Annotated in this window: 53 protein-coding genes (2 of these 53 running past the window's edge); 18 read left to right on the forward strand and 35 right to left on the reverse strand. The window is 50.0% G+C overall.

The features are described 5' to 3' along the window. Both NDA01_RS06115 and NDA01_RS06120 read right to left on the reverse strand, forming a co-directional pair. Window positions 1-1364, reverse strand: partial view of a hybrid sensor histidine kinase/response regulator gene (locus NDA01_RS06115; protein ID WP_348227234.1) — the 5' portion only. Its footprint begins 187 nt before the window's first position; 1364 of the gene's 1551 nt are visible here — the first part of the coding sequence; its start codon is at window positions 1362-1364; the stop codon falls past the left edge of the window. A gap of 15 nt (window positions 1365-1379) precedes the next feature. Further along, on the reverse strand, window positions 1380-3323 hold the full coding sequence (locus NDA01_RS06120; RefSeq protein WP_348227235.1) for a sensor histidine kinase: 1944 nt from the start codon (window positions 3321-3323) through the stop codon (window positions 1380-1382). A 449-nt stretch (window positions 3324-3772) separates the two neighbouring features. Between NDA01_RS06120 and NDA01_RS06125 the strand changes: the two genes are divergently transcribed. Further along, on the forward strand, window positions 3773-4585 hold the full coding sequence (locus NDA01_RS06125) for a 16S rRNA (uracil(1498)-N(3))-methyltransferase (RefSeq protein WP_348227236.1): 813 nt from the start codon (window positions 3773-3775) through the stop codon (window positions 4583-4585). A 13-nt stretch (window positions 4586-4598) separates the two neighbouring features. Beyond that, window positions 4599-5678 (forward strand): tetratricopeptide repeat protein, encoded by a 1080-nt coding sequence (locus NDA01_RS06130; RefSeq protein ID WP_348227237.1) that lies wholly within the window; start codon window positions 4599-4601, stop codon window positions 5676-5678. Between the two features lie 51 nt (window positions 5679-5729). On the opposite strand, the gene NDA01_RS06135 is transcribed toward NDA01_RS06130, so the two are convergent. Next, entirely contained in the window at window positions 5730-6218 is a 489-nt protein-coding gene (locus NDA01_RS06135) for a hypothetical protein (RefSeq protein WP_348227238.1), read from the reverse strand. A gap of 384 nt (window positions 6219-6602) precedes the next feature. Between NDA01_RS06135 and NDA01_RS06140 the strand changes: the two genes are divergently transcribed. Continuing rightward, on the forward strand, window positions 6603-7271 hold the full coding sequence (locus tag NDA01_RS06140; RefSeq protein ID WP_348227239.1) for an esterase/lipase family protein: 669 nt from the start codon (window positions 6603-6605) through the stop codon (window positions 7269-7271). Here NDA01_RS06140 and NDA01_RS06145 read toward each other — a convergent pair. Beyond that, on the reverse strand, window positions 7204-7632 hold the full coding sequence (locus NDA01_RS06145; protein ID WP_348227240.1) for a VOC family protein: 429 nt from the start codon (window positions 7630-7632) through the stop codon (window positions 7204-7206). The genes NDA01_RS06140 and NDA01_RS06145 overlap by 68 nt on opposite strands. Window positions 7633-7965: 333 nt before the next feature. Between NDA01_RS06145 and NDA01_RS06150 the strand changes: the two genes are divergently transcribed. Continuing rightward, the gene (locus NDA01_RS06150) at window positions 7966-9033 is read left to right on the forward strand and encodes an alpha/beta fold hydrolase (protein WP_348227241.1); all 1068 of its coding nucleotides are present in this window, start codon (window positions 7966-7968) and stop codon (window positions 9031-9033) included. A 91-nt stretch (window positions 9034-9124) separates the two neighbouring features. Here NDA01_RS06150 and msrB read toward each other — a convergent pair whose 3' ends face one another. Next, window positions 9125-9541, reverse strand: a complete 417-nt coding sequence (gene msrB, locus NDA01_RS06155) for a peptide-methionine (R)-S-oxide reductase MsrB (protein ID WP_370527421.1) — start codon at window positions 9539-9541, stop codon at window positions 9125-9127. Window positions 9542-9849: 308 nt separating this feature from the next. Between msrB and NDA01_RS06160 the strand changes: the two genes are divergently transcribed. From NDA01_RS06160 to NDA01_RS06170, 3 genes are all read left to right on the forward strand, one after another. After that, on the forward strand, window positions 9850-11067 hold the full coding sequence (locus NDA01_RS06160; protein ID WP_348227242.1) for an ABC transporter permease: 1218 nt from the start codon (window positions 9850-9852) through the stop codon (window positions 11065-11067). Between the two features lie 100 nt (window positions 11068-11167). Beyond that, window positions 11168-11887, forward strand: a complete 720-nt coding sequence (locus NDA01_RS06165; protein WP_348227243.1) for an ABC transporter ATP-binding protein — start codon at window positions 11168-11170, stop codon at window positions 11885-11887. Window positions 11888-12044: 157 nt separating this feature from the next. Continuing rightward, window positions 12045-12263, forward strand: coding sequence for a hypothetical protein (locus NDA01_RS06170; protein ID WP_190431143.1), 219 nt, complete (start codon window positions 12045-12047; stop codon window positions 12261-12263). 76 nt (window positions 12264-12339) lie between these two features. Here NDA01_RS06170 and ilvC read toward each other — a convergent pair whose 3' ends face one another. Together ilvC and NDA01_RS06180 are read right to left on the reverse strand one after the other, a co-directional pair. Then, window positions 12340-13335: a ketol-acid reductoisomerase gene (gene ilvC / locus NDA01_RS06175; protein ID WP_190431142.1), complete on the reverse strand. Its 996-nt coding sequence runs from the start codon at window positions 13333-13335 to the stop codon at window positions 12340-12342. 170 nt (window positions 13336-13505) lie between these two features. Further along, on the reverse strand, window positions 13506-13943 hold the full coding sequence (locus tag NDA01_RS06180) for a peptidoglycan-binding domain-containing protein (protein ID WP_190431140.1): 438 nt from the start codon (window positions 13941-13943) through the stop codon (window positions 13506-13508). 29 nt (window positions 13944-13972) lie between these two features. Between NDA01_RS06180 and NDA01_RS06185 the strand changes: the two genes are divergently transcribed. Next, window positions 13973-14107 (forward strand): hypothetical protein, encoded by a 135-nt coding sequence (locus NDA01_RS06185; protein ID WP_348227244.1) that lies wholly within the window; start codon window positions 13973-13975, stop codon window positions 14105-14107. 163 nt (window positions 14108-14270) lie between these two features. Further along, window positions 14271-14639: a hypothetical protein gene (locus NDA01_RS06190; protein WP_348227245.1), complete on the forward strand. Its 369-nt coding sequence runs from the start codon at window positions 14271-14273 to the stop codon at window positions 14637-14639. Window positions 14640-14751: 112 nt separating this feature from the next. Here the strand turns inward: NDA01_RS06190 and NDA01_RS06195 are convergent, their stop codons facing one another. The 3 genes from NDA01_RS06195 to NDA01_RS06205 all read right to left on the reverse strand — a co-directional run bounded on the left by NDA01_RS06195 (window position 14752) and on the right by NDA01_RS06205 (window position 20005). Then, on the reverse strand, window positions 14752-15201 hold the full coding sequence (locus NDA01_RS06195) for a DoxX family protein (protein WP_190556577.1): 450 nt from the start codon (window positions 15199-15201) through the stop codon (window positions 14752-14754). Window positions 15202-15272: 71 nt separating this feature from the next. Beyond that, window positions 15273-18581 carry an efflux RND transporter permease subunit gene (locus tag NDA01_RS06200; RefSeq protein ID WP_348227246.1) on the reverse strand — a complete coding sequence of 1103 codons (3309 nt, stop codon included), beginning with the start codon at window positions 18579-18581 and terminating at the stop codon, window positions 15273-15275. Beyond that, window positions 18581-20005 (reverse strand): efflux RND transporter periplasmic adaptor subunit, encoded by a 1425-nt coding sequence (locus NDA01_RS06205; protein ID WP_348227247.1) that lies wholly within the window; start codon window positions 20003-20005, stop codon window positions 18581-18583. The genes NDA01_RS06200 and NDA01_RS06205 overlap by 1 nt, the downstream gene beginning before the upstream one ends. Window positions 20006-20118: 113 nt before the next feature. On the opposite strand from NDA01_RS06205, the gene NDA01_RS06210 reads away from it, so the two are divergent. Both NDA01_RS06210 and NDA01_RS06215 read left to right on the forward strand, forming a co-directional pair. Continuing rightward, window positions 20119-20700, forward strand: a complete 582-nt coding sequence (locus NDA01_RS06210; RefSeq protein WP_348227248.1) for a PadR family transcriptional regulator — start codon at window positions 20119-20121, stop codon at window positions 20698-20700. A 174-nt stretch (window positions 20701-20874) separates the two neighbouring features. Continuing rightward, window positions 20875-21276 (forward strand): hypothetical protein, encoded by a 402-nt coding sequence (locus NDA01_RS06215; protein WP_348227249.1) that lies wholly within the window; start codon window positions 20875-20877, stop codon window positions 21274-21276. Here NDA01_RS06215 and NDA01_RS06220 read toward each other — a convergent pair. The 7 genes from NDA01_RS06220 to NDA01_RS06250 all read right to left on the reverse strand — a co-directional run bounded on the left by NDA01_RS06220 (window position 21273) and on the right by NDA01_RS06250 (window position 31932). Further along, the gene (locus NDA01_RS06220) at window positions 21273-24842 is read right to left on the reverse strand and encodes a CHASE domain-containing protein (protein ID WP_348227250.1); all 3570 of its coding nucleotides are present in this window, start codon (window positions 24840-24842) and stop codon (window positions 21273-21275) included. The genes NDA01_RS06215 and NDA01_RS06220 overlap by 4 nt on opposite strands. A 12-nt stretch (window positions 24843-24854) precedes the next feature. Continuing rightward, on the reverse strand, window positions 24855-26282 hold the full coding sequence (locus NDA01_RS06225; protein WP_348227251.1) for an amidase: 1428 nt from the start codon (window positions 26280-26282) through the stop codon (window positions 24855-24857). A gap of 26 nt (window positions 26283-26308) precedes the next feature. Then, window positions 26309-27289: a lysophospholipid acyltransferase family protein gene (locus NDA01_RS06230; RefSeq protein WP_348227252.1), complete on the reverse strand. Its 981-nt coding sequence runs from the start codon at window positions 27287-27289 to the stop codon at window positions 26309-26311. Between the two features lie 118 nt (window positions 27290-27407). Further along, on the reverse strand, window positions 27408-27968 hold the full coding sequence (locus tag NDA01_RS06235) for a sugar O-acetyltransferase (RefSeq protein WP_348227253.1): 561 nt from the start codon (window positions 27966-27968) through the stop codon (window positions 27408-27410). Between the two features lie 377 nt (window positions 27969-28345). Beyond that, complete coding sequence (locus tag NDA01_RS06240; protein ID WP_348227254.1) at window positions 28346-29857, reverse strand: DASH family cryptochrome; 1512 nt, start codon at window positions 29855-29857, stop codon at window positions 28346-28348. 232 nt (window positions 29858-30089) lie between these two features. After that, window positions 30090-31484, reverse strand: a complete 1395-nt coding sequence (gene asnS / locus NDA01_RS06245; protein ID WP_431193329.1) for an asparagine--tRNA ligase — start codon at window positions 31482-31484, stop codon at window positions 30090-30092. A gap of 22 nt (window positions 31485-31506) precedes the next feature. Further along, entirely contained in the window at window positions 31507-31932 is a 426-nt protein-coding gene (locus NDA01_RS06250; RefSeq protein WP_348227255.1) for a sll0565 family protein, read from the reverse strand. A 61-nt stretch (window positions 31933-31993) separates the two neighbouring features. Here NDA01_RS06250 and NDA01_RS06255 point away from each other — a divergent pair, with 61 nt between their 5' ends. Then, a complete protein-coding gene (locus NDA01_RS06255) occupies window positions 31994-32338 on the forward strand; it encodes a DUF6439 family protein (protein WP_190550981.1) in 345 nt (114 codons plus the stop codon). Window positions 32339-32383: 45 nt separating this feature from the next. Here the strand turns inward: NDA01_RS06255 and NDA01_RS06260 are convergent, their stop codons facing one another. The 13 genes from NDA01_RS06260 to NDA01_RS06320 form a co-directional block, all read right to left on the reverse strand. Beyond that, window positions 32384-32656: a hypothetical protein gene (locus NDA01_RS06260; protein WP_190550979.1), complete on the reverse strand. Its 273-nt coding sequence runs from the start codon at window positions 32654-32656 to the stop codon at window positions 32384-32386. Window positions 32657-32817: 161 nt separating this feature from the next. After that, window positions 32818-33267, reverse strand: a complete 450-nt coding sequence (locus NDA01_RS06265; protein ID WP_190431125.1) for an ATP-binding protein — start codon at window positions 33265-33267, stop codon at window positions 32818-32820. Window positions 33268-33653: 386 nt separating this feature from the next. Beyond that, entirely contained in the window at window positions 33654-34910 is a 1257-nt protein-coding gene (locus tag NDA01_RS06270) for a glycosyltransferase (protein WP_348227256.1), read from the reverse strand. A 127-nt stretch (window positions 34911-35037) separates the two neighbouring features. Beyond that, the gene (locus NDA01_RS06275) at window positions 35038-35721 is read right to left on the reverse strand and encodes a PEP-CTERM sorting domain-containing protein (protein WP_190431123.1); all 684 of its coding nucleotides are present in this window, start codon (window positions 35719-35721) and stop codon (window positions 35038-35040) included. Window positions 35722-36461: 740 nt separating this feature from the next. Beyond that, on the reverse strand, window positions 36462-37127 hold the full coding sequence (gene nblB, locus NDA01_RS06280) for a phycobilisome degradation protein NblB (protein ID WP_190551040.1): 666 nt from the start codon (window positions 37125-37127) through the stop codon (window positions 36462-36464). Between the two features lie 84 nt (window positions 37128-37211). Beyond that, window positions 37212-37676 carry a CBS domain-containing protein gene (locus NDA01_RS06285; RefSeq protein ID WP_190550974.1) on the reverse strand — a complete coding sequence of 155 codons (465 nt, stop codon included), beginning with the start codon at window positions 37674-37676 and terminating at the stop codon, window positions 37212-37214. 216 nt (window positions 37677-37892) lie between these two features. Next, window positions 37893-39413, reverse strand: a complete 1521-nt coding sequence (locus NDA01_RS06290) for an S-layer homology domain-containing protein (RefSeq protein ID WP_348227257.1) — start codon at window positions 39411-39413, stop codon at window positions 37893-37895. A gap of 66 nt (window positions 39414-39479) precedes the next feature. Further along, a complete protein-coding gene (locus tag NDA01_RS06295; RefSeq protein WP_348227258.1) occupies window positions 39480-40949 on the reverse strand; it encodes a hypothetical protein in 1470 nt (489 codons plus the stop codon). Window positions 40950-41288: 339 nt separating this feature from the next. After that, complete coding sequence (locus tag NDA01_RS06300; RefSeq protein WP_348227259.1) at window positions 41289-41486, reverse strand: hypothetical protein; 198 nt, start codon at window positions 41484-41486, stop codon at window positions 41289-41291. 182 nt (window positions 41487-41668) lie between these two features. Continuing rightward, window positions 41669-42856 carry an 8-amino-7-oxononanoate synthase gene (bioF, locus tag NDA01_RS06305; protein WP_348227260.1) on the reverse strand — a complete coding sequence of 396 codons (1188 nt, stop codon included), beginning with the start codon at window positions 42854-42856 and terminating at the stop codon, window positions 41669-41671. Between the two features lie 22 nt (window positions 42857-42878). Beyond that, a complete protein-coding gene (locus NDA01_RS06310) occupies window positions 42879-43328 on the reverse strand; it encodes a hypothetical protein (protein ID WP_348227261.1) in 450 nt (149 codons plus the stop codon). A 126-nt stretch (window positions 43329-43454) separates the two neighbouring features. Further along, window positions 43455-43823: a DUF1823 family protein gene (locus tag NDA01_RS06315; RefSeq protein WP_348227262.1), complete on the reverse strand. Its 369-nt coding sequence runs from the start codon at window positions 43821-43823 to the stop codon at window positions 43455-43457. A gap of 251 nt (window positions 43824-44074) precedes the next feature. Further along, on the reverse strand, window positions 44075-44563 hold the full coding sequence (locus NDA01_RS06320) for an orange carotenoid protein N-terminal domain-containing protein (RefSeq protein WP_348227263.1): 489 nt from the start codon (window positions 44561-44563) through the stop codon (window positions 44075-44077). Window positions 44564-44783: 220 nt separating this feature from the next. Between NDA01_RS06320 and NDA01_RS06325 the strand changes: the two genes are divergently transcribed. Then, on the forward strand, window positions 44784-45068 hold the full coding sequence (locus NDA01_RS06325; RefSeq protein WP_348227264.1) for an acylphosphatase: 285 nt from the start codon (window positions 44784-44786) through the stop codon (window positions 45066-45068). Between the two features lie 12 nt (window positions 45069-45080). On the opposite strand, the gene ggt is transcribed toward NDA01_RS06325, so the two are convergent. Beyond that, window positions 45081-46631, reverse strand: a complete 1551-nt coding sequence (ggt, locus tag NDA01_RS06330) for a gamma-glutamyltransferase (protein WP_348227265.1) — start codon at window positions 46629-46631, stop codon at window positions 45081-45083. 3 nt (window positions 46632-46634) lie between these two features. Beyond that, window positions 46635-47876, reverse strand: a complete 1242-nt coding sequence (locus NDA01_RS06335) for a TetR family transcriptional regulator (RefSeq protein WP_348227266.1) — start codon at window positions 47874-47876, stop codon at window positions 46635-46637. A gap of 196 nt (window positions 47877-48072) precedes the next feature. Between NDA01_RS06335 and NDA01_RS06340 the strand changes: the two genes are divergently transcribed. Together NDA01_RS06340 and NDA01_RS06345 are read left to right on the forward strand one after the other, a co-directional pair. Further along, window positions 48073-48927 carry an acyl-CoA desaturase gene (locus tag NDA01_RS06340; RefSeq protein WP_190556621.1) on the forward strand — a complete coding sequence of 285 codons (855 nt, stop codon included), beginning with the start codon at window positions 48073-48075 and terminating at the stop codon, window positions 48925-48927. 125 nt (window positions 48928-49052) lie between these two features. Further along, window positions 49053-49679: an HNH endonuclease gene (locus NDA01_RS06345; protein WP_348227267.1), complete on the forward strand. Its 627-nt coding sequence runs from the start codon at window positions 49053-49055 to the stop codon at window positions 49677-49679. A gap of 57 nt (window positions 49680-49736) precedes the next feature. Here the strand turns inward: NDA01_RS06345 and NDA01_RS06350 are convergent, their stop codons facing one another. The 3 genes from NDA01_RS06350 to NDA01_RS06360 all read right to left on the reverse strand — a co-directional run bounded on the left by NDA01_RS06350 (window position 49737) and on the right by NDA01_RS06360 (window position 53044). After that, window positions 49737-50597: a restriction endonuclease gene (locus tag NDA01_RS06350; RefSeq protein ID WP_348227268.1), complete on the reverse strand. Its 861-nt coding sequence runs from the start codon at window positions 50595-50597 to the stop codon at window positions 49737-49739. A gap of 115 nt (window positions 50598-50712) precedes the next feature. Next, a complete protein-coding gene (locus tag NDA01_RS06355) occupies window positions 50713-51879 on the reverse strand; it encodes a pyridoxal phosphate-dependent aminotransferase (RefSeq protein ID WP_348227269.1) in 1167 nt (388 codons plus the stop codon). Window positions 51880-51961: 82 nt separating this feature from the next. Then, on the reverse strand, window positions 51962-53044 hold the full coding sequence (locus tag NDA01_RS06360; RefSeq protein ID WP_190550946.1) for a class I fructose-bisphosphate aldolase: 1083 nt from the start codon (window positions 53042-53044) through the stop codon (window positions 51962-51964). 319 nt (window positions 53045-53363) lie between these two features. Between NDA01_RS06360 and NDA01_RS06365 the strand changes: the two genes are divergently transcribed. The 3 genes from NDA01_RS06365 to NDA01_RS06375 form a co-directional block, all read left to right on the forward strand. Then, the gene (locus NDA01_RS06365; RefSeq protein ID WP_348227270.1) at window positions 53364-55586 is read left to right on the forward strand and encodes a phosphoketolase family protein; all 2223 of its coding nucleotides are present in this window, start codon (window positions 53364-53366) and stop codon (window positions 55584-55586) included. A 75-nt stretch (window positions 55587-55661) separates the two neighbouring features. Continuing rightward, window positions 55662-56309 carry a hypothetical protein gene (locus NDA01_RS06370; protein ID WP_348227271.1) on the forward strand — a complete coding sequence of 216 codons (648 nt, stop codon included), beginning with the start codon at window positions 55662-55664 and terminating at the stop codon, window positions 56307-56309. 2 nt (window positions 56310-56311) lie between these two features. Further along, on the forward strand, window positions 56312-57430 hold the 5' portion of the coding sequence (locus tag NDA01_RS06375; RefSeq protein WP_348227272.1) for a four-carbon acid sugar kinase family protein. 207 nt of this gene lie beyond the right edge of the window; only the first 1119 of its 1326 coding nucleotides appear in the window; its start codon is at window positions 56312-56314; its stop codon lies off the right edge, out of view.

The raw sequence follows: 57430 nt of genomic DNA on the forward strand, positions 1-57430 counted from the left end.
AAAATTCGCAGGAGTTCTGTTGGGGGAATTTCGGCTTGATTTTGAATAATTAGGCAAGTGAGAGGAACTGACTCAAAAGGTGGTGAAGTACTAGTCACCTGCTCTGCCTTCAGGATAATTTGGCCACCCGCCGGGGTGTACTTGCAAGCATTATTCAATAATTCGACTAACATGCGTTCTAAGCTGGCGCGATCGGTAATTAAGGGCGGAAAGTTTTCTGGCAGGTCAATCTTGATTACCTGTTGATGTTCTTGCAGGCGGGAACGGAAAGGCTCAATTAAGCTAGAGAACCAATCCTGTAAATTGATCGCCTCTACTAGAAACGTGGGATAAGATGCTGCTTCCAAACGCTGTAAATCCAGTAGGTCGTTGATTAGGTCAATTTCACGAGCACATTCTGCTTTTAAGATTTCCAAATACCGCTGTTGGCGTTCAGCGTTGGTAGCGATCGTCAACATTTGCAGCGCCATTTTCATATTTGACATCGGTGTCCGTAGCTCATGGGACACCGTGCTCAAAAAGTCATCTTTGAGTTGATTCAGTTTTTGTAATTCTGCTACGAGCCGAGCTTGTTCAGCCTGCTGGCGGATTGCTGCCTTGGCTTTGAGTTGCTCTGTGCGATCGCGGAACACTAAAACAGCGCCCATTACTAAGTGTTGGTCGTTCTGTAGTGGCGTAATACTGTACTCAATGGGAATTTGGCCGTCACTGCATCTGAGGCTGGTTTCTACCGCAGTTTTCATGCCCACGCTGGCGTCAAAGAAGCTGCTGCTGGGCTGCTGGAGGATGCTCTGTGTGGCTTCATCCTCGGTTTGGAAAACAGCGATCGCGGGCTTCCCAAGAGCTTGGGCTTGCTGCCAGCCAGTCAAACTTTCAGCCACGGGGTTCATGAACGTAATCAACCCTGTCGTGTCAATCGTAATCACAGCATCAGCGATGCTTCTCAAAACAGTTGACAGCCACTGCTCTCGCTCTTGCAACTGCCTCTCTAACCGATGCCTAGCTAAAGTAATTTCGATCGTTGTATTTAGTTCTCGTTCTTTAAAGGGTTTCAATATGTAGCCGTACGGCTGAGTTTGTTTAGCACGAGCTAAGGTGTCGTCATCAGCGTAGGCCGTCAAGTAAATAATTGGTAGTTGAAAGCGGTGGTGAATTTGTCTAGCTGCTTCGATTCCATCGATCGCACCTTTGAGGCGAATATCCATTAAGACCAAATCCAAGTGACTCTCAGACGCTCTCAAAATAGCTTCTTCACCAGAGGCAGCAACCACAGGCACTGCATAGCCAAATTTCTTCAATCTGTTTTGCAGATCTTTGGCGACAATGCTTTCATCCTCAACCACCATTATGTTTATAGTTGTCATTTTCCTAGGTGAGTTTTAGTTAGAAAACACAATCTCAAATTTGACGCCATTACTCTGATTAATTTCAATAACCCCCTCAAGCTGCTGAGTTAGTGCGTTCACTAACTGCAAACCTAAAGAATCGGTGTTTTGATAATCTAAATCTCTTGGAAGACCAACTCCAGTGTCACTGACCACAAGCATCAGGTGATGAGCATCCCTAAGGCCAAAAGAAATACAAACTTCTCCAGTGTGCCCCTTGGGAAATGCGTGCTTGAGTGCATTTAATACCAATTCGTTAATAATTAGGCCGCAGGGGATCGCAGTATCCAGACCCAACCAAATTTCATCTATATTAATTTTTAAGGCGATCGCCTCAGAATTAATTTCATAGGTGTAAAACAAATTAGTCACAAGATCATAAATATACTCAGAAGCATTAATTCGAGCCATATCTTTTGACTGATATAACTTCTCGTGAATTAGTGCCATTGACTCAATTCGATTTTGGCTTTCCCTAAAAATAGCCAGCGCCGCACTATCGTTTAGATACTGAGCTTGCAAATTCAACAAACTGGAAATAATTTGCAAGTTATTTTTAACCCGATGATGAATTTCCTTCAGTAAAACTTCTTTTTCTCGGAGCGACGTTCTCATATCTTCTTCGATTTGCTTACGATTAGTAATATCAAAACGAATCGAAAGATACTGAAACGGCTGACTCTGTTCATTAAGGAAAGGCACGATGGTCGTATCAACCCAGTAGTAACTACCATCCTTAGCACGGTTCTTAATTTCCCCTTTCCAAACTTTGCCCTTGGAGATCGTGGCCCAAAAGTTTTGAAAGAAACCTAAGTCATGATAACTAGAGTTAATCAGGCGATGGTTTTTCCCAATCAGTTCCTCTCTGCTGTATTGGGATAGTTCACAGAACGTGTCATTAACATAATTAATCGTACCTTTTTGGTCAGTGGCAGCCACGATCGCTGCTTGGTCTAAAGCAAACTTAATATCTGATAATTCTTTCAAAGACTTTTGTAGTTTTGCCTCAGCCTGCCGCCGCTCAGAAATATCTTCAATCACAGAAATGAAATATTTGGGCTGAGTCGCTTCCCGCATCAGTGAAACAGTTAAATTAACCCAATTTGTAGAGCCATTTTTGCAGATGTACCGCTTCTCCATCGAGAAAGTCGAAATTGTCCCAGCTAAAATTTGGTGAACATGTCCCAAATCGGCGGCTAAGTCATCAGGGTGAGTAATGTCTTGAAAGGTTAGATTGAGTAGCTCTGAGCGGCTATAACCAACAATGTCACAGAGCTTTTGATTAACCCGCAACCATTGCCCATCCAAACCAACATGGCCGATCCCGACCGCAGCTTGTTCAAAAGTTGCCCGAAACCGTTGCTCACTCTCTCTCAGCGTGGCTTCCATGTGTTGCCGCTCAGCAATTTCTAACCTCAGTTCCTTGTTGACCTGAGCGAGCGCTGCAGTGCGTTCTGTCACCCGAATCTCTAGTTGGCTATGAGCGGCTTGGAGTGCTAATTCCGCTTGTTGACGTTCTAGAATCTGTTTCTCTAATTCCCGATTAGTTTTTTCTAACTGGGCAGAACTCGGTAAAGCTAGGAGTTTTGGCATTAGTGGGCCTAGTTCCAGAGCGGTGAAGAGAGACACTATGGCGGTGAAAGCCTTGATTGTGCCAGACACCCAATAAATTGGATGCCAGAGGGTCCAAACCTCTAAGATATGGGTGGTTCCACAAGCAATAATGAAAGCGCCAAAGAGCAGAAAAATCCACGGAAAAGGAATGTCGCGGCGCTTGTGGATAAAGTAAAGCAAGAAAACAGGAATTGAGTAATAAGCTAGGGCGATCGCTAAATCTGAGACCACATGCAGCCAAACTAAGTGAGGTTGCCATAGATAGCAATGCCCATGTGGAATAAATTGATCCGAAGATAAAAAATTACTAAAAAATTCCCACATAAAATCTATTATTTTATTTTCATGAGTTCAGCTTTTGAATCATCAGTTGGTTTGCTTCATGATAGGCATTACCAGGATTGACTTTATCTAAAAGCAAAGAGATCTTTAGTAGTTTTCCTGAACCAAGAAATCTAAATTATAAAGTTTGAATTCTAGGGATTAGAGAGAGGTTGTTCTATCTCAAACTTTGTTCTATCAACCGCCCCAGTACAGCCGTAATCGTACGGAAGTCATTGAGTAATCAACCACTTCATTCTTTTTTATGTCTTGGATTCACTTCCCTGCTCTGGCAAAAAGCTTATGTAGATTCACGCGAATGTAAAGTGGGCTTAAGCACTGGTCAGAACCTACCTCAGTTCCAGAAACCTTTTGAACCTTAAAATAGGCCGAAAAATAGATAAATCAGAACACTAAGTGGCAGGATAGAAAAGTTGGCTTAGGAGTATCGCTTGGCTGAGTTGCAACGATTGGCGATCGCGCCCACTCAACTGCATCAAGAACAAATTTGCTTAACCGCAGAGCAACAACATTACTTGAGTCGAGTCTTGCGGCTCCGCTCTGGCGATCGCTTTATTGCCATGAACGGACAAGGTCAGTGGTGGCTAGCAGAGCTATTGGCGAGCCCAGATCAATCACTAGAAGCACAGATTATTCAAACTTTGACGGTTGATACTGAGTTGCCTATTGCAATCACGCTAGTTGTGGCTTTACCGAAAGGCAGTGGATTTGATGAGGTGGTACGACAAGCTACCGAACTAGGCACTAGCTGCATCGCGCCTGTAATTAGCGATCGCACCTTGCTGCACCCTAGCCCCCAAAAACTAGAACGCTGGCGGCGCATTGCTCAAGAAGCAGCGGAGCAGTCTGAGCGACAAGTGGTGCCTACAATTCTGGAACCCGTCCCACTACTGCCCCAACTTCAGCAATTGCTAGCGGCAACTCCGGGCACACCTAAGGTTGTTGGCTACTTCTGCGTCACTCGCTACGATGCCCCTCATTTATTGCACTGCTTACAGAGAGATTTAGGGTTTGGAAATCAGCAAGCGTCGCTGTCTGCGCTATCCTCAATGGTAATTGTGACTGGGCCAGAGGGCGGCTGGACAGAGGCGGAAGTTGAGCAAGCGATCGCGCTAGGATATCAACCTGTGTCTTTGGGACAGCGCATTCTCAAAGCTGTCACCGCTCCCTTAGTAGCCCTCTCTCTAGTCGCTGCAGTGGCTGAGGCCACTCCGAGTCCCATCTCCACCACATTGCCAGGGTGAGCTGAAGAAATATATGACTGAGCTGGAACAAGTAGCGGCTGCCTTTGACAGCAAGGACTATCGCACTGCCGCCCAATTGCTGAAAACCTTGCTACAGCGCATGCCAGAAAATCCTTGGGTGCAGTTGTATCTAGGGCGCATGCATGAAGTATCGGGGAAGCTAGAAGCGGCTGAGACAGTTTATCGGCAGCTCCTCCGCAACTCACTGCATCCCAAAGTGGCGACGCAAGCTCGGCAAGGGATACAACGAGTGGAAGCGATTGTAAAAGCGCAACGACAACAAGCGATCGCTGAAGCAACGGCTGACCCTGCCAACACAGAACTCGGATTTTTGATGCTGGCCCCAGTGACGGGGGAAGCCAGAAACGTCGCCGCCCAGAATTTCGCTCGCATCATGAAGCTGGATGCCTATACCGCCCGGATGCAACTACCCAGTCGCAGTTGGCAACTGTACCGCACTGGGCCAGTTGGGGAATTGCAGGTCTATGGCCAGGAGCTACGTAACGCTCAGATTCCTGTGTATTGGGCGGGTTTAGCTGAAATTGAAAAGTTGCGCGTCTTTCGCGTCCTACATTTTCAATCAGTTGCTCCCCAAATTACTGTTGTTTGCCACAACGAATTTGATCAAGTCGGGTCATTAACCTTTGAGTGGTCAGAGGTGACGCGGCGGGTTGAAGGACTCCTGCCTATTTTTGGCGATGTGATTGATCAAGGAGCTTGGGGCAAGCTGCAATGGAAAGAACAGACCCAAGACTACGCGCATGTTTGGGACTTGCATATTCCGGGCCGCCAGTCCATCCTACGATTCTGCGACAGTAACTATCTGTTTCAAGAAGATGCTGCGATCGCGGATCAGGTAACGCCCCAAACCACCACTCGAATCAACTGGAACCACCTGATCGCGTTTCTGAATCAAAAATTGCCCAATTTAGAAACTTGGTCAGACTTCACAGGCTTTGCTGAAACCACCGCAGACCATATTCCCCCCTTAAGCCGCATCAAACCGCAAATTGACATAGAAAGAAAAGCAGAGACCCATTGGGACCCTGCCTTTCAGCTTTATAGCGCTCTGGTATTTTTGCAGTCAAGTTGAAAAAGACTTAAAAGAGGCAAGTTAGGAGAGGAGAGCCTCAAAACCTAGCAACTAGGTAGGAACTTTAACTTGGCGAGCCATATCCAAGAAGGAACTCATGTTAGGGCCAGGACGACGGCGATCGCCAAAGCTAGAAAATGCGATCGCAGGTTCAGACGACTTTTGTCCGTTCTGGTTGTTCGCAGCGGCAGGAGCGGGCTGAGCAGGAGCGGGTGGCATTGCTTCAGTTTTCGCAGCCTCAGCCTTGGCAGCCTTTCTGGCTTCAGCCTTCCCAGGTTGAGCAGCGGGCTCTGGCGCTTTGGGAGCTTCGACCTTGGTAGCTTCAACCTTAGCAGGTTGGGTTTTCACGGGTTCAGCTTTCGCAGCTTCAATCTTGGCAGGTTGCCCATTCGCTGAGGAGTCATCAAATTCCATGAAATAGCCTGACTTCCGCTTAGGCTGCGGCACAGCACTGGGCGCATCTGCGGATGACTTCTTGTTAAAGAAGCTAGTTACAAAGGCCAAAATTCCATTAATTAGTTTCTTAATAAAACCGAACATGATACCCGCTCCTACCGTTGGTCCTGATGAGTTAAATGAAAACCCGAAAGATTGAAGCTAGCTGAGACTTAGAGCTGCTTAATCTGATTGATTTAATTATGAAAATTATGAAATTTTCTGACTCAAAAGCACAAGATTACTCAACATTAATTTACAAAAGTTTATTGACAGCATAAGGAGTACAAATACTTATCTCCCAAGAGCTAGATTAAGCCAAACTGCTTTTCAGACTTTTAGGTTGCTGCTCAGAATCAACTATTTGCCCTTGGCTTTTACCCTTAGCTTTTGTCTTTAGCCAGTCCGTTAGCTGTCCTAAACCAAGCTCAAAATTGCGATCGCTACTGTCTAAGCTAGAAGTGTAAGCAGAACACATTAAGGAGTTGCATGGGTTTTCGCCATCCAGTGTTGCTAATTCACGGCATTAACGACACCGAAGCTGTTTTTCACTCCATGTCTCGTCACTTAACTCGCTTAGGTTACTCAGTCCACAGTCTTAGCTTAACGCCTAACAACGGTCATTTAGGCTTGGAACATCTAGCAACTCAAGTTTCTAATTATGTAGCTAGAACCTTTGCACCAGAGCAACACTTTGACTTAGTTGGCTTCAGTATGGGTGGCATCGTTAGCCGTTATTACGTGCAGCGCTTAGGTGGCATCGCTCAAGTCAAGCGCTTCGTCACCATTGCTTCACCCCATCAAGGTACGTGGCTCGCCTATGGCTCTGAGCGACCTGGTTGTGTCCAAATGCGGCCTGGAAGTGCTTTTTTACAAGACTTGAATCAAGATGCTGAGATCTTGAAACAGCTCCATTTCACCTCCATTTGGACCCCTCTAGACTTGATGATTGTGCCTGCCAATAGTTCGCTGATGCCTGTGGGTCAAAGTGTGCCAGTTTGGGTGCCGAGCCATGCTTGGATGGTGTCCCATCCCCAGAGTTTGCAGGCAGTTGCTTCCTGTCTCCAAACGCCACTCCAGGGTTCTGGCTCTAGCGATCGCCCACCTGAGCAAAGTCGCGATCGCCAAAAATTGCCGCGGGATGGCAGTAGAACTTAAACTCCAACAGATTGTGAAAGGGATCTTCGAGAAAGAAGGTACGGTGCTCTAAAGGTAAACCTGTGAAGCGGCGTTTTGGTTCTTGATAAAAGCGCAATTGGCGTTGTTGCGATCGCTCTAGCAGTTCTTCCCAATCGGATTCTGAGGTAAACACCAGCCCAAAATGCCTGGGATAAATGCCCCGTTGCGGCATGAGTGGTTCTGAAGTCGTGTGAGCTACCAGTTGATGCCCGTAAAGGTTAAGGATCACAGAGGTAGCATTTTCGCGCCCTACCGTACATCCCAATCCTTCCGTATAAAAGGCTTTGGTTTGAGCAATATCAGTTACTGGAAAAGCCAAGTGAAACAAGACAGTATTCATAAACTCTAATTTCAGCAAACTACCCTTCTTAAAGATAGTTTGCGATCTAGATATCCTTTAGAATTTAGAGTTTGAATCAGGCCTGGAATGGTGCCAGAAAATATTAATTCGTCAAGTGAGACACAAAAGAATTAATTAGGAATACATATTCAAACCACTGCTTCAGATACTACATCAAACTCTACAGAAGTATTAAGAACTGCGTGCAATCTCTCCCAGGCCACCCTAGATTATGGTCTGATTTTTTACAGGTAGTCTGCTCAATTCTGCTTAACTTAACCACATGATTGCAGACAGTACCGCCGCTAAAAAACAGTCGCTTAAAGTTGGCCTATGACTAGAATTTACTTTGCTACTAACCGCCGTCCTAATCGAGCCGTAGACCCTGATGACTTTGGTAGTAACTTTAGCGACGATGGTTTAGCAAATTTACGCTTTGGTCGGGCCGAGGTGTCAGGCAGCAACTTTGATCAAATTCAGATTCGAGTCGCTTCTGAGGACTTATTGGCAGACCCACCTGTGTTGGGTAGCCAAGCCATCTTTGAGCAGGTGCGTCAACAGATGGCTCAGACAGGTGAAGATACCATTATCTTTATTCATGGCTTCAATACTTCCTTTCGCGGAGCTTTAAGTCAGGCAGCTCGGCTACACCAAGTTTTGACAGCTAACGACCCCATTGAGCCGACACGTCCCTTGCGGCTGAATATGTGTGTCTTTTCCTGGCCGTCGGATGGTTCTTTACTGTTGACCAATCCGCGATCGCGCGATGCTGTCGCCTACAAAAACGATCGCCTGGATGCTGCGGCCTCTGGGGTCGCCTTTGCGCGCGCCTTCTTAAAAATGGCTGATTTTATTAATGATATTAATCAGAACTCTCAGCCCCGCTGCAACCAACGATTGCACCTGATCGCTCATAGCATGGGGGCTTATGTGTTACGAGCTGCCTTGCAAGAAGTCAAAAAGCAAGTCGTTCAGTTACCTAGAATCTTTGATCAAGTGTTGCTGACGGCAGCCGATGAAGATGATGATGCTTTTGATTTCGATTACAAGCTATTTTCCTTGCCTCGCATTACTCGTCGCACTAGCGTCTACTTCAACCGCAACGACTTAGCTTTGTGGGCTAGCGACACCTTAAAAGGGAACTCTCCCCGCTTGGGCAGCGATGGCCCTATGCAACCACAACAACTGCCTCGCAACGTCTACCCAATCGACTGCACCGATATCATCTCCCGCATTACCGATCCCACCGAGCATGGCTATTTTACGACTGTGCCGCGAGTCGTGACTGACATGCGACAGGTGATTCGTAATCAAATCCCAGATGAAATCCGGGGGCGACGCTATATCCCTGAAACCAATCGCTATCGGTTGCTCATGGGACTCGACCCCCAAAATCGCTAAGACCAACCTCCCCCAATCCACTCTCCCAAGCCAAAAAGAATTATAAATCTGTCTCCCCTTCCCTAGTAGGGAAGGGGCTGAGGGTTAGGTCTCAAGTTGCCTGACTAGGAAGAAATTTCAGGGAAACTCCATTCATGCAGTAGCGCTGACCCGTAGGCCGAGGACCGTCATCAAACACGTGACCGAGATGACCTCCACAACGGCGGCAGTGCACCTCCACTCGTGTCATGAACCAAGACTTGTCAGTAGTAGTCGCGATCGCGTCCTCAATCGGAGCATAGAAGCTAGGCCAACCCGTACGGCTATCGAATTTAGTTTCAGAAGTAAATAGTGGCAACTCACAACCAGCACAGATATAAGTGCCCTGGCCATATTGCTTATCGAGTGGGCTAGTGCCAGCCCGTTCTGTTCCATGCTGACGCAGCACTTGAAACTGTTCCGGCGTCAAAATCTGCCGCCACTCTGCTTCTGTTTTAGTAATTTCAAAATTTTCGTTGGTAGTCGTCATAGCACTTGAGTTCCCACGTAAATAAGATAAGCCCCAGGCCGAGCCAACAATTGCTGCACCCGCCCAGATAAAGTTTCGTCTCTGCATTCCTCCATTATGAAGTCTATGAAGCGGCTGATCAGCTAGCTAAATTCAGCTAGCAACTTTTTGGAGGGGGTTTGGGGGACGCAACCGTCCCTCAGCGGAGGTTTGGGAGCAAGCGCCCTTAAGATCTTGATTCAAGTCTAATGAACAAGACATCTCGCCTGTACGCTAGGGTGAAGTTGTAGTCAGCTCAAGTTCTACCAAGCCCTTTGTGAGGTCACAGCATGGATCCGCTAGAAAGCGTCAAGATGGCCGTTACTACCCTTACTGCCAACAAACTGCGAAGTGGCCTGACCATGCTCGGCATCATTATTGGCAACGCTTCCGTGATTGCGATGGTAGGAATCGGGCAAGGAGCCCAGAAGTACGCTGCCGAGCAGTTTGAATCCTTAGGGCCGAACGTGTTGTTCATTGTGCCTGGTTCTAGAGAAGCCCAGCGCTCCACCTTCGAAGTTCCCAAAACGCTGGTTCTAGCTGATGCTCAGGCGATCGCGACTCAAGTTCCATCTGTCAATGCCGTTGCTCCCCAAATCAACAGTCAGCAACTAATCACCTATCGTAATAAGAACAGCAACTCCATCATCATTGGCACCACACCAGAATTTCTCACCGCCCGTGACTTTGAAGTTGGCCAAGGCCGCTTTATCAGCGAGCTGGATTTAGAACGCAATAACCAAGTCGTTGCACTTGGCGCTGAAATTGCCGAAAAGCTGTTTGGCAGTGAAGAACCTGTTGGTAAACAGATTCGGATTAAAGATGTCAGTTTTCAAGTCGTTGGGGTGATGGAGGCAAAAGGAGCCTTTCTGGGCAACAACCAAGACGACACGCTTTATATCCCACTTACCACCATGTCCAGCCGCATTGTAGGGCGCACGTCTCCCTATGGCATCGACCTAACCTTCATTGTCGCCTCGGCCAAAAACGAGAAAAGTGTGGAAGCCGCTCAGTTTCAGATCACCAATTTGCTGAGACTGCGACATAAAATCGCTGGAGATGACGACTTCACGGTGCGATCGCAAAAAGATGCCTTGGAGGTAGTGGACAACGTCACTGGAGCGCTGACCATTATGCTAGCGGCGATCGCGGGAATTTCCCTCTTTGTGGGTGGCGTGGGCATTATGAACATCATGCTGGTGTCAGTGCGAGAACGCACCCATGAAATTGGCCTCCGCAAAGCAATTGGCGCAACCCAGCAAGACATCCTGATTCAGTTCATGATTGAGTCAGTGATTTTAGCTGCTCTAGGAGGCGCGATCGGTACCTTTATCGGAGTTGGTGGCATTGGGTTAGTGGGTGCAGTCACTCCCTTAAAAGCAGGCGTTTCCCCGGTCGCGATTCTGGTTGCCGTTGGCGTTTCGGGTGGCATTGGCTTGTTCTTCGGAGTTGTGCCTGCGCGTCAAGCCGCTAAACTAGACCCCATTGTGGCGCTTAGAAGCGCTTAGGAATTACGGCGCTTAGAAGCGCATAGGAATGACGGCGCTCAGAAGCGCATAAAAGAAATACATAAAACGAATTGCTTAAGGAGTTGTAGGAGCGATCGCTATGCCAAACTCTGTGATTATCCGACTAGAAGATATTGCAAAAACCTACGGCTCCGGTGAAACCGAAGTCCGAGCGCTCGCAGATGTAGACTTGGTGATTGAAAAAGGAGAATATTGCTCCATCATGGGCGCTTCCGGTTCCGGGAAATCCACCATGATGAACATGATTGGCTGCCTAGATCGCCCCACATCTGGCAGCTACTACCTGGATGGTGTCGATGTTGCTCGCCTCGGAGATGCTGAACTCGCCCATATCCGCAATCGCAAGATTGGGTTTGTCTTCCAACAATTCCATTTATTGCAGCAACTCAGCGCTTTAGAGAATGTGATGCTGCCGATGGTTTACGCCAACGTCCCCAACGACGAACGCCGCGATCGCGCCGCAGAAGCCTTAAAACGAGTCGGATTAGGGAACCGCATGAACAATAGACCCAACCAACTTTCTGGGGGACAACAACAACGGGTCGCCATTGCTCGCGCGATCGTCAATCGCCCCGTCTTGCTCTTAGCCGATGAACCGACAGGGGCACTCGACACTCGCACCACCAAAGAGGTGATGGACATCTTCACCGAGCTCAACGCCAGTGACATCACTATTGTCATTGTCACCCACGAACCCGATGTCGCCCGCCTCACCAAGCGCATCGTCTGGTTCCGCGACGGTCAAGTACTGCACTCCCACCTGCACCCTGAAGAACTCGGCCAAGTGGCAGCCGCATAACCCTAATTCGCAATTCGGAGTTCGCAATTCGTAATTGAGTTGCTAGCAGACTCAGCAATTTAAATAATTATTACGCCGCTCTTAATGAGACGGATGGCTTGAAGTTTAAGGGAAAACTGAAATTGAGGATGCCAGTTCCCTTTAGGTAAGCCCTGCCATGTCCCGCAAGTTACCAATCCCTTTGATTTTGCTAGTCGCCATTTTATTCATAGCCCTAGGCGACAGCTTTTTACCCCAACCCCTGAGTGGAGCCAGCCTTAGCACCCGTACTGCTCTGAACTCTGCGATCGCAGGCATCTTTCCTTCCTGGCGACCCAAAACCAAACCCTACGAACGCACCGAAAAAGCCCTAGAACAAGAACAAAGCGCTCCCTAAACTCTAAAACCTATCCATAGCTCAGCGGGGGCCTCAATGGGGATTTAGGGGCAGGTGCCCCCAAGTCCTCCTACAATTAGGCTTCCTTCAACCAGCTAAACATCGCCCGCAGATCCTTACCCACGTCCTCAATGGGATGTTCTGCTTCTTGACGACGCATCGCTGTAAACCCAGCCTTACCCGATTGGTTTTCTAGCACAAATTCACGGGCAAACTGACCCGACTGAATTTCGCTCAGTACCTTCTTCATCTCAGCACGAGTGCTATCGGTGACAATGCGAGGACCACGAGTCAAGTCACCATACTCGGCTGTATTGGAGATGCTATCGCGCATCTTCGCCAAGCCACCTTCCACAATCAGATCCACAATCAGCTTCACTTCGTGCAAGCACTCAAAGTAAGCTAATTCAGGTTGATAGCCAGCATTCACCAAGGTCTCAAAGCCAGCCTTAATTAGCGCACTCAAGCCACCGCACAGAACCACCTGCTCACCAAACAAGTCAGTTTCAGTTTCTTCGCGGAAAGTAGTTTCTAGAATGCCACCCCGAGTGCCACCAATACCTTTGGCATAAGCCATCGCGAGATCGCGAGCTTGACCAGACGCATCTTGATACACCGCAAATAGAGCAGGCACCCCTTGGCCTTGCTCATAAGTCCGACGCACCAAGTGACCAGGGCCTTTGGGCGCAGCCATCACCACGTCTACATCACTAGGAGGCACAATCTGGCCGTAGTGAATGTTGAAGCCGTGAGCAAAAGCGAGAACTTTGCCTGCCTTCAGGTTGGGTTCAATCTCTTCTTTGTAAACGGTCTTTTGCACTTCATCAGGTAACAAGATCATGATGAAGTCAGCCGCAGCCGCAGCATCAGCTACGCTTTTAACCGTCAAGCCTGATTCTTGGGCCTTTGCAGCAGATTTGCTCCCTGGATACAGCCCGACGATGACGTTCATGCCACTATCTTTGAGATTGAGAGCGTGGGCATGACCTTGAGAGCCATAGCCAATGATTGCAATGGTTTTTCCAGCTAATAAGTCTAAATTGGCATCAGCGTCGTAATACATTCGAGCCATATCGGGTGTCTCCTGACCGCATGCGCGTGATTCTCTGCAAACTCTTAATCTTATCAGACTTATGTCTCAAGACCGTTGCGAATCCATGCTGTCAGAAAGTACAAAAACCCCCTAACTTAGGGGGAGAAGAGAGCAAGAAGTTCGTCACAATGATTAAGCTTAAGCAGTTATTAGACTACTTGTTGTAGGGCTTCCTCTTGGAGAGCATTGAAATCTGCACCACGAGGCAGACGCTTTTTAGCTTCTTCGTCCAGCTTTTTCCGAACGGTTAAATTAGCAATTCCAGTTGCTGGCAAGCTATAAGTTTGTTGGAAGGTCTTCATGGCTCGCAGAGTCAGAGGACCGTAAAATTCGCTTACAGGCAGCTTAGCATTGACGGTTAGATTCAAGCTGTACTGAAGATTTTTCACGATTTGTCCAGCTTTAATTTCTGTTGCAGCATCTAATCTGCCTGTAATTGGCAAGCTGTATTGGGCTTGAAATTCGCGTAATGCTGCCTGAGTGTAGATATCTAAGGTGGCGTCGTAGTTGCCGTTAATGCCGTTGGGGCCTAGGTTATATCCCAATCCATCCAAAACTTCTTTGATTTGAGTTAGAGAGTAAGCCATGATGCAATTCCTGCTGCTTGAGTAAAGGCTTGATTGATCTCAAGTTAGCTTTGGCAGCACTGCTGTCACCTCCTACGGTGTGGTCATCCAACCGCATGAGCTTGCTTTACTCCTACTGGATTGTGGAAATGCTGGCAGTGAAAGTGAAGTTAGTTAATTGTTAAAGTTATTTTTCAGTGATGTGAACGTATATAAAAGCACTAGGCTATCGCGGATTTAACTAAAAACTTCCAAAGAACCAAATAAGCCGTAAAAACAGGCTTGATTGGAGTCCCAGGATTGCGTAAGAATACTAAATCCAAGTTCGCGACTTCACACACAGTAAGAATGAATACACAGCCAGATGACCAGCCTCATTCTGGGAGTACCGATACCGCGATCGCTCAGCAGTTTAGTCAGGCCGCTGCTCGGTATCAACGTTTTTCTAGTTCTTTCAGTCGTACGCTCAACTCGCTCTTTAGTTTTTGTGATTGGCAACTGGTGCCCCTAGAGCGAGGGATGGAGCTAATTATTACTTGTACGAGTAGCAATGTGCGATCGCAGGTGATCAACAGTTTGCTACCCATTTCAACCAGGCTACAAAGCTTGTTTGGGTGTTCTAAAATTCGGGTTTTGGGTGGGTCTTATCCGTTTGAGACGAGTACGGATGAGGTGATCCGTCATCACCGTTATTGGAAGCGGTACGACAATCGTTAAGTATTTGGTAAGAACCAGGCCATTGGGGGCGTTTGCCCCTAAACCCCCACTGAGGGACGGTTGCGTCCCTCAGACTCCCTCCAAAACAAATTAACTTCCATTGTTTACTAAATTAGTGCGTCTTCGCTTCGGGGAAGGAATTAGGGATTAAGTCACTTCCTGCTTGGGTTTCTGGGTTACGGGTGTACCAGTAGGCCCAGGCAATCAGCACAGCTTGGAGAGGAAGCCTAGCCCAGTAAAGAGCTTGGTTTTGCGGAATCCCATCAATTTTGATGTTGTGCAACGTCATGTAGATATTGGCAGGGAACACCGCAATAAACAGGGAAATTAAGCCCCAAGCTGCTGCCACACTAACGAAGGGAATCATTAAGCCAATGCCCCCCAGAATCTCAAAAACGCCACTGATGTAGACGGAGGCGAAGGGGGGAAACGGTGGCGGTACGATGCGGGCGTATTGCTCTGGTCTGACGAAGTGGCTGATGCCAACGATGATCAGACAAACCGCAAAGATACCCCGAAGGATTTCTTTGCGGCGATAACGGGATTGAGAGGCAGAGGGCATAGAAACTCTAGGAAACGCTAGCCCAAAGATAGCGATCGCTTCTCCGTTCTGCGTCTACCAAGAGTTAGCTTTTAGCGTCGCCCGGAAACTGTAGGAGGGGGTACTTCCACAGGAATGGGTTGAGGAGCTAAGCGCCGTTTGCGTCCGAAGCCACCATGCCAATCATGGAGCAAGGTGTAGAAGCAGGGAATGATAAATAAAGTGAGCACTGTGGCAAGGGACATCCCAAAGAAAACCACGATCCCTAGAGGCTGCAAAAATTCTGACCCTTCTCCAATTCCCAGTGCGAGGGGAAACAAGCCTAGAACGGTGGTAACAGTGGTCATCATAATCGGACGTAAACGTTGAGGAGCAGCTGTGAGAATGGCGGTACGGCGATCGCAACCCTCCTCTTCTCGAATCTGATTGGCTAGTTCCACCATGATGATGGCGTTGTTGACCACAATCCCCACGAGCAAAACGGCTCCTACTACGACTGTGGCTCCGATCGCGGTTTTGGTGACGTACAGACCTAAAATGCCACCTGCTAGCGCCAACGGCACCGTCAGCATGATCACCAACGGATCAATCAGGGAGTTATACTGCACCGCCATGACCACAAAGACCAGAAACGCAGCCAGCCCACCCAGGGTCTTCAGAGAATCTTGCAACTGACGACTCGACTCTGCCGCAGAGCTAGGCAACACTGATACTCCTTCGGGTAGCTCAATTCCAGCCAGGACTGCATTGACTTCCTCCAGGGCTGCGCCCAGACTAGCTCCCTCATTCAAGCTGCCTGCAATGATAAATACTTGCCGCTGGTTAATGCGCTGAATTTCACCGGGTGCTTGACCTTCTTCAATCCGAGCTACATCACCAAGTCGAATCCGGCGGCTATCTTCAACAAACAAGGGAAGTTGAGCCAATTCAGAGGCTTGCTGGATTGCTGCCTGATTGAGTTCCACTCGCACATCCACTAAGCGGTTGCCTCGCTGGAGTTGCGTGGGTACTGAGCCTTCTAGGGCAGTTTGGATGGTGTCACCAATATCTTGAGTCGTTAAACCGACAGTAGCCAGACGTTCCCAATCTGGGCGAATCTGTACTTCGGGTTGGCGTTCATCTGCATCGGGTCGGAAGCTGGCGAGGGCAACGCGATCATCCAAAGCTTGCAACGCTTGGCGTCCAGCTTGGCTCAGTTGTTGAGCATTCGGGCCTTGTAGAATTACATCAATTTCTGCCCCCCGCACCGGAGAGTTATTCAGCACAATGCCTCGCACTTGGCCAGGATTCAGTCGCAGTCGAATCCCAGCCAGATTGAGTTTGTCAAACTCTTTGCTGACTCGGGCTACATAAGCTTCAACATCGCTGCCAGGCTTGAGTGTAACTGTGCTGGTAGCTCGGAGCGGGTTGGCACTCGTGTTGCTGCCAAACAAAGAGCCACCGACGGTCGTGAAGGCATAATCTGTCTCAGGCTGCTCCAGCAGAATTTGATCGACTCTGGTCATCACCTTCTGACTGGTTTCTAGCGGTGTGCCTGGGGGAAACTGAGCCGATAAGTTGGCTTGACCTGTGCTGATGCGCGGCAGAATTTCTTGAGAAATTTGACCCGCCATCCATAAGCTGCCGCCGCCTAAAACGACAATGACGATCGCAACCACGACCAATCGGTGACGCACCACTTTGGCTAAAGTATTAGCGTAGCTACGAGTGGCTGAGTCGAAGCGTTCGTTAAATTTCCGCAATATCCAAAAGCGATCGACATGACTCGACCAAGGCAGCATCAGCAGTCGCGCCGAGAGCATCGGCACCACTGTGACGGCAACGACGAGAGAAGCAACTACCGCAAAGCAAATGGTGAGAATTAATTCGTTGAAGAGTAAGGAGACAAAACCGCCAATCAGGACAAATGGCAGGACCGACACTAAGTTAGCTCCAGTCGCTGCCACCAAGGAAGACTCAACTTCTCGGCTACTCTCCTCAACGATTTCATTCGCGGCTTGGGTCGAATATTCAGTTTCAGTTCCCTCGCCTGCACTTTGCCTTGATTCTGCGACTCGCTTATTAATGTTCTCCAAAATGACCACAGAGGTATCCACCGCTTGGCCAATACTAATGGCGAGCCCCCCTAGACTAAAGACGTTGAGGGAGAAACCAGACAGCTTCATCACGATCGCCGCCGCCAAGGCACACAAAGGAATCGTGAGGGAGATAATGAATGTCTGTCGTAATGAACCTAAAAACACCAGAACTGAGAGAGCTGCTAAACCTGCGCCTGCTATCCCGGAACCTGTCACATCAGAGATGGAGTTACGAATAAAGCGCGACTCATCTAAGGTTGGACGGATCTCTAAGTCTTCTGGAATCAAACCAGACTGCTTGAGGGCTTCCAGCCTTTTTTTGACACCATCTACCACTGCAACTGTGTTGGCATCGGGCTGCTTTTGAACGCTGACTTTAACGGCAGGCTGGCCATTCAGCGCCACAAATACACGCTGTTCTTCATTACCGTCAATAATCTCAGCAAAGTCTCGCAAGTAAACCCGACTAGTCAGAGGAGAACTTGCAGAGGAAGCACTGTTCTCCCCTTGTGTGGCTCCGCTACTAGTTGCTTGGTTCGTAGCGGAGCTGCTGCCTCTCGTTTCAAATGACAAATTAGCAATTTCGTTGGCATCTTGAAATCGGCCCACGGTGCGGGTCAGCGGTTCTACACTCGAGCCTAGAATACGGCCTCCAGCGACATCGACGTTGCGATCGCGCAGGGTATTCAACACATCTGTCAGCCCCACACCAGACGCTTGCAGACGGTTGAGATCGATGTTGACTCGAACTTCTTCGGCCACACCACCGGAGACATCGACAGAAGCAACCCCAGGGACAACGCCTAACTCACGGGCTAGCTCTTCATCAGCAAACACGCGCAATTCCACACTTTCACGGGAAGGCGAAGTTAAAGCAAACTCATAAACAGGTAATTGCGACGGATCAACCTTAAACAGGCGCGGCTCCTCTACCGTCTCTGGCAAACGCCCCCTAGCTCGGTTGAAGGCAGCCGTGGCTTCATTCAGAGCTTGGTCAATATCACCGCCTGGTTGAAAGAACAGGTCTAAGCTCACCTGTCCTTCCCGCGTTTGCGAATAGACCTGAACTACTCCCTCGGTAGCTGAAAGCGCTTCCTCTAGGGGCTTGGTGACTTCATCGACAGCCACTTCTGGAGAAACTCCCGGCGCATCTACCCGCACCCCAATCCGGGGATAGGTAATGGAGGGCAGCAGATCAACTTGCAGCGTCGTCAGAAAGAAAATTCCCACCACAATCACGGCTAGGGTCAGCATCAGGGTACCGATATGCTGACGAATCGCGATCGCACTGACGCTAAAGCCTTTGGGTTGAGGAGCTTGCATTACCGCTGTTTCCCTTGGTTTGGATTAGGTTGAGTCGTTCGGGTAGGCTGGGTGGTTTGAGTGGGTTGAGTCGGTTTTTGAGTTTGGCCAGGTTGAGTTTCCGAGAGGATGCTCAGACGCACTGGAGCACCATCTTTCAGCGGTCGGCCACTGCGAGCCACAAACTCTTCCCCTGCTCGCAAGCCAGACAAGACTTCCACTTTGCCGTTGGCTTGCTGGCCTAAGGTGACAGAGCGAGCCACGGCTTTGGGTTCTTGGGTATTGCCATCCACGACAAATAAAGTGGCATTACTAGTGGCGTTATTGCGCTGTTGCTGACCTTGCTGGTCTCGCTGACCTCGCTCTGACTGAATGGCCGATTCTGGCACTACGACCCGTTGCGATCGCCCCTGCACAAAACTCACTCGCGCAAATAGCCCACTACCCACACGACCATTCTCGTTGGGAATCGTAACTTCAATCGGGACGTAAAGAGCATTTGCCACAGGCGTAATCCGAGTTACTTCCCCGCTCAAGACTTGATTGGGAAACGCATCTAGGCTCACCCGCACGTCTTGACCTTGGCGAATGGTGCCGAGTTGCTTATCTGCGACGTTGACGATGACTTTAGCGCTGCTCAAATCACCTAAGCGCAGAATCTCGGTGCCTGGTTGCACCAAAGTGCCTGGGTCCATTTCTCGCTTCAGCACCACACCTGTCACCGGGGAACTCAGCGTTGCATAAGATTGCCGCTCGTTAGCTTGAGCCACCACAGCCCGCTGAGCGGCCACCCGACCCTGGGCTGCTACCACTGCCTGTTGCCTGGTGCGGACTTGTTCTTGGGCCGAGCGTAGAGCTTGAGCCGCAGTACGAGCTTCAGTTTGGGCTTGCTCAGCAAGCTGAGCGGCGATCGCTCCCTCGCGCAACAACTGTTGGAGCCGCGCCGCATCGGATTGGGCTTGTTGCAGTTGGAGTCGCGCTTCTTCGACCTGCGTCCGGGCATCATTCACTTCTGCCTCAGCTTGAGCCACTTCCGACTGACGGGTAGCCAATTCCGCTTGGGCTTCTGTGACCGAAGTAGTCAACAGCGAAGCATCTAACTGGGCGACTGTCTGGCCTCTACCCACCGTATCCCCCGCATCAACGAGGAGATCGAGCAGTTGGCCTTCCACTTGAGCCCGCAGAGAGACTTCCCGCAGCGGCTGAGTTGTCCCAGTAAATTCCAAATTTTCTTGCAAGGAACCAGTTTCAGCGATCGCCACATCCACTGGAGTTGGGCCACCGCGTGCTCCTCCGTTCTGCTGCCGAGGTGCTTCTGCATCTGCTTTGGTGAAAATTCCGCAGCCTGATACAGTTACCAGCAGCATCAGCAGCAACGCTCGACTGGCCAGCAGTAGCGGAAATCGTTCTGAGGTTTGAGGCTTTACGTCAGCAGACTGTGGCATAACTTGAACGAACCACTCGAACGTCGTTTCTGAAATTTTAACTTTGCTTTACAAATTTCGGTACACTTACTAGGTATATCAATTTGTTATAAGCAAATTCTTTGAATTAGCCCATGCTTGAACTAGCCGCTCTCGGACTTCTGCAACAGCAACCGTTGCATGGATATCGCCTCAAACAGCAGCTAGAGCAGTTTATGAGTGGTTGCATTAGCGTCAACTATGGGGCGATTTATCCCTTGCTTAGACGCCTAGAGGACCGGGGTGACATCATGACTCAAACTGAGGAAGCGAGTCAGGGAGGCCCCAGCCGGAAGATCTACCAAATTACATCTCAAGGACGCGATCGCTGGAAGCAAGAAATGATGGCTCACCCCCACGAAAGTTGGGTGAATGCGCGATCGCGGTTTTGCATCAAGGTTTTCTTCTTTAGCCACATAGAGCCAGCCGAGCGGCTGAAGTTAATTAAACACCGCTTAATGACTTGTCGGTTGCGCTTAGAAAGTCAGCAAGCCGAGCCAACGCCGAGTGATCCGTACCAAGCGGCGATCGGGCAACGATTTGAGATGGTGTTGCAGGATGAAATTCAGTGGTTAGTCCTGCAACTGCAACAGGAAAAGCTGGACAGTTTAGACAGTCCACCTCAGCCTGCATCCATGAGCCTAGATAGATTTACGGCTTATAGCGAATTCTCTTAAGGCCAACGCTAAAACCCAATTTGCCGCCACGATAGACTGATTCATGATTTAGTGATTTAGTAGAAATTGACACAGAGGACACACCTAGAGTCTGTTAAGCAACCAACTCTGCTTTTTTGATTTTGCTCAATTCATTCATGAGAGGGAAAGGGTAATGACCCTTCTAGTTGTGCTATGAATCCAAACCTCAAAGGGCTAAACATCCCAGCAGAAGTTTTTGAGGCTCTGGAGTTGCGATCGGCTATGACTGGCGTAGACAAAGCCGATTTAGTGGTAGAAGCCCTGCGGCAAAACTTGGATCTGGCTTTCACCATCGAGCATTTGATTGCTGAGATTGCCAGCTTGAAAGCGAATGATCAGAAGTTAGAAGTTGATGTTTTGGATCTCAGGCAGAAGGTCGATGGTCTAGAAGGACGATTTGCTGGCCTCAAGACTGCGCTGGAGCGAAATACCGAAATTGCTTTAGGAGCTAGGATACGATGCACCAGAGCAGTAGCCCAATCTAGAAGCTTAGTGGCTCAAGCTCGCAACACCCGCCAAGCTGTTGCGGAAAGTCGGCAGCGATCGTGGATCTAGGTTGAGTGAGGGGTGGTACGTCCTGCTAAGTGGGCAACCGTAGCAATCAGGTCGGATGGGCTCACAGGCTTAGGGACATGCAGTTGAAAACCAGATAGGAGCGCGCGGTTTCGGTCGTCTTCTCTGGCATATGCAGTTAAGGCCGCCGCTGGAATGTGCCCTCCCTGCTCGGCTGGTAGCGATCGCACTTGATGAATCAGGGTATAGCCATCAACCTCTGGCATGCCAATGTCACTCACCAACACATCTGGGCGTTGCTGCTGTAGGGCCGCCAAAGCTTCTGTGGCAGAAGCAGCCGCAATCACACTCGCACCGCATTGTTCTAAAGCAGTCGCGACAAATTCGCGGGCATCGGGTTCATCATCCACCACCAGCACTCGTAAACCTTGCAGATCGATAGATGGTTCTGAGACACCTAGATTGCTGCTAGTCGTAGAAGCTGGCTCAGGGCTGGTCGATTCTAAGCGAGCCGTAATCAGGGGTAATTTAACCCTAAAAGTAGCTCCCTGGCCTTCGCCTAGACTTTCGGCTTGCACTACTCCGCCATGCAGTTCTACCAAGTGCCGCACGATCGCCAGTCCCAATCCTAAGCCACCATAGGAGCGAGTGGTAGAACTGTCTGCTTGGCGGAAGCGCTCCCAAATATAAGGCAAAAATTCTGGGCTGATACCTCGCCCTGTATCACTGATGATAATTTCCGCCTGAGCCTGGCTCCGCGCTAGCTGAACTTGCACTCGGCCACCGGACGGGGTGAACTTAATGGCATTGGAGAGAAGATTCCAGACAATTTGCTGAAGGCGATCGCTATCTCCTGAAATCGGGCTGGCCGATGAATCCAGCACAGATTGCAAAAGAATCTGCTTAGCATCGGCAGCAGGACGCACTGTCTCGATCGCAGCTTCAATCACTGCCACCAAATCCACCGGACGCACTTTCAGCCGCAACTTACCCGTAATGATCCGGGACACATCCAAAATATCTTCGATCAAAGTTGCCAGCGAGCGGGTATTGCGTTCCACTGTTTCTAAAGCCCGCGCCACCATCGCTTCGTCAAACTGACGCGATCGCAATAATTGCGTCCAACCCAGCATGGCATTTAAGGGGGTTCGCAACTCATGGGACAGGGTAGCTAAGAATTCGTCTTTGGTGCGGTTGGCGTTTTCGGCTTGGGTGCGTTCTTGTTGGGCGATCGCATAGAGGCGAGCATTATCCACCGCGATCGCCACGCGACGAGCCAAGTCTTCCGCCAAGGCCAAGTCAGCTTTACCATAACGCCGACCTGACTCAGCGGCAACAAAGATGATAGCTCCTAGAATCTGCTCACGCGCTACCAACGGCACGATCATTAAAGATTTGAAGCCAATTTCCCGCATCAGCTCCAAATGCTGAGGATCACGGGCCCCCTGCACCAGCATGGCATCAGTGACTTCTGGGTAAAGTTCGGAATGGCCAGTCCGTAACACTTGGGCTAGACCTGTGGAAGCATTCGGATCGAGCGGATATTGCTGGCGGAGTTTATGTCCTAGCTCGACTTTGGCTGGATCAACATGGGCAACCACCAGTTGCTGCACCGCGCCATCGGGCTGAATAATATCTACTCCGCACCAATCCGCTAAAGTCGGCACCACCAGTTGAGCGACGCTCGTGAGGGTAGTTTCGTATTCCAGAGAGGAAGCAAGAACCGTACTAGCTTGAGCGAGGAATCGTAGCGCCTCTTCTGCTCGCTTGCGCTCGGTTAAATCTAAGGCAAAGGTAATCCCTACATTCGGATCTTCTTCCAGCCGGGCACCACCCACCAAAACCGGAATCCGACTGCCATCTTTGCGAATGAATTCCTTTTCGTAAGCAGAGCAAACGCCACCTCTCTGATCTTCTAGAATGGCCTGCTCATCTAGATAGCGATATTCAGCAGGAGTCAAGGCATCCCAACGCAGCCGACCTGCTGACAAGTCTTCGGGTGTGTAACCGACCATTTGCAGAAAGGCGTGGTTGGCTTCCAAGATGTTGCCAGTGCGCCCCGCAAAAAACAAACCGATAATATCTGCTTCAAATAAACGCCGGAAGCGCCCTTCGCTATTTCTGAGAGCAGTTTCTATTTGTTTTTGTTCAGTAATATCCTCATGCATGAGTACTACCTCACGCGGGCGGCCCAGCTTATCTTTCACGGGGTAGATAAAGGCTCTCACCCAACACTGAGAGTCTGAGCGCGAACCGACTCCGGGTAGCGTAGCTTCCAAGTCATACAAGACCGCTGGGATGGCGGTGGCGACTCCGGCGAATCCCTGTTGAAGATAGGGCATGAGGCCTTTCTCGACCAATTGCTGATCGGCCAAAACATTGTAGTCACCCAACTGCTCTAGCGTGATGCCCCACAGTTCTTCCCAAGCCTGGTTCACCTGAATCGTGCGACCATCGGGGGCAAAAATTTGGGTACTCCAAGGCGATTGCTCAATTAGTGTCCGGAAGCGCTCTTCACTTTGGCGCAGCGCTTGTTCTGACTGGTACAACTCCGCCAGCGATCGCTCAGCGACAGACCGAGCCTGTACTTGCGATCGCGTCACCCAAAACAGCGCCAAACTCAACCCAATTCCACTCAAGGCAATGTAGGGTACGAAGCTCTTGCTAGAAGCTAGTTCAAACTCTGGGCTAGAGGTGAAAGTGATGTGCCAAGCTCGACCCGCAATGGCGATCGCCCTGGATGTAGTGAACCGAGGACGGTAAGGCAAGCGTTGGTGAACCCGCAATCGATCCGAGCGGTGCAGCAAGTTTTGTGGGTTTCGATCAGATCCGTCATAAATTTGGAACTCAACCGCTGGATATTGTTCATTGCCGAAGATACCTGCCATCAGGTCATCGGCTCGGAAAGGACTGTAGACGAAGCCTTGCAAAGCTGACCGCCGCCCGGCGACCGTACCAGGAGTATCCCCCGTACGATACAGCGGTACATAGATCAAAAAACCTGCTTGCTTATTTTGCTCAATCTCTTGTAAGAGAGTCACTCGACCCGAAGCTGCCGCAGCTCCAGTATCGCGAGCCTGCTCCATCGCTGCCCGCCGCACTGGTTCTGTAAACATATCAAACCCGAGGGCTGCTCGATTGCGCTGGTCGAAGGGTTCTAAGTAAATAATGGCGTGGTACTCGGCTCGCGGAAAGTCTGGTTGAATGGCAAAGTTAGTAAAGCCCTGCTGTCGCATCTCACCAATAAAAGCATCCTTGTCGTCTGCCCTCAGCCGTACCGAGAACCCAATCCCTTGAGTGCCTGGATAACGCCGCCCTAGTTCTACCTGTTTTACATAAGTGCGAAATTGGGCTGAGGTAAGGCGCTCATTGACAGCAAACAATCCACTACTGGAGCGTAGTAGGGCGATGTAGGTTTCTAAACGATTTTGAATTGCATCTTCAGTCCGCTGAACTGCATTCTCGAATCGTATTTGGTCTTTGGCTCGCGCCACAGTCGCCACGTAAGCAGTCGCAACGGTGGTTAGTAGCAATGCTCCCCCCAAAACGAGATAGGGGGTCCAAGTACGACGGGGCCGAACAGGTGGCCAAGGCAATCTCAATTTCATGTTGGCGCTGACTCAAAGAGCGAAGCGAGGACGGCGATCGCTCCAAGGCTGTAAGGCTTCAATCTGAGCCGCCAAAGCAATCAAGGTAGATTCAGCCGCAGGACGACCGACAATTTGCACTCCCATAGGCAAGCCTCGCGGATCAAATCCGGTTGGAATGGCGATCGCAGGTTGACCACTGGCATTAAATGGCGGCGAAGGAGCGACCCAATTGGTAATTTTCTGCAAGGTTTCGGCGGGGCCTAAGTCAGCCCATTCTCCCACCCGAATCGTGGGGTGCAGAAAGACGGGTAGCACCAGCGCATCATAGGTATCGAAGAAGGCCACAATGCGACGGGCGATCGTCTGCATCATCCCCACCGCTTGCAGATATTCCCCACAAGAACCAGACTGCTCTAGCATCCAGCGATTCATCAGTTGCAGATACTCCCCTGGAATTCCAGATGCTGCCACCCCCGCTCGCCAAACCACTGTAAACGGCTCTACCAGATCCGCAAAGTCAGGACAACCTGGTTCAACCTGATGCCCCATCGTTTCTAACAGCTTCACTGTAGCCAAAACGGCTTGCTGACAACCGGGGTCAGCTTCTCCAATCGGTTGCACCGCAGTCGAGAACGCAATTCGGAGCGGTGGTACAGGTTGCCCAGCCGTAGCTTTGGCTTGCTCTGCCACCTTGAGAAAAGAAGGATTCGGGTCTGGGAGCCAATAAGGATCACCTGTGGTGTAACCGGACATCACATCTAGCAGGGCTGCCGCGTCTGTGACGGTGCGGGCCAAAGGGCCATTGGTGGCAAGCCCACTCAAGCGATCGCCTACGGGTGCATAGCTAATTCGGCCTCTAGAAGGCTTAATGCCCACCAACCCACAACAGGCCGCTGGCCCTCGAATCGAACCACCACCATCAGAGCCTTGGGCGATCGCACACAACCCTGCCGCCACTGCCGCTGCTGCCCCACCGCTAGACCCACCGGGCGTGTAGTCCAAATCCCAAGGGTTTCGAGCGGGAGGAAATCCTAGAGGTTCCGTGTAAGGAAAAGAACCCAGCTCAGACGTTGCGGTTTTGCCCAGGATCACAAAGCCTGCCTGCTTGATCCGCGTCACCACGCCATCTTCATAGTTGGCGATATTGTCCTTCATCACGGGAGTGCCATAGGTACAACGCACCCCCAGCACCGCACTTAAATCTTTAATTGAAATCGGCACCCCAAAAAATGGTGGCAGTGCATCAACATCGTGGTTCTGAGCAAGAATCTCTGTTTTGGCTTTGGCATCTGCGATCACCTGCTCTGCCGTGACCGTGAAATAACTGCCAAGCTGACTATCTAGCCGCTGAATCCGCTCCAGATACAGCTCGGCTAGTTCTAATGGCGACACTGTTTTGGCACGAATCAGTTGTGCTTGCTCAACAGCGGGGGTAAAGGCTAAGTCAGTTCGATCCATAGTTTTCTTCCAGCGATCGCGATACTTTACCAAAACAAGTGATTCAGAGATTTGCGGAACAGCTTCACCCCGTTAGGTTCCTGATAATCTAGGGGCAGCAGTTGCAGCAAGGCCGCTTGCAATGCGTCTATGGCGGCTTGGGCTTCTTGAGGTTTGGGGCGATGGGAGGCAGGAAAATGCAGCGGTTCACCAAACCTGACCGTTAAAGTTTTACGAAAATAGAGGTCTTTGGTGCCGATTAACGCGACTGGCACAATGGGCACCCCTGCTCGCAGCGCATAAATGACCGTCCCCCGTTTTAAGGGTAAACGCAATTGTCCTTCTAGCGTGCCCAATCCCCCCTCCGGAAACAGGATAATGCCATCACCGTGAGCAAAAATTGCTTGCACCGCCCGATCAATTTGCCGCAAAGCCGCGATCGCATTCCCCGCCGGAACATCCTGCTCCAAAGCCGCTGCTAGCTCAGCCAAATCGGGGCGATCGCGTTTGGCCGCTTCGATCACCACAGTTTCCTCTCGCCACCGCCGCTCGACCGGAATCACCCCCCGCGCCTGCCGCAACACCTGCCGCTTCCACCACTTGTCATACAGCGTTCGAGCATCCGCCAAGATGTGATAGTATGGCTCACCCGGAACCTCCGAGAGCAGCAAGAATGGGTCAATGTGATTGAGATGATTAGCGGCAAGTAACACTGGCCCTTGGGGAATCCGCTCCGGATACTCTACCTGCACCTGAAACAAACCGTGAATCAGCGATCGCAACACAGTTTGCCGAAACTTGCCCGATATGGGTCGCTCAAACTGCCCTCTCGCGATCGCCTCTGTCTCATCTAGCGCTGATTGGATACTGGCTCGAACTGCGCGATCGCGAGCCGCAGCAAGCCCCTCCTCTACGCGCTGCACCACCGCTGGCGTTAACTCAGGTAGCCCTTGAATCGCTCCTGGCTCATCCGATTGCGATTTACTCACCACCTCAAAAGTTGGCTGCTCAGAAGGGGGACTGCTCATGCTCCCAATCTCACCTGAGAATGTCTAGCCAGTATAGGGCGAAAATTTTACCCTGACCGAATCACTCCACAATGCTTTAATTTCGTCACTATTAGAGGCGATCGCTCTCTACCCAAATCTAATCCTTCACCTCACGAATGACGCGGCAAGGATTGCCTACTGCAAGCACTCCCTCTGGAATGTCCTTCGTAACTACACTGCCTGCCCCAATAACCGAACCAGCGCCAATCCTTACGCCGGGAAGGATCAAGACACCACCCCCCACCCAGACATCTGAGCCGATCTCTATTGGCTTAGCCAGTTCCAAACCTGTACGGCGATCGCTGGCACTGAGAGGATGAGTCGCTGTGTAGATTTGCACCGCAGGCCCAAACATGACATTGCTACCAATCAAAACTTCGGCAACGTCTAAAACGACGCAGTTGAAATTAAAGAAAACTTTGCTGCCCAGCGTCATGTTGCTGCCATAGTCGCAGAAGAACGGTGGTTCAATCCAAACCTCTTCCCCTGTGGTTTTGAACAGCTCTTGGATGATGCGGCGACGTTCCTCCGATTGGTCATCGCGGGAATCATTGAGCGTCTTGATTAACAGGCGAGCCCGACGGCGTTCAGCGCAAAGTTGAGGGTCGAGCGGGTCATAAAGCTCACTACTCAGCATCTTGTCCTTTTCGCTTTTCATCTGCCCCTCCTAGCCTAACCGCCAAAACTCACTTGCCGTTGAGTTCACCGCTAACCTAGCATCTGGCTTCAGCGATCGCAGCTATTAACTCTTTCCCACAGGCGATCGCCTTTGTCCTGATTTGCTGATCAGCAAGGTGGATGAAGCGAGAACAGGAGACTGCAATTGGGCACACTACAAGCATCTCCTCCGCCACCTCCACAGGGCAAACTACCGATGAATAGACGCTTTCAGACTAGAGGGCTTTCTCAGACTAGAACACGTAGTTCCCAAGGATTTACCATCTTTGACCTAGCAGCCTATCTCTTCTTAGTTGGCTTGCTCGTCCTGGCCTTACCCATTTTTCTACAACCCTCTGCTGCTAGTGGTAGCACCAATTACCGGAGTCGGGCCGTTTTACCGCTGCGCTTAGAAATCGGGCGCTGATTCTGGGGAGTAGCAGCGTTATAGATTTTCTCATTCGCTTCAGCAGACTTGAATAGATCCACTACTGGACGCGGATAATCCACACCAATTCTGACGTTGAAGCGCTGTTGTTCGACAGGTTGCAGTTTCCATGGTTCATGTACTTTCGCAGCAGGAATATTGGCTAGCTCTGGTAGCCAGTGCTTCACATATTCACCCTGTGGGTCGTAATCTTTCGACTGCTTGAGAATATTGAAAAAGCGGAAGCCACGGGCATCATTGCCCACACCAGCCGTATAGTTCCAGTTGCCCCAATTGCTGCACACATCGTAGTCAATCAGCATCGACTCGAAATACTCCGCACCGATTCGCCAATCAATGCCCAAATTCTTCGTCAAGAAGCTCGCGACATTTTGACGACCGCGATTCGACATAAATCCCGTTGCCGCCAGCTCTCGCATATTGGCATCCACCAGCGGAAAACCCGTTTGCCCTTGCCGCCACAGCTCAAAACGCTCCGGGTCATCTTTCCAAGCGATCGCCAGCCCTTGCAAGCCAGAGCCATAGAACACACGATCGCCATGCTTAGCACAAACAAACCGGAAATAATCGCGCCACAGTAGTTCAAAAATCAGCCAGTAAGTTGAATCATTCTTAATCCGCTGGGACTCATATTCCTGCACTTGCTCATAGATGTAACGCGGCGACAAACAACCCAGCGACAGCCAAGGTGAAAACTTCGACGAATAGTCTGCCCCCAACATGCCATTGCGCGTCTCCTTATAGGTTTTGAGGCGATCGCGCTGCCAAACATATTCATGCAGCCTTGCCAGTCCTGCCGTTTCCCCACCTTTGAACTGCACCACCGCACGTTCATCCACAACAGGCAGCTCCAAACCCAAATCTGCCAGTTGCGGCAACTCACCCACCTCTACGTCGGGCAAAGAAGGCAACTTCTGAGGCTTCGGCAACGTGGGATCGACATTGGCATATTTTTCTACCTGCTTCCGGAAGTTGGTAAACAGCTCCGGTAGCTCAGCAATCTCAAACGGCAAATTATCGCGATGGTAAAGCGTTTGACCCCAAAAAGTCTTCAGCTCCACCCCTAAAGGTCCTAGTGCAGTTTTTAATGCCGTTTCGATCGCCCTCTCCTCAGACGTAACCTCACCATGACAGTAAACTGCTGAGATTTGCAGTTGCTTGACTAGTTCTGGAATGAGCACCTCAGGCAACCCCTGCTGGATAATCAAGTCACTGCCGAGCGATCGCAAGCTTTCCCGTAAATCTGCGATCGCCTCCAACAGAAACTGCGCCCGAAACGCCCCCGTCTTTGGAAAACCAAACGAGGTTTGATCAAACTGCCGAGCATCAAAACAATAAAAAGGAACCACCTCAGCCCCAGCCTGCAGCGCTTCATGCAGAGGCTCATGGTCATGGAGCCGCAAATCATTGCGATACCAAATCAAAACTCGTTTTTCAGCCACAATCAATCGTTCCAGCCCAATTTCTTAAATAGATAAAGCTTAAACAAGCCCCCCTACCCCCCAAGCTTGGGGGAACCAGATTAAAGCATAGGTAAACATAGCTCTGACTAGCATCCACAAGAGGAACTGAAGAGAGTAAGGGTTACTTCTGGAGGGGGTCTGGGGGACGCAGCCGTCCCTCAGCGGGGGTTTGGGGGCGAGTGCCCCCAAGGCTCGGATTTAGCCCCAACAACTAAAAATCAGCACTCAAAGGCGTACGCGGGAACGGAATCACATCTCGAATATTCGTCATCCCCGTCATAAACTGCACCAACCGCTCAAACCCCAAACCAAAGCCTGCGTGCGGCACCGTTCCATAGCGACGCAAATCCAGATACCACCAATAAATCTCTGGGTCTAACCCCTGCGCTTGAATCCGCCGCTCCAACACATCTAAACGTTCTTCCCGTTGCGAACCGCCGATAATCTCCCCAATCTTGGGAGCCAGAATATCCATCGCCCGCACCGTTTTCTCATCATCACTTAGGCGCATGTAGAACGCCTTAATTTGAGTCGGGTAGTCGGTTAAAATTACAGGCTTCTTGAACACTTCTTCCGCCAAGTAGCGCTCATGTTCCGACTGCAAATCTAGACCCCACTCCACAGGGTACTCAAACTTACGATCGCATTTCTCCAGTAGGGCGATCGCGTCGGTATAGGTCAGCCGCTCAAACTGGTTATTGATGATGTTATCCGCCGTCGCCAGCACTGTATCATCAATCCGCTGATTGAAAAATTCCATATCCTCCGGACAGCGCTCCAACACCGTCTTGAAGATGTGTTTCAGGAACGCCTCCGCCAAATCCATATCACCGTCTAGGTCACAGAAAGCCATCTCTGGCTCCACCATCCAGAACTCTGCCAAGTGGCGGGAAGTGTTAGAGTTCTCAGCCCGAAACGTCGGTCCAAACGTATAGACATTACTGAATGCCATTGCCATGATTTCGGCTTCGAGCTGCCCACTCACCGTCAAGTAGGCAGGTCTCCCGAAAAAGTCTTGGCTGTAATCAATTTCTTTCGCGTCCGTTAGCGGCACCTGCTTCAGGTTCAGGTTCGTGACCGCAAACATTTCCCCCGCTCCTTCACAGTCACTGGCCGTGATCACAGGGGTATGGACCCACAAAAAGCCCCGCTCTTGGAAGAATTCGTGGATCGCAGCGGCACAAGCATTCCGCACCCGAAACACAGCCCCTAGGGTGTTCGTGCGGGGACGCAGATGACCAATCGTGCGCAGAAACTCAAACGAATGCCGCTTTTTCTGTAGAGGAAAGCTTTCTGGATCGGCTCCTCCGTAAACCGTTACCGATTGCGCTTGCAGCTCAATTCGCTGTCCCTTGCCCTGAGAGGGAACTAAAACTCCAGAAATCTCGATCGAGGCACCCGTGTTTGCCTGCTTCAGCACTTCCGCATAGTTGGGCAAGTCTTGGTTCAGCACCGCTTGTAAACTAGCTAAAGCAGAGCCATCATTGACTTCCACGAAGGCAAAGCCCTTCAACTCTCGCTTAGTTCGCACCCAACCCTGAACGGCGATCGCTTCATTGGGTTCACCGCTGCGCAATACTTCTGCAATCCGTCGTGTCGCTATCATCGTTAAACACTAAAATCGGGGGCTAATTGGCACAGGACTTCAAAATCCAGCCTACAACAACGCCCAAACCACCAAAACGCACCGCTTGCCAAAAAACATCCTTCAAGGTGTTCCAGGAGAGTAACTGGCTTTCTAGGGCGACCTCCAAAGCATCTAACTGCTGCCGAATTTGCTTAAGTTCTGCTTGGAGTTCTTGGCGTACTTCCTGCGATCGCGTCTGTCGCAAGTCACGTTGCACTTGGTCCAAACGCTGTTGCAGATTGTTCTGACGGGATTGGTCGTCCTGAATTTGAGTGTAACGTTCTTTGAGAGATTGCAGCGATCGCTCTAGTTCCTGTACCGCCTCCGCAAACTCTTGGTCGAAAGTCACTGAAGATTCATCAGCATGAGTCAATTCGGCATCCGGTTCAGGCGGTGAAGGCGATGATGATTCGGGCGGTAGCTTCATGACAACAATAGTAAAGTAAGGTTAGATGCCAACCCAGCTCACACGCCTTTAGGACTTGCTTATGCCGGATGCAACTTCCAAACCAGCAGCGATCGCTCAAGGTCTCACTGCCCCTCAGACCGCACATCTGCAAGAATTGAGCACTCTCGAACTTGCCCAAGCCCTAGCAGCTCGCTTGACCTTAACAGACATGGACTGGCATCGGCTAAAGTCTAACCGGAAAGTGCGTGCTAGCGAACAAGCCGCCGCCGCTTTAGTTTTTCTGCTCAAAGATCAGCCGGAAGAAGCTTTACCGCGTCTCCGCCAAGCCGCTGGATGGCTCGATCGTTCTGTGTCTGCGCCTCCGTGTCCGACGCATGGCCACCGTCAAGCCAGCCCATCACCTAGCCCTACTCCCGAAGTTTGAACTTCTGCAGGCTGAAGCACCTGAGCAAGCTTTAGGGAAAATGTTTTAACTCTGATCAGCTTCCGCGTCCTGACTGGGATCAAGCTTTCGCTCTGGCAATGTCAATTGAATTGCGCTTGATCCCCGTGATTGAGTTTCCACAATAGCTGTAGTCGCTACCGAAGTTGTACCTTTCACGATCGCTCCAGAGCTAGAAAACGCTTCGCCGACTGGCTGATAAATCAGGGTCAAGAGGCAGGAGCAACCAGCCAACAAGAATAAATCGAGATTTTTCGAGCGAGATAACCAGTTGTGCGATCGCTTCACAGTTTTAACCATATTGTTCAACGAGAATCCTGACACCAGTGACTGAGTTTTAGGAGCACGAGTGCCTGATCACTCAAAAATAGTAGCCTACATTACTGAAGATGCTGCTTGAGTGAGTGGCATCTCACCTAGAATGCCCCAAATGAGGACATTGGATATAAAAGCCAAAATTATTAGCGAACCAGAGGCAACTTGAAACGATTACTCACCTCTTTGCACAGTCTTAACTCAGTCCCAGAGGCGTTCCATTGCACTCGGTCAAACACTTGGTAAAGAATGTACAGACCCCGACCACATTCTTTCTCGTTGTGAGGTAGGTGTTCTGAACAACCAGAGCTACAAGAGGTAGGAGGCGCGAACCCTGATCCCTGATCTGAAATCACCCACCAGTACTGATTTTCCACTACAGAGAAGCGAACTAGAACTGTCTTACTAGGGTCTAGTTTGTTCCCATGCTTCGCCGCGTTCACTAGTGCTTCTTGTAGCCCTAGCCTAAGCTCTGCTTGCCACTGAGCTGGAACCTCTGCAAGCAGTAAATCTAGAACTGGATAGAGATAAAGGGTAGAAGCAAAGCTAACTGTGCCCCAATTGCGCCCTACAGGCCGAAGTGAAACCGAAATCACTTAAAAAACCCCGTAGTTTTCAGGTGGATAAACAAACATTGGTTTGTTAAGCGATCACCCTGAGAATAACCTAGTAACCTTCTTTCACTCAAGCTTGAGTTGGTTAGTGTCATGCCTTTAAACACTAGAAGGAAGTCGCCAGCCTAACACTACGGTAATTACTGAAACTTATTACAGAAGTTACTCACTAGATCAAGACTGGAACAAGTTAACTTTCTATAGCTCAATCTACGTTGCATGAAGGACAACGCTTCTCAGGCTTTTTAAGTTTTTAGAATTATTAATCTACTATTAACATTGTACCGAAACCTCACTCAAAAATATAGTCAGGAGCCTAATTTGAGCTCGTGCCAGTTCATTCGGAAGAGGCATCGCGAGCTGCAAGTCTAGATTTGCGGTAGTTGCAAGGACTGTAATGATTGAGATAAGATGCGGCGAAATTGTGCAAACTCAAAATTCTCAATGGTTTTTCGACGGAGAATTTCTGGCTGGCCCAGCAAAGAATTAGGGTGAGTTCCCTGGAGGATCTGTGTGAGATTTTTCGCGATCGCCTCTACATCATCGGGATCGACCAAGCAGCCTATTTCCCCATTGAGGAGGGGATCAACGGCTCCGTCTTGGTTTCCGGCCAGAACTGGTTTGCCGCAAGCTAAAGCCTCTAAGTAAACAATGCCAAACCCTTCTCCACGGCTTGGTAAGGCAAACACATCACAAAGATTGTAGTGATCGCAAAGTTCTGACTCGGGCACAAATCCGGTTAGGGTGACACAATCTTGAAGATTGAGCTGGTGCACTAATGCTTCTATGTAAGGCACATTGTTCCCCTTACCAGCTAGCACGTAGTGGGCATTGGGGATGTGATGCCGAATTTCTACCAATGCTTGAATAATTTGGTTGTACCCCTTGTAGCCAGTATTTTGATCAAGGCGAGAGACAGTTAAAATCACGGGTTGATCAGGAGTTAAACCGTAACGCTCTAGTAAATAGTTTGGTTTAGGCGCAATTTTAAAGCGGCTAGCATCAAAGGCGTTGGGCAACACAGTTACATGATCTGACGGCAGAGACTGTTCGCGTAACAAGCGATCGCGCGTGTAGTGGCTGACTGCCATCACTTGGTCAGCTCGCTGGAGCACAGCCTTGAGCGCTGCGTTCTCAACATTCCAAGCTTCCAAGCCATGTAAAACCACGCCGTACGGTACCCCCGTCAGACGCTTAAACCAATCAAAGACCACGCTGTAAAAATCTAAGTGGGTTGTCAAAATCAGGGTCGGGCGCTGCCAAAGTCCTAAGCCAACCATTTTGGCTGCTGCTAGGCTCGCCATCCCATACCGTCGCCAGAGATTGCGATCGCCATGAGATTGCCCAAAGTAGTGAAACCGAGTCTGAGGCAAAAACTCCAAGTTTTGAAGGTTAACTTTGTCAGAGCGGTCATATTTTAGAAACACATCATATTCAGCTTCTGGATATAACTCCTGCAACGCCCGAAGTAGCACTGCAGAGTAAACTTGAATGCCACCCATGTAGCCAAAAATGTTGGGAAAGAGCAAATAAAAGTGAGGCTGCTTCACAGTGTCGTCCAAGGTCGCATGATTCAACTTACGGCGTAACCCATGTAGATCCCTGAAGTTTGGGTTAACAATCATAGTTGGTAATTGCTAAGTCCTGGCTACTAATTGCGATTGCAGCGATTTTTATGTAAACCATAGTAAAAAAAGGTGAACAGTTTTTCTAGCTGCTCACCTTTTTCTCAGGTTGTTAATTGCGGCTTATTTACGCTTTCTCAGCTGCACCTGCTTTGCGACGACGACCCATGAAACCAAGCGCACCGACTCCTAGCAATGCACCAATTGTGCCTGGTTCAGGTACAGATTCCGCAGTCACGATAAAGTCGTTATAATCTCTGTCCCCTTTCCAAGAATCATTTACAGCAATCAAGGTAGTTCCTGGTGCAGCAGTGATGGTTTTCTTGGTTCGTTGACTCAAGTCGGAGCCATTACCCTTGAAGTTTGTGTAGTAATCAAAGGTTTCACTACCGCTGACGAAATTGAAGGAGGTTTCAGCAGAATCTGTATAGACAGTTTTGGCTCCCTTGGCAGTCAAGCCAAGGAAGTAGCTGACACCTTTAGCGAATGTAAAGGTAGTTTGGCAAGGCTGTACGGATAAAGGACAGGTTCCTTTCGCATCGTTCTTGTTGCTGCTACCTGGGTCTTTGGCCTGAAGCTCTGTGAATAAGGTTGTCACGAACTTTTTGCTGGAGTCATAGACATTGAAATCAGATTGATATGCACCATGAGATGCAAAGAAGTCAAACTGAACATTAGTCGTGTTGGCGAAGGAGAAACTCCCGTCTGTATTAGAGGTAGCACCCGCGAAGCTAAAAGCTTGTGCAGGAGCAGAAACACTCATTAGGGTAGAAATAGCAGCTACAGCTACTAAAGATTTGCAAGGATTCATGTTGTGTCTCCGTAAGTAATGCGTGACGTAGGCAAAAGCCTTTCTAAGGTGGTACTAATTACCTTTGAATTTTTTGAGCTCCTAGCTGAAACAAGCTGGAGTCCTGAAGTCAGACTGATAAGGACCACACGATACGTGCATCGGATGGGGCGGTAGATGCTAAGGGCCGAACGGCCTAGAGCCTGGCTTGAGAACTGAGTCGGAAGACTGGATGTAGGAATTCATCCTTTTCCAGCCAGGTTACTGTAGCGATCGCGTAATTCAGACCAGGAACTACACTAAGTTTCAACAGTTTTAGCGACTAGAAGCTAAGTGTTAAAACGACTACCTACCTGAATGGAACTATCTTTTGCTTGACCCTGCCGTAACTACTCTATACACGGCTAGTGGGAAGTACCATCGTGGCAGGGCAATCTTCACTCATTCTTTAAGTTAGAGGGTACTCAGCTGTAGAGAATTTAATGAGTACCTTCATGATTGGGTTAATTCCAATCAATTTAAGCTCGAACTATTGTGGTGATAACACGCAGGCAAGAAGCATGTTTTTTGACAAAATAAAACCCGCCCTATGACTAGGGTGGGCTTAGCTTAATGCCATATTTCTAAAATTTAGTCTGGGCTCAGCAATGGGTAATTCGCCTTGCCCAATATTATGGACTTAGCTGGACGACAAATTGTTCCTACTAGCTGAACTTTAAGGAAAACCCATGTCCGCTTCGCAGTCGCTTGATACAGTTTCTTTAGACAGATTGCAAGGTTTCTTGGGCTTCCTGAGCTACTTGCGGCACTTGGTCTTGAGCTAACGTTGTCAACGCTGACTGCGCTTCGGCTCCACCGAGTCGTCCTAAAGCTTGCACCAACCGATGGCGGACTTGCCAGTCAGGATGAGAGGCATAGGACACCAACAAAGGAATAGCGCGGCGATCGCCTAATTCCCCAAGCGAACCGATCGCGGCCATTTCAACCAATTCATTCTCAGAAGTCAGGGCCGTTTCTAACAACTCAAAACCACGGGGATCACCGAGTTCTCCCAGGGCCGCAATGATACTGAACTGCACCAACCACTCTGGGGTTTGTTGATAAAGTTGCTGTAGATCTTCCAGCGCATCCTGTAGTTTCAAGGCTCCCAAGGAGTCAGCAGCGGCAGCTTGCACGTCAGGCTCCGGGTCATTGTGTAAGCGATCGCGCAAAATCGTTGCGGTTTGAGCTAGATCGTGGTGGCCCAGGGAGGAAAGCTGGCTGACCGCCGCGTAGCGAACTCTTGCACTACTATCTGCTACTGCGGTTTGAATCAGTTCAAAGGCCGTAGCAGGCTCCAGCTGGCGGAGTTGATTCACCCCTCGCAGGCGATCGCCAAAGTCTTCTGAGTGCAGTAAAGCTTGCACAGATTCGGGCGTAATACTCATGTTGATAATCTCGCTTTTGGTATGGAAATGGCGATCGCGGCATTAGGTGCCTGATCTATCAATGTTTTCAAGCAATTGGTTTTGTTAATCTTGGTGGGCAGCCATCGCTCGGACAATGTCACCCCGCGTTAAAATCCCAATGACCTGACCTGTGGCATCTAAAACAGGCAGGCGATGAATACTACGCTCGTGCATTAAACGAGCGGCCTCTTGCAGTGGTTGATCGGGATTTGTCGTCACCGGGTCGCGACTCATCACTTCCCCCACAGTTTGACCCAGGGCTTTATGTAAGTCCCGCTCGTAACGGGATGGATTTTCTAAATAGATCACACTATCTAAAATCATGATGTAGGCAGGGGGGGTGGCTCCAGTTTCCTGCCACATCAAATCTGTTTCGGAAACAACACCGATTAACTTGTCGGACTGATCAACGACTGGTAGGCCACTGATTCGTCGCTCTGCCAAAATCTGAACCACTTCCTGAAGCGGGGTTTCAGGCTTAACGGTGATGGGATTGCGGCTCATGACTTCCGCAACAGTTTTGGGCATAGCAAATGCCTCTCCTAATAGGGCTCTGGCCTCATTCTAGGCAATTCTGGGGATCAACCGAAGGAGTTTTAAGGAGATTTATTTTCCTGAGATTTATAGAAGGAGCTGTAGCTGTCCTAAATAATTATCCGGTTGGGGTTTGTGAGAGCCCCACCCCCTGAGGATGCAGCTCTCACAAACCCTTCAGGACTTAGGCTTAAAACAATGAGCCATCCTTTAAGGACCAGCTGGGCGAGGCGACGCAGTCACCCCTGACGGACTTTGCAATAACTCCAGCGCCGACAACCCTTCTCCCTGAGAGCCAAAGTACCAAAGGGTAGCAGCGGCTTCTGCTCGCGTCACTGATTTTTTGGGTTGAAAGAGCGTGGTATATCCCAAAGCTCGACGAATATTGGCCAAATCCCCATTTTGAAAATCAGCCAAGACCGCTCGCAGCGCTTTCGGATCAATTTTCCCAGCATCTTGAAAGCCCCAAGTTTCTTTCACTGCATCCAAAGAAGCAGCGGGCAGAGCTTGGCGGGTATCGAGCGGCAACTTCCACAACAACATGACTTCGCGCGTCAATGGAGCATCGGGCCGAAAGCTGACCACAGTCGCCTCACCGGACAAGGGACTCGGAATAATACCTGCTTCAGCTAGCCCTTGAATCACTTCAAAATCTGGGTTAGTTTTCGGCACATCTTGAAATATAGGCTTGGTACCACTAGAACCCAAACGAACTTGTTGCCCAGAGCGATCGCTATAAATGCGGTTGTTGGCTGTAACTAGCCAGCGGGCATACTCACGGCGAGTAATGATTTTGTTTGGCTCAAACAGGGTTGAGCGATTGGCAGCGGCGCTTTTGGTGTCGCTAGAGCGGAGGGGTAAAACTCCTAACTGTGCCAGATCTTTGAGGTAAGACCGCAGTTCTTTCGGGGCTTTATCGAGGTCGGTGAACCCTTGAGGATTCGCCGTAACAGGTGTGGATATGGCTGGGCTGGTTGTACCTGATGCAGTGGCTCCCTCTAGAACGGGACCGACAAACTCCGAATCACCGGGTTGGGGAGCCTCAGAATTGGGGTTAACCGCTTGAGACGAAACACTGCCATTTTCGTAGGCGTAATCAATTGTGAATACAGTGCTGGTGGATGAACTACTAGGGATGGGGGTTGAGCTAGGGGCAGGGCTAGCAGTATCAGGACTAGCAGTATCAGGGCGATCGCTGGGAGTAGGCAAGGCAAAAGTTGCCGTGGCTCCAATCGCCACTGTGATTTGTAAGTCATTCCGCCGTGCCACCAAGGTAGCAGGCAAATCTTGGGTCGCCTGACTTACCAATTGCCAACCATTGGTTTGCAACTGCTGTAAATAAAAGCTTTGTACAAAGTTACTCGGATCACCGCTGGTCCATTGGGCTTGCCCAGTCGTCTTCTCCGTTGGGTTGGCAGTGGCATTCGTTGCAGCGTCTGTCGGGGTAGGACTGGAAGGAGCTGGACTAGCGACTGGAACAATGTCCTGCAATTGCGACTCTGGATAAATCGGAATTTCCGCCGGAAAGTCAGCGGGTCGGCTGGCATTCGTTGCAGTTTGCCCATCACCCCTTGGTTGCCCCACATTGCCAGTACTCTCTCGCAACTTAGAATCAGCCGCTAGAGAGTCCTTGAAAACATTACCTGTGGAGCTGTTGGCACAAGCCGTTAAGACAACGAGCAGCGAGGCAGCCAAGCCAGCCCGTACAGTGGGGCGTCGATTGGGTAGCACAGCAAACTAAACAGTGAACATCAATTCTACGCTAGCGCAGATTGGTCCCAACCAGGAATTGGCCCGTTAATCTAGATTGACGTACTTATCTAGATCCTGAATCTGCGGGTCTGGAAACTGCTGCAAGACTCGCCACAAGACAGTATAGGTGCCATCGGAGTGACGAATCACTGGCCGAAACGCTAGAAGGTGGTCACTACTAGGGGTTTCTAGTAATAGATCTAGGTAGCGGCGATCGCGACGAGACACAGGTTCTCTACTCATCACAATCTCTGGCATCTGGAATTGCAGCGATCGCATTAAATAAGTTTGGTTCAAGCTAATGGGGGCTTGGCTCATTAATGGCTGATTCAGCGCTAGGTTATTGACTTTTCCACTCAAGAAGCGGCGGCGATCGGTTTGAATCGCGTCGAGTTGATTGGGTGGCGCATAAGTGAGAAAAAATTGCCGCAGATTAGGAGCCAACTCCACTTGCTGAGCCGAGAGTGTAGCTTGCAAAGACTCTATCGGCACATCTCCCATGGGAGCCAAAAAACCGTAATTCAAGCCAGACTGCACGAGTTGAAAGCGGCCATTCTCAATCTCCAGCAGAAATCGAGGGGTAAATTTTGCTTCAGACTGCACCAAAGGGACAAATGGAAAGCGCTCAGCGACGGTGGGTTCTAAGCGATTCTGTAAAGCGCTGGGTCGGGGGCGGTAAGCCTCAGACAACAGGACACGAGCAATGCCAGTGTTGGGCTGCTCTAGAAACTTGGCATAAAGCTGACGTTCTTTGGGATAAAGCCCGTAGGCGTATTGATCTAGTGCTTCTGCTTGCCGAGTGGGAGTGGAAAAGCTGGCTGCATTAGGGAAAGCGCTTTGGGTACGAGTCAACAGTTGCTTGATCGATTGCAGAACCGGAGCGGCTTCTGGAGGCGGGGCGATCGCGGGTGACATGGGTGGCACATAATCCGCGATCGCTGTTTTCGCAGCTTCACCAATTACAAGTGGCTTCTCAGTCGGCAAAGTGGGAGCGGTGCCATAGCGGTAGGTGGCTGGTTTGCCTAAGTTAGGGCTTTGAGTGGGGGTACCTGGGAGCGAGGGAGCTTGTCGTTCTCCTACGACTCGCAGTGGCTTCACTTCCGCGATCGAAGCCAACATAAACAGGCGGCGATCGAGTAAATCACCTAGGGACGCTAATCTTTGAGTTGATTGGTATAGATTGCAGTAAACGGTACCCTGCGACTGACTAAGGCCAGAGCCAACCGTGAACGGTTCTTCTGTATTGCCAACTCGGATTCTGGTAGGCGCACAGAGTAAGTTAGGCAGGGGATACTGGCTCTTAAGAAACCGATCTACAGCCGCAGTCTGTAAAGTTAGTTGCCCTCGTGCCGCCCGCACTTGATTCGGATCAGGCTCAGCCACCGCCCGTTCTATGCGATCGACTAACAAAATTTGGGCTTGCAGCAGTTGCTGGGCTTGGGGCCAGAATCCTTGAGCTCGAATTACCTCAGTTGGCACGGCATCGGTTTCTGCGGCAATCGCTGGGGGCTGCATTAGCGAGCTCAGCACTGAAGACCCCAACAGCAATACGGAAAGACAGCGCATGGCAACTAACCCGGATATCTGGACGAGGACAGATCCTTTCTCAATTCAGGGTGCCCGATTTAGTAAAAAAACTTAAACCTCAGTTGGCGATCGCGCTACAAAATCTCTCTCTAGACAGAAATTAACGCTGCCCCAACAAATTAAGGTAACTCAACCACGAGCAATTATTATCAGATAGTTCAGCAGTTATCAGTTAGATGCGACTTTACGGCCAATTGGGTAGGATGACAAGCGATCGCTCAATCTTTGCAGCGCAATCCTTGCGGCCCAGTCCTTGCAGCCCCAACCTTAGACTTTAGGGTACGATTTTTTGACGCTCCAACCGACCACTGTCAGACCAGCAGTCTTAGCTCTGGCTAAAGCTTCCTGGGAAGTTTCCCCTTCCAAAAGCTCACATTCAATAAAGTCGGGAGCCTCGAAAAACTGGTAGCCCAAGGGCAAGTGTGGCGGCAGGTCAGCACAAGTGAAAATTATTTTTTGATTCATAAATAATCATAAGTTTTTGTAGATAGAGGTTCTAGATTAAAAATTCTGTCAGGTTAAAAAAACCGCCAAAGCGCTTATCTTTATACACACTTTCAAGAAAACAGCAATACCCACCGAGAGGTGTCTTAACTCCAACATACCTTTCAGTGACTTTGAGACTTTGGTTTATGGATTCAGGCGACTCAGGTAGTAACCTGGCTCAAAGCAGCAGCCAATTGTTGCAAGTGAGCTGAAGTGTGAGTAGCCATCACCGTAATCCGAACTCGGCTAGTCGGCACCGTGGGGGGTCGAATCGCCGAGGCAAAAATTCCAGCTTGTTTGAGTTGTTGCCCTATCTGGAGCACCGTTGCCGCATCTGGCACTTGAAAGCAAAGAATCGGTGACGCAGAGGGTAGGGGCTTTAGCTCAAAAGCAATCGGAGCATCGCTCCAACTTTCCGCAATTAATTGTTGGAGATGAGCTACATTCTGCCAAAGTTGAGCCCGTCGCTGCGGTTCTTGCTGCACGATCGCGATCGCGGCTAAGGCTGCGGCAGTATCCGCCGGAGAAAGACCTGTGGTGTAAATCCAAGTGGGGGCGCGGTTGCGTAAGAAATCAATCAAAGCAGCAGAGCCAGCCACATAACCGCCCAAACTACCGAGCGCTTTGCTCAGAGTGCCAATTTGAATTAAGGGGTGCCCAGTACAACCGAAATGCTCAACGCAACCTGCTCCCGTCGCTCCCATTACCCCTGTGGCATGGGCTTCATCCACCAGCAGCATCGCCTCAAAATCATTGGCGATCGCGATCAACTCTGGTAGGGGGCAGAGATCACCGTCCATACTAAAAACACTATCGGTCAGAATCAAGCAGCGACGGTAGCGATCGCGCTGTTGGGTTAGCTTGGTGCTCAAGTCAGCCACATCACAGTGGGCATAGTCCACTACTGTAGCTCCGCTGAGAATGGCTCCATTCTTCAAGCTGGAATGGTTGTACTGATCCGACAAGATCAAATCGCGCTTACCGACCAGAGCCGCGATCGCGCCCAAATTAGCCAAATACCCAGAGCTAAACACCAACGCATCTTCAGTTTGCTTTAGAGCCGCGATCGCTAGTTCCAACTGCCGATGGAGTTCTCGATGCCCCGTAATCAGCCGTGACCCCGTACTCCCCGTACCAAACTCTTGGGTAGCCGCGATCGCCGCTTGAATCAGGCGATCGTCACTGGTTAGGCCCAAGTAATCGTTGCTCGCAAAGTTGAGCACTTCTCGCCCTACTAAGCGCACTACTGGCCCAGCTTGGCTTTCAATTGTTTGCACCGAACGATACCAATCTGCTCGGTGAATGGTTTCTAGAGATTGTTCCAACCAGGCATAGGGATTCGTAGCCATTCTCAAGTACGGCTCCTAAAGATTAGCGCCGCCAAACTTCCATCCCATTGCGGACATCGCGATCGCCTAACCAAGCGCTAGGGTCGCCTTGGACATAAACGCCATCTGTCTTAGAAAACACCACTCGCAGCGTACCTGTGCGGCCAACATTCAGATAACCCGCCGACCAAACATCGTACTTGGTAATACCAGTCAGGACAACTCGATAGCTACCAGGAGCCAGATTCAACACCTGCCGACGATTATAGAGTTTGGGACGGTAGACTTCTTCCCCATTGATCCACACACTCCCCCAATCCTTGCCTAACGCATCAAACTCCACCAGCACAGGCGGCTGAATCTGCTGCGGCTGAACAATGATGACATTGCCGCCATTAGGATAGCCAGAATAGCCCCAAGGGTATTGATTCACCGGGACAGAAATATGAACTTGGCCAGATAGCACCAAAGACGAGAGTAGCGCAGGAAACATAGACCTTGCCCCATATGAGGGAAAACCTGAATCCCCTCGGTATCTCTAGAGACAAGTCTAATGCCTACAATTGTTCCGCCAAGTACTTGTTTTGCCAAGGAATCATCCTGCCAAGCACTTATTCCACTAAATACTGGCACTACGTAAATAACTAAGTAACCAATTCGCCATTGTAGCTCGGCGCGTCAGTCGAGGTACCAGTTCACCTACCTTGTAGCCAGTAAACCCCAACTGCTCCTTCAGCAACTGCTTATTCTCTGCTGGGATCGATCGCGTCAGCTTCACCGTTGCGGGGCGACTCTCAATAAAATCTGGAGGTTCAGGATACGCCTCTCGCCAATCTGGAGCCACATCCGTTGCATCCCAGCGCCCATTCACATCATCGTAGCGATATCCCAAACAATGCCAAACCAAACCATTGGCGATCGCATCATCAATTTTGTCGTTAAGGATATCCCAGACAGTATCAGGATTGAGAGGAAGTAGATCAGACATAAACGAACCACAGAATTCGCAGAAACTTTTAGCCCGATCTAAAAAACTACCTCAATTTCACCCCAAAAACTCTCTTCTCTCGTCTATCAGTGCCTAACAGATACACTTAAAACTTGTCTGGAGGGGGGTCTGGGGGACGCAGCCGTCCCTCAGCGGGGGTTTGGGGGCAGGCGCCCCCAAGCTCTTTTCTTATACAGATAGGTCAAACAACCACAAAAACCTTTTACAGACGATTCAGTTCACCCAATACCTTAGGTGAAAACAGCGCCTTCCTTGGGCTCAGGACCAATGCAGGAAACCACATTCCGCATAAACGTAATTTGGTCATTAAACTCTAGCCCCTTAATCGCATTAAAGAACTCTTGAGCATCGCCAGACATTTTATAGTCAGAAGGCACATTAACGATCTGACCGTTCTCCATGCCTTGAGCTAACAGATACCAGAAAGCCAATCTGTTGCTGGAGTTGAAGTCTCCATAAGAAGTACCAAACTCCGAGGGTTGGCCAGCTACGACATCCCGTTGAGCTTGAAGCTGTTGATCTTGAGGCAGTTGTTGAATGCGATCGACAACCCCTTGAGCGATCGCGAAACCAGAGGTATCAGGGCCACCTTTGGGCGTGAGGGAACCCTTCAGCTCCTCATAAATAAACCACAGGAGGGCTAGTTGAGTATCTGCATCAAAAGCCTGAAAACTTTGAATCGCTTGCTTTTGATTATTGGCAATGTCAGTGTATGTCATAGGAGCTTGAAATTAACAACCCCTGAAATTTAACAAGCGGTACAGTGGGCTTAACCCTGCTCAAGACATAAGCTTCTAACTAAAATCATCACCTTTAACCCAACTATTGACAGAGGTTAGTTTCTGGTGGTGCCACAAATGGAGAACAACATCCATAAGACTAAGGATCAAGCTCAAGCCTCGATTATGAGTGCTGAGTTCCACATCAGAGGGCAGCTAAATGGCAAATGTTAACCACCCAAGAGCGCATGTTTGGATTTCTGGGCGAGTCCAAGGTGTCGGTTATCGCATGTCAACTTGTCAGGCCGCAGAAACCCTAGGAGTCAATGGTTGGGTCAAGAACTTACCCGACGGACGAGTAGAAGCAGTATTTGAAGGTCCACCAGAATTGCTGGAAGAGATGATTCGGTGGTGTCACAAAGGGCCACAGATGGCGATCGTCCAGGAAGTCAAAGTGGAGTACGAAGAGTCAGAAGAAATTCAAGGATTTCATACGAGTCGCTGAACGAGCCCAAAGTTAGCAGCTCATTACAACACCACTACGACGGCGATCGCCCGCACCCGTAATGGTTCCGTCTGCATCTCGTATCACAGTATGCACGCCACCAAAAAACATATTTTCCTGCTGCCACAACACCCGTTCATCGTCCGGTGGAAGATGCAGTTTGCTCAGCTCAGCCTCACTAAATCCTGGCTCAACATTAAATACAGAGTTTTCCCAATGAATTCGTGGACTCTCCACTGCGGCTGCCACAGGCATTTGGAAATCTAAAATATTAGAAATTACTTGCAGAATTGCGGTTCTAATTCGATTGGAACCTCCAGAACCTAAAACAATCTCTGGCTGCTGATCTTTCAGCACAATCGTAGGAGCCATCATAGACGCGATGCGTGTATTCTCCTGCCATTGATGAAAGCCATTTGGGTTCAAATCTTCTTCGCCCAACATGTTATTCATCATGATGCCAGTGCCAGGAACTATGTAACCGCAACCTTCGCCATTAGAAGTAGTTACACTCGCAGCATTGCCTTCATCATCAATCACGCTCAGATGCGTTGTACTGCCCCACTTATTCACGGCATTCGATAACTGAGCCTGATACACTTCCACTTGAGCACCGTCTAGAAATGCTTGGGAATCCTGTTGAAAAAGCTGGTGCGATTGCTCTCGACGTGCTGCATTCGTCAATCGCATCGTTGTAGCCAAAAGATCTAAATGTTGAGCACTGCCAAACTCAAAAGCTGTTAGATCGATCGCAGACAAAAGCTCCAAAGCAAAAGCAATTAAAGTGCCGCCAGAGCTAGGAGTAGGGTTGGTCAGTAGAATATTATCGCGATAATTAATCGTCAAAGGCCGACGTTCAATCACCTGATACTGCTGTAAATCTTCCAGGGTTAAATAACCACCAAAGTTTTCACAGTCTTGAGCAATTTGATGGGCAATATCACCTTGATAAAATCCCTTCGGTCCAGTTTTAGCTAAATAAGCTAATGTCTCTGCTAAGTCTGGCATCACCAAATTAGTTCCAAGTGCGACCAAAGGACCGTCAGGAGCAAAAATTTGGCGTGATTCTGCTGAAGCAGTCAGAATTGGGCTGAGAATTTGAAAACAAAAATACTGGAAATCAGAAATTTCTACACCGTTTTTGGCGTAGTGAATTGCAGGTTCTGCGATCGCCTGAAACGGCAACCTACCTAACCTTTGGTGCACATGAAAAATGCCAGCCACATTTCCGGGCACTCCCATCGATCCCAAGCCAATATGAAATTCTTGAATCGCCCCACCAAAGTTGACATCAACCGGGTAAAAATCTAAAGCAGATTGGGCCTTTTTAGAACCAGGTGTTTGAGTAAAAAAATCAAATAAAATATCTTCTTGCTGAGACGTATGCGCTAAAAGGAACCCTCCTCCTGCCGGAGAAGTCAGCGTCGGCTCCACGACAAAAGCCGCCATTACCGCTGCGATCGCCGCATCAAAGGCATTACCCCCTAAGCGCAACATTTCCAGCCCTGCTTCGGCTGTTTTGGCATGTCCCGCAGCAATCACACCGTGAGTTGAATTTGGCATAATCTATGTTTTCTGATCGAGGCGAATCGCTTGTTCTAGAGCCGCTTTAGTTTTGGCTCGCTGCACGTAGGCTTGCAACTGAGTGATATCCCAACCAATTAGCATACTTAGGTCTTCTAAACTCAGCCCGCGCATCAGCATTTCCACACACCAAGTTGGTTGGGCTTGCTCAATCCGGGGTGGGTGCCCTTCCGGGGTCAACAAATTCTCTATCATCTGCTGCCATTGCGATCGCACTTCCACCTCTGAAATCGGTTCGCCCGTAGCCGAAAGAAACAAAGCAGACTGGGCATCTTTACGACTTTTGAGCCAGTGAGTCAGGGGATTGCGAGTATAGGAGCCATAGCGTTGCCCCAAAATCCACTGGTTGACTGGTACTTGTCTCACCCCATTGCGGAGCACTTGCAACCAATGTTGCTGAGTGGCACTAAACTGTTGCGATCGCTGCAAAGCACTTATTTCAGACACGCTCAAACCCGCTGCAAATAGCACGTAGGCGATCGCATATTCTTGCAACCCCCGTTTTTTCGCTTGTTGCAAAATAGCATGAACTAAAGGAGCGGGAAGATCAGCTTTAGATTCCGAGCCCAAAGGAGCGATCGCCTCCCAAGGATGAGTCGTCATTGCTTCTAGCTGCGCCTCTGACTGAAACACAGCTCCATGCAAAAACAGCTCCACTAAATTATCTAAAAAGTCATCTCGGCTTTCCCAGAGTTCGTGAAACTCACTCGTGAACTCGATCACGGCATACCCCAACAACATGCCGTTGAGCAGACTAGCCAACTTTTCTGCCGGAAGGAGAGTTCGCAAATGTCCCTGATGAATTACTGTGGCTAAATACTCAGCAACATAACGATTCGCCTCTGTGATGCCTTGCCCCAAAGCCTGGCGATTCTCGGCAGGATACTGACCTGCTTCCCCAACCACAGAGCGAACAAAGTCTGGCACACGCTCCAGCGCCTGGAGACAAGCGTTAGCATAGTCTTTAAGGGTTTGAGCAATATTGCTAGTTTGGTTGGCTTGCTGAATCAGGGACTCGCCGAGCTGGGTAAACATCCCAGAGTCTTCCAGCACCGCCAGCAGCAGGCCATGCTTGTTACCAAAATGCCGAAATAGCGTGACTTCATTGACCTCTGCTAGTTCAGCGATTTGTCTTGTTGTGGTTTCGGTGACCCCCTGAGCCGTAAACAGCTCAATGGCCGCGTTAATGAGGCGCTGTCGCGTCAGACTTCGTTGAGCAGACATAGATAAAATGCAAGTACCACTTGCAATTGCTGGATGGGATTGCTAAGCTATGTAAGTATGGCTTGCATCCTCCTACTGTAGCGGTCTTTTTTGACTTCGATCAAAACCAAGGCACAACCAGTGAACAGCGAGGGCGAGTTCACCAGTCCTGAAACTCCCCAGCACTGGTTAAATACGGCATTCAAATAGGAAATTTATGACCTCTAATTCCATTGCGCCTGCTGCTACAGGTAGGCCATCCCTGTCGCTGAGTTGGTCTAATGTGCTCTTTTTCGGGAGCTTTCACGCCATCGCTTTGCTGGCACCTTGGTTTTTTTCGTGGTCGGCTCTAGGCGTTACCCTGTTTCTCCATTGGCTGTTTGGCAGCATTGGCATCTGCTTGGGCTATCACCGACTCGTCAGCCACCGCAGTTTTCAAGTACCCAAATGGTTGGAGTACATCATCATTACCATCGGAGCCTTAGCGCTACAGGGCGGGCCAATTTTTTGGATTGGAGGTCATCGCCAACACCACGCTTTTGCTGAGGATGTAGACAAAGATCCCTATTCTTCCAAGCGCGGTTTCTGGTGGAGCCACATGCTCTGGGTTCTGTACCCGCGTGACGAGTTCTTTAATCCCGAAAAGTACTACAGATACGCCCCCGATCTTGCTCGCGATGCTTACTATCGCTTTCTCGATCGCTATCATGTATTGCTACAAATCCCGATGGGCCTAGGGCTATACGCGATCGGTGGTTGGTCGTATGTGGTCTGGGGTCTATTTTTACGCGCAGTACTGTTGTGGCATAGCACTTGGTTCATCAACTCTGTCTCTCACTTGCGCGGCTACCGCACCTACGAAGTGGAAGACAACTCCCGCAATCTCTGGTGGGCTGCTCTAATCACCTATGGCGAAGGCTGGCACAACAACCACCATGCTCAACCAAATGTGGCCCCCGCAGGCCGCCATTGGTGGGAAATTGATGTCACCTGGTGGGCAATTAAAGCGCTCAAAGCAGTTGGTTTAGCTAAGAAAGTGGTGATGCCACCTACAGTAAAAACAGCCAATTAGTTAATACTTACTCGCTTCATCAACAGGTATTAACTCACCTGTAAACCTCAAGCCTTTAGATCGCAGTTCAAGTACCCCTTGTCTCGGTTTAGAGGCTTTTTTGATACAACTTAACTTATGGAGAAATGGAGAAGAGGTTGAGCGATCGCCCGTGTTTTCGAGAGCCAATTCCTGAAATTGCAGATGTCGCACGTTATTTGGATGCAGCAGTTTCAGCCCACCTTGTCGGACGGTTTGATGTCGCTGAGGCTTTGATCCGTCTTGCTGATATTCCCGCAGTTCGAGAGTGGACAGAATCTCTCTGGGGTGCCAACAGTCCTTACACGCAGTACCGAGTTGTAGCGAACGCACCTCCGCACTTGCCGAAAGATCAACGGGTTCCAAATCGGATGCCAACAGCAGCCCAAAAACATTTTCTGCATCAACGGGACGGCTACCACTGTAGATTTTGCGGTGTCCCAGTCATCCGAGGTGAAGTCCGCGATCGCATCAAGAAGGCTTATCCAGACGCCCTGCCGTGGGGAAAAACAAACCCGGAACAACATGCCGTCTTCCAAGCTCTGTGGTTGCAATACGATCATCTGCTGCCTCACGCCAGAGGTGGCAACAATGATTTAGAGAATGTCGTTATTACTTGTGCACCCTGTAATTTTGGTCGCGGCAGTTACACATTGGAAGAGGTTGGTTTAGCTGATCCCAGACTACGAGAACCCGTTCGCTCGACATGGGATGGACTAGAGCGATTTTGTTAAGCAGTGCGATCGCCCATCTTGACGTGTAATGCAAAGTAAGAGACTGGTAAGCGCATTTCAAATCTTAGTAAACCAATCACTATCAACCTCTACAGACTCGATCATCGTTATTTTGACACCCAATCTCAGCTCTTTTAGGCGCTGAACCAACTGTTCGCCATCTATCAAATCAATCGGTGGTGCCCCATCTCGTGTGGCTTCTTTGAGCGCATCTCTTGTAAAGGTTCCAGTTGTAATAAACAAGCCCTTATCAGTACGTCCCTGCATCGCTCCACGAAAATCTCTAATTTGACTAGCTGAGACTGCACCTTGATAGCGTTTGCACTGGAATAAAACATGGAAGCTCAAAAAACCACTGATTCGAGCAATACCAACACCATCAATACCCCCATCACCAGCCTTACCTGTCACCTGCACTTGAATAAAACCTGATTCGCGCAGTAGACGTTGTGCTAAACGTTCAAACGCACTGGGTTCTAGCGAGAGTAGGGTTTTATGAAGTTGTTGATGCCAAGCTAGCTCTTCTAAAGTTTCAATCACTCCAACGGCTTCGTCTGGAGCATCTGACGGGGCAGCTTTGTTCTTGTCACCATCTCGAACAGCCTTAACAATTTCCTTGGCATCTAGTTTGTCAAGATTGATGGATGTTGACAATAAAGACCAAACCCCGCGGGCTGAGTTCTGCAATAAGCCGTACTTTTTTAGATAGGTACGACTCCACGCAAGCCGATACTCAACCTCGCTCTGTGAGGTACTGCCATGCGAAATTTCAAGCACCTTATCAGGCAGGTTGAGAAGTTGAACTACTTTGTCATAAATCTCTTCAGTTGTGCCGGAACCACCCAAAATTTGTAGAGCTTGAATTGTAGGCAAAAACATTGAGTCAAATGTAGGAACTGAAGAGGCGGAGCGCTTCATGGAAAAACTACTAGTCGATTTATAGAAGCAGATTTACAGAGATAGAGCTTTGTCAACTATAAATCGATGGTCATGATGTAAGACTATTTCGCGATCGCCCCTCCAACGCCTTACTTCAAAAACACGATCGCACGAATTCTGCTAAACGCTCCATACCTGTTTCGATCGTAGCCATGTCAGTAGCGTAGGAGAGACGGATGTGGTCATCTGCACCGAAAGCAACACCAGGAATTACCGCGACCTGTTGGGTTTCAAGCAACTTATCGCAGAACTCTAAAGACTTGAGGCCAGTCTTACTGATGTTGGGGAATAGGTAGAAGGCTCCGTCTGGTGGCGGGCAGCTTAGACCAGGAATCGCGTTGAGGTGGTCTAGCATCACTTGACGACGCTGGGCAAAGGCTTGCCGCATTTCTTCCACGCAGTCTTGAGAGCCTGTATAAGCTGCGATCGCTCCATATTGAGCAAAGGTGCAGACATTAGAAGTGCTGTGGCTTTGCAGCGTACTCACAGCCTTAATTAAATCTGTTGGGCCTGCCAAGTAGCCAATTCGCCAGCCAGTCATCGAGTAGGCTTTGGCGAAACCGTTACTGATAATCGTCCGCTCAAACACTTCTGGACTCACCGCACCAATGCTGAGATGCTCAGCGTCGCCATAGATCATCTTTTCGTAGATTTCGTCAGAAACCACTAGGATGTCTTGCTCGACGATGACTTGGGCGATCGCACGAATTTCGTCGGGTGTATAAACGACTCCAGTGGGGTTGGAAGGCGAGTTGAGAATAAACAGGCGGGTTCTAGGCGTGATGGCTTGACGCAGTTGGTCGGGGGTGACTTTGAAATCGCTGGCAGCATCTGTTTCGAGAATTACAGGCACTCCTGCGGCCAACTTCACCATTTCTGGGTAGCTGAGCCAGTAAGGGGCAGGAATAATCACCTCATCGCCGGGATTCAACAGGGCCAGCATGAGATTAAACAGAGAATGCTTACCACCATTGGTGACGACAATCTGTTCGGCTCGGTAGGACAGGTGATTCTGGCTTTGCAGTTTCTGGGCGATCGCGTCTCGTAGTTTCGGCTCCCCTGCCGCTGGGCCGTATTTGGTTTTGCCCTCATCCAGCGCTTGCTTGGCAGCTTCTTTAACATGCGTGGGGGTGTCAAAGTCGGGTTCCCCAGCGCTGAAACTACACACATCAATGCCGTCGGCCTTCAGAGCTTTCGCTTTTGCGGCGATCGCCAATGTCAAAGAAGGTGATACCTGCCCCACTCGTGCTGCCAGCTTCATTACGCTTTCAGGTTTGTTAGATGTCAGATTCCTAGATTAATCCAAAATCTCAAATCGCAAAGCGTCAATCACAAAGAAATCATCAGGCGATCGTCACATCGGGTGACAAGTAAACGTCTTGAATGGCGTGAAAGAGTTGCACTCCTTCCTCAAACGGACGCTGGAAGGTCTTACGGCCTGAGATTAAACCAGACCCCCCGGCGCGTTTGTTCACCACAGCAGTCCGGATGGCTTCGGCAAAATCATTTTTGCCAGAAGCACCGCCAGAGTTGATCAGACCCGCTCGTCCGGCGTAGCAGTTGAGCAACTGATAGCGGGTGAGGTCGATGGGATGGTCGGTGGTGAGTTCAGAGTAAACTTTCTCATGGGTTTTGCCGTAGCTTTTGCCTGTGGCTTGGGCAACTGCTTTATAGCCGTTGTTCAGTTCGGGCAATTTTTGCTTGATGATGTCGGCTTGGATGGTAACGCCAAGGTGGTTGGCTTGGGCGGTGAGGTCGCCCGCGAGGTGATAGTCTTTGTCTTGCTTGAAAGCGTCGTTGCGTAGGTAGCACCAGAGAATCGTGGCCATGCCATATTCGTGAGCGAGGGCAAAGGCTTGGCTGACTTCCTGGATTTGGCGATCGGACTCTTCGGAACCAAAATAAATAGTGGCTCCCACGGCCACAGCTCCCAGATTCCAAGCTTGCTCAACTGAGGCAAACATGATCTGGTCGAATTTGTTGGGGTAAGTGAGGAGTTCGTTGTGGTTGAGTTTGAGGATGAAGGGAATTTTGTGGGCGTATTTGCGCGAAACGCTACCTAAGACTCCTAGGGTGGTGGCAACCGCATTGCAGCCTGCGGCGATCGCGAGTTTAATGATGTTCTCGCTGTCGAAGTAGATGGGGTTGGGGGCAAAGGAGGCACCCGCAGAGTGTTCAATGCCTTGGTCTACGGGCAAAATCGACAAGTAACCTGTGTTGGCTAGGCGGCCATAGGAGTAGAGCTGTTGGAGGCTCCGCAAAACTTGGGGCGAGCGATCGCTCTGGGCAAAGATGCGCTCGATCCAATCGGGGCCAGGCAAATGTATAAGGTCTTTGGAAATTTTGGCTTTGTGGGTTAGGAGGTCTTGGGCTTCTTCTCCAAGCCAAGATTCGATGGACTGCGGCACAGATAATGTAGCGGTCATAGTGCTTGTCCTCTGCTTCAGAACGGTGATCGTCTGTTGTTCTCTCTATGGTAGTTAGCTTGTCTAGGAAGTGGTGTACGTGTCTGTATCTACAGAATCATTTGGGAATCCGAGCCTTGGGGGCACTCGCCCCCAAACCCCCGCTGAAGGACGGCTGCGTCCTCCAGACCTCCTCCAGACGAGTTTAGGTGTTAGTGTTTCAACTTCTTAAATTCTTTTAACTCCTGCCTTACCCTCCAACCCTCACCCCTCACTCCTCCCTGTACTATGGGAAAGGGTTATTTGACCTGATCCGTTTTTGCAAATAGGTGTCTTCAGCATGACCGCAGTCACTCCGAATCCTATGTCCGCTGTTCCTGCTTTCTGTGAGGGCATTCAGTATTTTGGTGATACGGTGCCTGGGTTTGATGCCTATGGCCAAGCTCCAGCGATCGCGGAGGGGCAAAAGGCGATCGCGAGTTCGACGGATCAGGCAGCGGTTTATCAGACGATGCTGGCGGCGGATGCGTTGCGCTATCTGATTTTGCAGGTGACGGCAAGTAAGGCTTCGGGGCACCCTGGTGGGTTTGCCAGTCAAGCAGAGGCTTATGCAGCGCTGGTGATGCTGGGTCACAAGAACATCATTACGGAAGTGGGGCACCACGCGCCTGGGTTCTACAGTGGGATGTTTCTGGATCGCTCGTTGGAAGCAATGGGCATCAAGACGGTGCAACAACTGCGCGATCGCTTCCGGGAAAAGCACGGGCTATTAGGGCACTTGTCGGGCTACATTCCCGGTATTTTGGCTCCAGCGGGACCGTTGGGGCAGGGGCAACACTTTGCGATGGCGGCGGCGCTACTGCACCGGAACACGCTATTTCCTTACACGGTGGGCGATGGGGGCTTGGGCGAGCCTTACATTATGAGTTCGATGGCCCATTTCCACACGGCTTACCCGGAAGCAACCAATTTCCTACCCGTGTTGGTTTGGAATGGCTTCAGCCAAGAACATCACAGTATGGTGTCGCTGAAGTCTAATGAGGAAATGCTGGCTTTCTGGCGCGGTAATGGGTTTGAGGAAGTGATTTTGGTGGATGCCAAAGCTTTCGATGACCAAAACCAACCTGGGGATTACGTGGATAGCACTGCTTTTTCGTTTGAGCAGCGGTTGGCGTTTACCGAAGCGGTCTTAGCGGGTGTGGACCAAGCCGCAAAGTCAGCGTTGAGCGGCAAGTTGACGGTGTTCATTATTAAGCAGCTCAAGGGGGCTGGAGTACATGCTCGTGGTGCAAAATCCCACAACCTCTACGCCCACCACACGCTCGACAACCCCGATATTGTGACAGCGCTACAAGCTCGCGCTTTATCAGGTAAAGCTTGGGAACTAGTGCGGACCAATTTTGAGCGATCGAATGGGGGGCCATCCGCTAAGACTGCGGTGACTGAGTCGGAACTCCCCTTGCCTGCACTGGGTCAGTTACCACTGGAAGAATATGCGGTGGGGGGCGACCCGAAAGTGTCCACTACGTCGATGGGACGCTTGGTAGCTGCGGTAGGACAGCGCGATCGCAACTACATCGTGACCAATGCAGACGGCAACGAAGCTTCGGGGATTGCCAACATCAACCAAGCCCTCAAAATCATTCATCCCACCACCGACGATCTCTACAACCAAAGCCCCACAGGTCAGGTTTACGAGCCTTTGAGTGAAGATGCTTGTGCAGGACTGGCCGCAGGCTTAGCTTTGATGGGCAGCCGTACGCTCTGGTGCTCTTACGAATCATTTGCCATCAACGGCTTACCGATTTGGCAAACGGTGACGCAAGCCATGTCTGAGCTGCGCCGCCCCACCCCTTCCACCGTGACGCTGTTTACGGCTGGAGCCTTAGAGCAAGGCCGAAACGGTTGGACTCACCAACGGCCCGAAGTGGAAGCCTACTTTGCTGCCATGATGCGGAATGGCAACGTTTTCCCGCTGTTTCCACCCGATGCCAACAGCATCCAAGTTTGCTACGACTGGGCCTTAACGACCAAAAACAAAGGCATTGTAATCACAGCTAGCAAATCACCTCTGCCGATTCGCACCACGTTTGCCCAAGCTCAGCAAGGGTTAGAGCAAGGAGCCGTCACGCTCCAAGAAATTGCAGGTACAGAAGGCGGTAAGCTCGTGGTCTTGGCCGTGATTGGCGACATGACCCTCATTCCAGCATTAGAAGCCGCTACCTTCTTGGAAACAGAAGGACTAGCAGTGCGCGTTGTCTCCATCGTCAACCCCCGTCGCCTCTACCGTGCCTCTGATGTGGCTTGGGACACCTGCTCTGAAGCTGACGGCACTTTCTTAGATGATGCTGGCTTTGCAGCCCTATTTGGCGGTGATGCCCTGCTCGGCATTACAGGCGGTGCCAGCGGCATGCTAGAGCCGATCATGCTCCGCAGCACTAGCAAGCGGGACACCTTCGCCTGGAAACGAGGTGAAACTACAGCCAGCGCCGGAGAACTGATGGCTTTCAATGGCTTGACTGCGGAAGCGATCGCCAAACGCGCGATCGAACTCGTTCATTAAGGCTGGAGCATAACTCTGCCCCTATCCGTCTCTTGCTAAGGTAGGGGCACAGCAGGTTTCGAGGAGCATCGACTGATGCGATCGGATTTACAGAGCTTGGAGATTACTAAAGGCGAGCTACGGCGGCTAAGTGGGATGCGTCGCGGTGACTTGCTGATTCCTCCTACCAGAAGGCAAGTGAGCTGGGAAATTCTCAGGACTCTACTCGCGATCGCCCTCCTCGGTCTCAGCTATTGGGTTTTAGCCCTAAACTTTGCCAACCACACTTTTCTGCTGATCGCGTTGCATCTCAGTGCGGTGGTAGGGCTGATTGTAGATGATGTGCAAACGATTCTTTTTAGTCAGAAAAATCGTCATCTTATTAATCTGGTGATGGATGTTGATCGCTACAACGCGGTGATCAAAGCGATTGACATTAATGATCAAATTGAAGCGGCAGGTAACTCAGAAGTAGCTCTAAACAATCGTGAACAGGTAATTGAGGCTTTGGCGCTCACCAGAGCTGATTTAGTTCGGGCGCTGAAAACGGAAAGAATTTTGCGAACAAATCAACGCTTCATTGCTCGCCATTCGGATTTATTTGACAATAACTTGACAGCTCTAGCGACTTTACAAGTTAATGATCAAGCCAGCGAGCATGGACGATTGCTGAATCAGGCATTGAGCATCGCAGTCGATGTGCAAGCAGAAATGAAAAAGTTGCAAAATCAGCGATTCAGTTAAGCATGACTACCAAGCCCAAGATTATTGTTCTAGATGACGACCCCACGGGTTCACAGACCGTGCATAGCTGTCTGCTCCTGACTCGCTGGGATGTAGAGACGCTGCGAGTCGGGTTAGCTGATGAGTCTCCCATCTTTTTTGTTCTGACCAACACTCGTGCCTTGTCGCCTGAAGAAGCCACAATCGTGACGCGGGAAGCTTGCCAGAACTTAAAGCAGGCGATCGCCCTCGAATCCATCCAAGACTTCCTAATTGTCAGTCGCTCTGACTCCACGCTACGCGGCCATTATCCTGTCGAAACCGATGCGATCGCGGAGGAACTTGGCCTTTTTGACGCTCACTTTCTCGTTCCTGCTTTCTTTGAGGGTGGGCGATTCACGCGAGACAGCATCCATTACCTGGTGGTGAATGGCGTGCCAACTCCAGTGCATGAAACTGAATTTGCCCATGACTCTGTGTTTGCTTACCACCACAGCTACTTGCCTGATTATGTCGAGGAGAAAACTCAAGGGCGTATTACTGCTGATCAAGTTGAGCGCTTCCTCACCGCTGACATTCAAGCTGGGGTGCGCGATCGCTTACTGCAACTCACCAACAACCAATGTGGCGTGGTGGATGCGGAAAACCAAGCTGACTTAAATCACTTTGCGACTGATATTTTGGCAGTAGCGGCAGAAGGCAAGCGGTTCTTGTTTCGTAGTGCGGCCAGTTTACTCACCGCGCTAGCTGCTCTACCTCCCCAACCCACTGCGCCAGAGGATATGGCCCAGTACGCCAGAGATGGCAAGCCAGGTGCTGTCATCGTGGGTTCTCATGTTAAGAAAACCACGGAACAGTTAGAGCTGCTCCTGCAAGAACCAGGGGTTGTGGGGGTTGAGGTGGCAGTCGCTCGGTTAAGAGATAGTGATGCGGATAGCCGCGCCGCTCTCTTAGACGAAACGTTGCAAGCAGTCCGTGAGGCTCATGATGCTGGTAAAACGCCCGTGGTTTACACCAGTCGCCAAGAACTCACCTTTGAAGATGTGCAGGTACGCCTAGACTTTGGTACAGCCGTTTCAGCGTTGCTGATGGATGTCGTGCGCGGATTACCTCGTGAGATTGGTTTTCTCATTAGTAAAGGA

Origin of the sequence: Trichocoleus desertorum AS-A10 (assembly GCF_039962155.1) — a bacterium.
Taxonomy (GTDB): domain Bacteria; phylum Cyanobacteriota; class Cyanobacteriia; order FACHB-46; family FACHB-46; genus Trichocoleus.

What these genes read in the sequence shown, in the direction of transcription:
- NDA01_RS06250 (WP_348227255.1), bottom strand. Translation starts at nt 31,932, where the DNA reads ATGAAGCTACCGCCCGAATCATCATCGCCTTCACCGCCTGAACCGGAT.
- NDA01_RS06220 (WP_348227250.1), bottom strand. Translation starts at nt 24,842, where the DNA reads ATGAAATTGAGATTGCCTTGGCCACCTGTTCGGCCCCGTCGTACTTGG.
- NDA01_RS06315 (WP_348227262.1), bottom strand. Translation starts at nt 43,823, where the DNA reads ATGTCTGATCTACTTCCTCTCAATCCTGATACTGTCTGGGATATCCTT.
- NDA01_RS06310 (WP_348227261.1), bottom strand. Translation starts at nt 43,328, where the DNA reads ATGTTTCCTGCGCTACTCTCGTCTTTGGTGCTATCTGGCCAAGTTCAT.
- NDA01_RS06340 (WP_190556621.1), top strand. Translation starts at nt 48,073, where the DNA reads ATGACCTCTAATTCCATTGCGCCTGCTGCTACAGGTAGGCCATCCCTG.
- NDA01_RS06260 (WP_190550979.1), bottom strand. Translation starts at nt 32,656, where the DNA reads ATGGTTAAAACTGTGAAGCGATCGCACAACTGGTTATCTCGCTCGAAA.
- NDA01_RS06165 (WP_348227243.1), top strand. Translation starts at nt 11,168, where the DNA reads ATGCCAAACTCTGTGATTATCCGACTAGAAGATATTGCAAAAACCTAC.
- NDA01_RS06200 (WP_348227246.1), bottom strand. Translation starts at nt 18,581, where the DNA reads ATGCAAGCTCCTCAACCCAAAGGCTTTAGCGTCAGTGCGATCGCGATT.
- NDA01_RS06145 (WP_348227240.1), bottom strand. Translation starts at nt 7,632, where the DNA reads ATGAATACTGTCTTGTTTCACTTGGCTTTTCCAGTAACTGATATTGCT.
- NDA01_RS06150 (WP_348227241.1), top strand. Translation starts at nt 7,966, where the DNA reads ATGACTAGAATTTACTTTGCTACTAACCGCCGTCCTAATCGAGCCGTA.
- NDA01_RS06160 (WP_348227242.1), top strand. Translation starts at nt 9,850, where the DNA reads ATGGATCCGCTAGAAAGCGTCAAGATGGCCGTTACTACCCTTACTGCC.
- NDA01_RS06215 (WP_348227249.1), top strand. Translation starts at nt 20,875, where the DNA reads ATGAATCCAAACCTCAAAGGGCTAAACATCCCAGCAGAAGTTTTTGAG.
- NDA01_RS06140 (WP_348227239.1), top strand. Translation starts at nt 6,603, where the DNA reads ATGGGTTTTCGCCATCCAGTGTTGCTAATTCACGGCATTAACGACACC.
- asnS (WP_431193329.1), bottom strand. Translation starts at nt 31,484, where the DNA reads ATGATAGCGACACGACGGATTGCAGAAGTATTGCGCAGCGGTGAACCC.
- NDA01_RS06350 (WP_348227268.1), bottom strand. Translation starts at nt 50,597, where the DNA reads ATGAAGCGCTCCGCCTCTTCAGTTCCTACATTTGACTCAATGTTTTTG.
- msrB (WP_370527421.1), bottom strand. Translation starts at nt 9,541, where the DNA reads ATGACGACTACCAACGAAAATTTTGAAATTACTAAAACAGAAGCAGAG.
- NDA01_RS06320 (WP_348227263.1), bottom strand. Translation starts at nt 44,563, where the DNA reads ATGACATACACTGACATTGCCAATAATCAAAAGCAAGCGATTCAAAGT.
- NDA01_RS06335 (WP_348227266.1), bottom strand. Translation starts at nt 47,876, where the DNA reads ATGTCTGCTCAACGAAGTCTGACGCGACAGCGCCTCATTAACGCGGCC.
- NDA01_RS06205 (WP_348227247.1), bottom strand. Translation starts at nt 20,005, where the DNA reads ATGCCACAGTCTGCTGACGTAAAGCCTCAAACCTCAGAACGATTTCCG.
- NDA01_RS06275 (WP_190431123.1), bottom strand. Translation starts at nt 35,721, where the DNA reads ATGAATCCTTGCAAATCTTTAGTAGCTGTAGCTGCTATTTCTACCCTA.
- NDA01_RS06285 (WP_190550974.1), bottom strand. Translation starts at nt 37,676, where the DNA reads ATGCCCAAAACTGTTGCGGAAGTCATGAGCCGCAATCCCATCACCGTT.
- NDA01_RS06170 (WP_190431143.1), top strand. Translation starts at nt 12,045, where the DNA reads ATGTCCCGCAAGTTACCAATCCCTTTGATTTTGCTAGTCGCCATTTTA.
- NDA01_RS06345 (WP_348227267.1), top strand. Translation starts at nt 49,053, where the DNA reads ATGGAGAAGAGGTTGAGCGATCGCCCGTGTTTTCGAGAGCCAATTCCT.
- ilvC (WP_190431142.1), bottom strand. Translation starts at nt 13,335, where the DNA reads ATGGCTCGAATGTATTACGACGCTGATGCCAATTTAGACTTATTAGCT.
- NDA01_RS06120 (WP_348227235.1), bottom strand. Translation starts at nt 3,323, where the DNA reads ATGTGGGAATTTTTTAGTAATTTTTTATCTTCGGATCAATTTATTCCA.
- NDA01_RS06225 (WP_348227251.1), bottom strand. Translation starts at nt 26,282, where the DNA reads ATGGATCGAACTGACTTAGCCTTTACCCCCGCTGTTGAGCAAGCACAA.
- NDA01_RS06230 (WP_348227252.1), bottom strand. Translation starts at nt 27,289, where the DNA reads ATGAGCAGTCCCCCTTCTGAGCAGCCAACTTTTGAGGTGGTGAGTAAA.
- bioF (WP_348227260.1), bottom strand. Translation starts at nt 42,856, where the DNA reads ATGGCTACGAATCCCTATGCCTGGTTGGAACAATCTCTAGAAACCATT.
- nblB (WP_190551040.1), bottom strand. Translation starts at nt 37,127, where the DNA reads ATGAGTATTACGCCCGAATCTGTGCAAGCTTTACTGCACTCAGAAGAC.
- NDA01_RS06255 (WP_190550981.1), top strand. Translation starts at nt 31,994, where the DNA reads ATGCCGGATGCAACTTCCAAACCAGCAGCGATCGCTCAAGGTCTCACT.
- NDA01_RS06190 (WP_348227245.1), top strand. Translation starts at nt 14,271, where the DNA reads ATGAATACACAGCCAGATGACCAGCCTCATTCTGGGAGTACCGATACC.
- NDA01_RS06325 (WP_348227264.1), top strand. Translation starts at nt 44,784, where the DNA reads ATGGCAAATGTTAACCACCCAAGAGCGCATGTTTGGATTTCTGGGCGA.
- NDA01_RS06295 (WP_348227258.1), bottom strand. Translation starts at nt 40,949, where the DNA reads ATGCAGCCCCCAGCGATTGCCGCAGAAACCGATGCCGTGCCAACTGAG.
- ggt (WP_348227265.1), bottom strand. Translation starts at nt 46,631, where the DNA reads ATGCCAAATTCAACTCACGGTGTGATTGCTGCGGGACATGCCAAAACA.
- NDA01_RS06195 (WP_190556577.1), bottom strand. Translation starts at nt 15,201, where the DNA reads ATGCCCTCTGCCTCTCAATCCCGTTATCGCCGCAAAGAAATCCTTCGG.
- NDA01_RS06135 (WP_348227238.1), bottom strand. Translation starts at nt 6,218, where the DNA reads ATGTTCGGTTTTATTAAGAAACTAATTAATGGAATTTTGGCCTTTGTA.
- NDA01_RS06270 (WP_348227256.1), bottom strand. Translation starts at nt 34,910, where the DNA reads ATGATTGTTAACCCAAACTTCAGGGATCTACATGGGTTACGCCGTAAG.
- NDA01_RS06210 (WP_348227248.1), top strand. Translation starts at nt 20,119, where the DNA reads ATGCTTGAACTAGCCGCTCTCGGACTTCTGCAACAGCAACCGTTGCAT.
- NDA01_RS06360 (WP_190550946.1), bottom strand. Translation starts at nt 53,044, where the DNA reads ATGACCGCTACATTATCTGTGCCGCAGTCCATCGAATCTTGGCTTGGA.
- NDA01_RS06365 (WP_348227270.1), top strand. Translation starts at nt 53,364, where the DNA reads ATGACCGCAGTCACTCCGAATCCTATGTCCGCTGTTCCTGCTTTCTGT.
- NDA01_RS06235 (WP_348227253.1), bottom strand. Translation starts at nt 27,968, where the DNA reads ATGAAAAGCGAAAAGGACAAGATGCTGAGTAGTGAGCTTTATGACCCG.
- NDA01_RS06130 (WP_348227237.1), top strand. Translation starts at nt 4,599, where the DNA reads ATGACTGAGCTGGAACAAGTAGCGGCTGCCTTTGACAGCAAGGACTAT.
- NDA01_RS06370 (WP_348227271.1), top strand. Translation starts at nt 55,662, where the DNA reads ATGCGATCGGATTTACAGAGCTTGGAGATTACTAAAGGCGAGCTACGG.
- NDA01_RS06355 (WP_348227269.1), bottom strand. Translation starts at nt 51,879, where the DNA reads ATGAAGCTGGCAGCACGAGTGGGGCAGGTATCACCTTCTTTGACATTG.
- NDA01_RS06300 (WP_348227259.1), bottom strand. Translation starts at nt 41,486, where the DNA reads ATGAATCAAAAAATAATTTTCACTTGTGCTGACCTGCCGCCACACTTG.
- NDA01_RS06180 (WP_190431140.1), bottom strand. Translation starts at nt 13,943, where the DNA reads ATGGCTTACTCTCTAACTCAAATCAAAGAAGTTTTGGATGGATTGGGA.